The sequence below is a fragment of the Vibrio sp. CCB-PB317 genome, assembly GCF_022808245.1.
In the GTDB taxonomy this organism is placed as follows: Bacteria; Pseudomonadota; Gammaproteobacteria; order Enterobacterales; family Vibrionaceae; genus Vibrio; species Vibrio diabolicus.
The window spans coordinates 1,153,432-1,211,102 of the sequence record NZ_JALGNU010000001.1 but is presented as its reverse complement, the minus strand read 5'-3'; the positions used below and the strand labels follow the sequence as shown (position 1 = coordinate 1,211,102).

Genomic DNA, 57,671 nt, shown 5'->3' with positions numbered 1-57,671 from the left:
TCTCACGTAGTGAAATTATCGCCGCGTCCAATTTCTTCGTTAGATCTTTATCTTGTTTACGCACGGCAATACCAAAACCTTCACCGAACCACTTAGGATCGGTCAATGACGGACCAACAAACTCGTACGCGTCGCCGCCCGCTTTATTAAGCACACCTTCTTCTAGAGCAGAGGCGTCGCCCAATACAGCGGCAACACGACCATTGGCTAAATCTAGGTAAGCCTCATCAAAAGAACCGTAACGAACAATTTCTACTTTATCGCCATAGTTATCTGTCAGATATTTGTCGTGTGTTGTTGCACGTTGAACGGCGATTTTCTTGCCATCTAGGTTGTCAAAATCCAGATTCGCGCCCTTCTTGGCAATAAATTTGTTTGGAATCAGTGCGTATTTGCCAGTGAAATCGACTTTCTTCTTACGCTCTTCAGTAATAGACATCGCAGCAATGATTGCGTCGTACTTACGCGCTAATAGAGAAGGAATGATGCCATCCCAATCTTGCGCGACAATCTTACATTTCACCTGCATTTCTTCACAAAGCGCGTTGGCCATGTCTACGTCGAAGCCTTTCAGAGAACCATCCGTTTCTGTCCAGCTAAACGGAGGGTAAGCACCCTCAATGCCGAAGCGAACTGTTTTCCATTCTTTCGCTTGAGCGACACCAGATACTGCCGTTGCAGCGATCGTTGCTGCTAATAACCACTTTTTCATTTCCATACTCCTGTGATTGCTATTTTATTTCGTTTTGTTTGTTGTGCTGGCTTAGGAGGCAATAGTCTGCCGCCTAAAAATATTAGTAAATGGATGAGATAAACTGCTGTAATCGTTCTGAATCCGGGTTTGTAAATAGCTTAGCTGGATTTCCCTGTTCTTCCACTAAGCCTTGATGCAAGAACATCACATGGTTTGATACGTCTCGCGCAAACGCCATTTCGTGCGTGACCACCAGCATGGTTCGTCCTTCATCTGCCAAATCTCTCATTACCCCTAATACTTCCCCAACAAGTTCTGGGTCAAGCGCAGAGGTTGGCTCGTCAAACAACATCACTTCAGGGTCAACTGCTAGCGCACGGGCAATAGCGGCACGTTGCTGCTGACCGCCAGATAAGTGCCCAGGATAATAGTCTTTACGCTCATACAGGCCTACTTTCTTAAGCAAGACTTCTGCGTTTTCAATCGCTTGGGCTTTTGGTACGCCTAGAACATGAACAGGGGCTTCAATCACGTTTTCTAGTACTGTCAGGTGTGACCATAAGTTGAAACCTTGGAACACCATCGCTAGACGTGAGCGAATACGTTGCACTTGCTTTTCATTAGCAGGAACGGATTCCCCTGCTCGGTTGTTCTTCATTTGGATTAATTCACCATTCACCCAAATTTCGCCTGCGGTAGGCGTTTCTAGCAAGTTGATACATCTAAGGAAGGTACTCTTACCAGAACCGGAAGAGCCAATGATGGAGATGACATCTCCTTTGTGCGCGGCAAGAGAAATTCCCTTGAGAACTTCATTTTGTCCAAATGTTTTGTGCAGGTCTTTTATATCTAGCGCTGGTACATCATTCATGCGCTCTACTCCCTGTGTTTTTGTCACTGCAATTAAGGGACTCCGCCCTCTCTAATTCGGAACAAATTAGCACCACACCCTGAAACTTGCAACAAATTATTAACCTAAATAATTCGAATAGAAAGATACGATAACCAAATTAATATGCAATATATAGCAACTTATTCTTCAAAAGCTGAATATTAAATATAAAAAAGCCCCTTTAGAAGGGGCTTAATAAATTTACAAAAGTGTTAATTGAAACTTATTTAGGGTCGTAATGAATTAATTAAAACGACTGACTACCAATGAGTTTGAAGTACGTAATGTCACTTCATTTTCTAGGCCTTCTTTTTCAGAAGTAATGATGCCATCCAAGTCTTCATCTAGCTCAGGCTCTGACGCTTCACCATTAGAAAAGAAGCTCATGAAAACTTTAGAGTCGATATTGCTATCGTCACTCAATACCAAAGCAGTGCGATTAAAATCGTCCGAAGCTGAAACTTTCAAACCGTTAACGGCTGATGTTGGGAAATTGTAGTAATGGAGCTCAGGAACAACAACAGAGTCACTGTCGCTCTTTGTGAAAATACGATGTGTGACTTTATAGTCGCCTGAAGCCGCAAAGTAAGCGACACGAGTAAAGCCTTCTGTAGACGATGTTAAACCCATGTCCAGATCAATCACCGAGTCTGCACTTCCTTGTGTTGATACACTTGGTTTTGTGTTTGGCAGGTTATCAATATTTAAGTAAGAGCTTGGATCAACGTCAATATCCCATCCATCAGAGACCGTTTCGTTAAGTAGAGAGTCCCAACCATTAACTTGATTCTCTGAGAACGCCATGTAGACCCAAGTTTCTTTATTCGTTGCACTAGGGCGATTATATTCAACGGCCGTTTTATCTAGCTTCAGCGCATCATACGCAAAGCCGTTAGTAATAAAACCAATGTGGAGAGTGTCGTAAGTATAATCAGAAGACGAATAAATGTTTGACGTATTATCCGCTCTGACTAAGGCGATCTCACCAGTCCCCCACGAACCAATACCATACTGGTAAAGCGCTTTGTCGCTTGAACCAGATTCATACTGGAACAACGCCGTAGGCTCACCTTTAAGTCCCATAAGCTCATCGGTAGGCAACATATCAGGGTTAGGTGACGTGAAAATATCGGTTTGCGAGACAAAGTTGTAGTCTCCACCACCTGATTCAGCATTTCGGTAATCTAGGTTAGTAAACTTATTGCTTGCTAAGTTACCGCCAGTAAAGCACTTGTTCAAAGAGTCTCGGTTAAGGGCAAACGTGGCATTACGTAGTTTCTTATCTTGTAAGAATTCTTTTGAAAACGTATTTACGCGAGCTTCTCTACCGTTAAATTCTATTGCTTGAAACGTTACAAAGCCGCCGTCAGGAATATCTTCAAGATAAAACTTAAAGTTATCAGTGGTTGGTTTGATGATGTCTCCGGCTCTTTTGCCATCTGCATCAGAGTAGTAACCGATAACATAGTTAGTCACTTGCTCTTTTGACGCTGCGCTATAGGTTAAAACCGTTTTATCACCGTTTAGCTCAGTTTTGTGGTCATACACCGTACAACCTTTCGCAGTAGCTTCACTTTCAGTCATTGTTGCTGGTATAGCAAAATCAAAAGTAAACGCTGTTTTCGGCGCAGCACCACCGCCGCCACCGCCACCGCCGCCACAACCGACCATTAACCCTGAGATGATTGCCACTAGTGGCAGTACTTTAAGCTGTTTCATGTCTTTTTCCTAAACTGAGCGGCAATGATTAGCCAAAAAAATCGTCTTTGCCCTGTAGAAAGCAAGAATAAAGCCAGCTTTATATAATCATCATGAATATTGATATTTACCCCGCATCCCCGAACGATAAGAGCAACAAATTCTAATTTTATGCAACTTGTGTAATGAAATTACACAAGATTTCACCATCTCATTCGCATGCCAGAAACTTTCTGTAGTTTTATTTCACAACCATTCTTAAAGTGATCTAAATCAATCACCCTAAATGGCTATCTTGCTAGACTCCTGCCAAAAGATGAGGATTTTTTTGTGCCTCAACACAATAAGTTATTAGCTATGCTTAGGCACAATGTCGACGTGTAACAAATCTAATAATAGCTAGCATAAGCGTGCCGCAGGATGCGGATTAACACAATTGAATGAAGAATTCATAACTTTTAAATATATGAGGAATCTATGTCAGACGCAGTTAACAAAACGCACTCTGATTCAGATATCGAGACCAAGAGCTACCGTGAGCTTCATCGTCCAGCATCTGAGTTCGCAAGCCGTTCAGACTACCTAGACCACGAACTACAAATTATGAAGCCGCGTCGTTTCGGCTTAAACTTGCCAGGTCGTGACTTCCGTTTTGAACTTGAAGATCTTGTTCCAGCACTTGCCGGTACGATTGGTATTATCGCGATGTACTCTGCGGTAATGATGTCTTGGGCTGAAGGCCTAACTGCCGCATGGGACCATGTTAACCTGGGCAAAGATTTCGCCATCGAAGTTGCCCGTGTAGAGATGCTCATCCCTGCACTTCTTTTCTGTGTACTTGCTTCTGGCTTTATTAACCCTAAAGCCAACCTAGCAGGTAACCACGGCCCAATGATCCCTCTTATTGGTACCATCGCGCTTGCTGGTGCTCACCCTCTTGCATTGGCAATTCTTATTGGTGTGTTTGGTTTAATTCTGAGCCTGTTAAAAGGTGGTTCAAAACTGGTTAACCTCACCTCTGAAGGTACGGCTGGTGGCCTTCTCATCTTCTTGGGTTTAACCGGAACGATGAGCCAAATTAATTCCATTCAAGCTTGGGCTGTTGGTTTGCAATCCGACACAGTTGCCGCAGGTAGCATGGGTTACATCGGTCTCATCGTTCTTGCGGTTACTATTGGCCTATACGCGTTCCTTGCTAAAGTGAACAAACGCTGGCTAGCAATCCCTGTTTGTGCCTTCACTGGCCTTGCAATCGCACTTGTTCTTGGCGCAGGCTTCGATATTAAATTCGTAACCGAGACGGGTCTTCCAAACCTAAACCCAATCTACTGGTGGGGTTCAACAGAAGAAGGTTGGATGCTTGGTCTTCCTAATATGGAACACTTCATTGCTTCTCTACCATTCGCAATTCTTGCTGTAGCAATGTGGTCTCCTGACTTCTTGGGTCACCGCATCTTCCAAGAAATGAACTACCCACGTAAGAGTGAAAAAGTACTGATGGACGTTGATGACACAATGACAATGTGTTCTGTGCGCCAAATGGTCGGTACCGCTGTCGGTGGTGGTAACATCACATCATCTTGGGGGACTTACATGATCCCTGCAGCAATCGCGAAGCGCCCTATTCCTGGCGGTGCAATCTTACTAGGTTCTCTATGTATTATTGTTGCAATCCTTGGTTTCCCTATGGATGTTGCTGTATGGCCACCAGTTATGCGCGTTGCTCTTCTCGTTGGTGTCTCTCTACCACTACTTGAAGCAGGCATGCAGATGGTGAAAGACTCAAAAGATTCACAAGCAGCAGGCATCTGTATCTTTGGTTCAGCAGTCGTTAACCCTGTTCTAGCTTGGGCACTAACTATGCTTTTAGATAACAACGGCTTAATTGGTGATAAAGAGCGCGCGTCTCGCTTGTCGTTTGTAGACAAGATTGTGATCCCAGTAAGCGTACTTATTATCTGTTTAGTTGCTATGCTTGCAGTTGGTATGCTTGAAGGCCAATATGGCATCCAAGCTTGGCTGTAAAGCTGACAGTTCAGAAAATGTGTGGGTAGCGCTAGTCGCTACCCCATTTTTATCGAGATTTTTGAGGATTTATTGATTTAGTTTAAGGTTTGCAAAAAAATTTTAGTTTAACCTCTAACTGTTGCTTAAAAAGAGAAACGTTAAAACTAGTGACAATATTTATAGTTTTGTAACTCGAACATTTAAATTTAAGACTATAAATATTGTTATTCATAAGAGTGTACTGTTCCCCTCTTTAACTTGGGGATAGCTGGCTCAACGGCGAAGCAGTACGTATTTTTTTCTACTAAAAAGGTAGGTATGTCATGGCAGAGCAATTTGCTAAAGCTTGGGAAGGTTTTGCTGCAGGCGACTGGCAAAACGAAGTAAACGTTCGTGATTTCATTCAGAAGAACTACACTCCGTACGAAGGCGACGAATCTTTCCTAGTTTCTGAAGGTACTGAAGCGACTAACAAGCTTTGGGCTAAGGTAATGGAAGGCATCAAACAAGAGAACGCGACTCACGCTCCTGTTGATTTTGATACTTCAGTTATCTCTACCATCACTGCTCACGATGCAGGCTACATCGAAAAAGACCTAGAAACTATCGTAGGTCTTCAAACTGACGCTCCTCTAAAACGTGCGATCATCCCTAACGGTGGTATCCGTATGGTTGAAGGTTCATGCAAAGCCTACAACCGCGAGCTTGACCCACAAGTTAAGAAAATCTACACAGAATACCGTAAAACTCACAACCAAGGCGTTTTCGACATCTACACTCCACAAATCATGGCGTGTCGTAAGTCTGGCGTATTGACTGGTCTTCCTGATGCATACGGTCGTGGTCGTATCATCGGTGACTACCGTCGTGTTGCTCTATACGGTATTGATTTCCTAATGAAGGATAAATTCGCACAGTTCTCTTCTCTACAAGAGCGTTTCGAGAACGGCGAAGACCTACAAATGACAATGCAGCTTCGTGAAGAGATCGCAGAGCAACACCGTGCTCTAGGTCAAATCAAAGAAATGGCTGCAAAATACGGTTGTGACATTTCTCGTCCTGCTGAAACTGCACAAGAAGCTATCCAGTGGACTTACTTCGGTTACCTAGCTGCTGTTAAATCTCAAAACGGCGCGGCAATGTCTCTAGGCCGTACTTCTACGTTCCTAGACATCTTCATCGAGCGCGATATCGCTGCTGGCCGCATCACAGAAGAACAAGCTCAGGAAATGATCGACCACTTCGTAATGAAACTACGTATGGTTCGTTTCCTACGTACTCCTGAGTACGATGATCTATTCTCTGGCGACCCTATCTGGGCAACTGAGTCTATGGGTGGTATGGGTCTTGACGGTCGTACGCTAGTTACTCGTACAAACTTCCGTTTCCTAAACTCACTATACACAATGGGTCCTTCTCCAGAGCCAAACATCACTGTTCTTTGGTCTGAGCAACTACCTGAAGGCTTCAAGAAGTTCTGTGCGAAAGTGTCTATCGATACTTCTTCAATCCAGTACGAAAACGACGACCTAATGCGTCCAGACATGAACTCTGACGACTACGCAATCGCATGTTGTGTATCTCCAATGGTTGTTGGTAAGCAAATGCAGTTCTTCGGTGCTCGTGCTAACCTTGCGAAAACTATGCTTTACACCATCAACGGTGGTGTGGATGAGAAGCTAAAAATCCAAGTTGGTCCACAAATGCCGAAGATCGAAGGCGATGTACTGAACTACGATGAGTTGTGGGAGAAAATGGACCACTTCATGGATTGGCTAGCGAAGCAGTACGTGACTGCACTAAACGCTATCCACTTCATGCACGACAAGTACAGCTACGAAGCGGCACTAATGGCTCTACATGACCGTGACGTTAAACGTACTATGGCTTGTGGTATTGCTGGTCTATCTGTTGCGGCTGACTCTCTGTCTGCAATCAAATACGCAAAAGTTAAGCCAATCCGTGACGAAGACGGTCTAGCAATCGACTTCGAAATCGAAGGTGATTACCCTAAATTTGGTAACAACGACCCACGCGTTGATGATATCGCATGTGAACTTGTTTCTGTATTTATGGGCAAAATCCGTAAGCTTAAGACTTACCGTGATGCAATCCCTACTCAGTCAATTCTTACTATCACTTCAAACGTGGTTTACGGTAAGAAAACTGGTAACACACCTGACGGTCGTCGTGCTGGTGCTCCATTTGCTCCAGGTGCTAACCCAATGCACGGTCGCGATGAGAAAGGTGCCGTAGCATCACTAACTTCCGTTGCAAAACTGCCGTTTGCTGACGCACAAGATGGTATCTCTTACACATTCTCTATCGTACCTAATGCACTAGGTAAAGATGAGGGTTCACAACGCGCTAACCTTGCTGGTCTGATGGATGGTTACTTCCACCACGAAGCGGGTATCGAAGGTGGTCAACACCTAAACGTGAACGTTCTTAACCGCGAAACTCTAGAAGACGCCGTTAAGCACCCAGAGAAATACCCTCAGCTAACAATCCGTGTATCTGGTTACGCTGTTCGCTTTAACTCTCTAACTGCAGAGCAACAAGCTGACGTAATCGCACGTACATTCACAGAGTCTCTATAAGACTTTAATGAAATAACGTTTTAGTGATACAACAAAGGCTGATGCTTCTAAGCATCAGCCTTTTTTTATTTCTTGAATGAAAGTTGTGATATTACGAAAGATTTTGCCCACATTCTTACGTATGATGCGAAAAAAGTTAGTAAATAAAGTATATGAAACTCAGTAAATTAATTGTTCTTACTCTTCTTTCTCCAGTTGCGATGGCATCCACTAAGTCTACGGTCTCTTTTACACTCGACAATGATGGTATTTTCGGCGTCGACCAAGACTACACAAATGGTATTTTTCTTTCCTACGCAACAGGCCAACTGAAACAAGAAAGCCAATGGAAATGGCTGAGTCTGGCTGACTCAGAACACGCCAATATCGATAAAATAGAGTTGGTTCTTGGCCACAAAATGTGGACTCCGAGCGACATTGAAGCGGATTATCCACTGGTCAATGATCGCCCATATGCGGGTTATCTACATACTGAGATCAACTATCTTTCTTTGACTGATGATAAGGCCGTCCGCTACAACTTCACCATCGGTGCAACAGGTGAAAGTTCGCTTTCAGAAAAAGCGCAAGAAATCGTTCACGGCATAACAGGCTCGACTGACCCACAAGGTTGGGATTACCAGATCGACGATAAAGTGGCGTTTAGCCTTGGCTACCGCGTATTTAATAAATTGATGCGCAGCGAAGAACAAAAAACGCAATGGGAAATCACCAACATTAACGACATCAATGCGGGTAACTTCCGTAGTGATGTCTCTCAAGGCGTCATGTTTCGTTGGGGTACAAACCTAGCAAGCAGCATCGGAGCCGCCAATATTAGTGTTGAGAGCCCGTTCTCAGCGAGTATGCTCGCACAGGATACTTCAAGCTGGTTCTTATTTACGGGGTTTGAAGGTCGTTACCGTTTCAATGACATGACCATCGAAGGCGATCGCCCTGGTATTCCTAAGCCATCCGCGCCATACGACGTCACACTGCAAAATTGGCAAGCAAGCGCCGTAGCGGGTGCAACTTGGTATAACCAAAATTACGGTGCAAGCCTAACCTTTACGATAAAAACGCCAGATTATGAAGAATCCCAAACTGATGTTTATGGGACAGGTTCCTTCTCTGTGTTCGCCTTTTTCTAAAAGCTGACTTATCCCTGTATCCACACCAATCTAAATACAAGGCAAGTTCTCTCGTTTGGTATTAACCAACCCTGTGATCAAGCATTTATTTAGATTGGTCTATCTATTTTCTTTCTTCACATAACCTTGCCTTTAGTACCGACAAAGCTGTTTTAACCCTGCTTTTTGTAATAAAATAACAGCTAGAATTTACTAGTAATGAGAGCAAAAGATGTCAACAACTGGTCGTATTCACTCATTTGAGTCATGTGGTACCGTAGACGGACCTGGTATTCGTTTTATCGTCTTCTTGCAAGGTTGTTTGATGCGCTGTAAGTATTGCCACAATCGCGATACATGGGATACGCATGATGGCAAAGAAGTTACGGTTGAAGAGATCATTTCCGAAGCGAAAAGTTACCGCCACTTCATGAATGCATCAGGTGGTGGCGTTACTTGTTCTGGCGGCGAAGCGATGCTTCAACCTGAATTTGTACGGGACTTTTTCCGCGCAGCTAAAGCAGAAGGTATTCATACGTGTCTAGATACGAACGGTTATGTTCGTAAACACACTGATGTTATTGATGAAGTACTGGATGCAACAGACTTAGTAATGCTTGATATCAAGCACATGAAAGATGAAGTGCACCAAGATCTCATCGGCGTATCGAACCGACGTACATTGGACTTTGCTCGTTACTTGCAAAAAATCGGAAAGAAAACTTGGATTCGCTATGTAGTCGTGCCTGGTTACACGGATGACCCTGAAGCAGCACACATGCTTGGTGAGTTTATTAAAGATATGGATAACATCGAAAAGGTCGAGTTACTTCCTTATCACAAATTGGGTGCCCATAAATGGGAAGCATTGGGCTTAGAATACCCACTCGAAGGGGTAAACCCTCCACCGAAAGAAACCATGGACGAGATTCAATCCATTCTTGCGCAGTACAACGATAACGTAAAATACTAAGTGAACAGCAAGACTAACCTCTTTAAAATACCAGCATATTGCTGGTATTTTTTTAACTATACCTAAGTACCTTCAATGAATCTCTATGAGGTGATTTAGGTATAAAAAGAACAATAGAAATGATTGCGTCATGATCGCATAGGAAGGTAGTAACATGGATTGGTTTAACTTGGGCTCGCTGGTTGTCATACTTTGGATAGTACTCGCCTACTGTCTACCAGATTGGAAAAAAGTAGTTTGGCCCAAGCTTGAAAAGGAAAAAGCATTTCAGCACCTCGTTTTCGCAACACTCTTTTTTTTCAGTATCTTATGGGCAACTCAAGCTGGCGTAAAAGAAGGACTACAGATTCATTTTCTCGCGCTAACAACGCTGACGATGATGTATGGTTGGCGTATGGCCTTTCTAATCAGTATCCCTGCAATGCTGGTCAATCACCTGCTACATGATGTGTCGTTGTTACAGTTACCCACGTCTTTAGTATTGTCTGCCCTGCTTCCTATCTTCATTAGTTACCTCGTCTTTCTTTTGAGTTATCACTACTTGCCAAGAAACATTTTTGTATTCATCTTCGTTGCAGGTTTTTTCAACGGCGCGATAACAGGAAGCCTGCATCTGCTGATTAACTCCTTTTACCATTTATCGGTTGGTCATTACGATTGGGAAACCATTCAACATAACTACTTTATTTTTGTACCGTTGCTTGCCTTCCCTGAGGGCCTATTAAATGGTATGTCACTGGCGGTTTTAACCGTATTCAAGCCAGAGTGGCTAAGAGTATTTTCAGACCGAGACTACATATACAATCATTACCATAAATAAGTGTTTTTAAACTGGTCAAAAGTGACAGTTCTTGCCATTTTTTAGTATTAAATATGTGTTGAGATCATGTTTCACTCATGTCTTAAGCGTTAACCTAAGCACATTAAAAATGTATTAGATATCTAGTGAGGTCATCATGGAAATGTCAAACGCTCAACGTTTGATTCTATCAAACCAATACAACCTTATGTCTCAACTTGATCCAAGTAATGCGGCCAAATACAAACGCTTACAAACGATCGTTGAACGTGGCTATGAGCTACAAATGCGTGAGTTGAATAAAGATTTCGGCTGTCTCTCAGAAGCGGAGTGTCGTGAGATCATCGACGTTATGGAGATGTATCACGCGATGCAAGAATCTTACAACATGCTCGATACCGAAGATCGTAACAAAGTGGATCAGCGCCGCTTGCAGTTCCTTGGGTTTGATATTGCTTCAGAGGCCCAACAAGTCCATTACGTACGCTTCCTTATTGATTCTGAAGGTCTGTACCCTCAATTTGATAAAGCAGACCATCACTTTAACAGCCAAATGCCAATGCTGGATAAATACCGTCGTATGCTACAAACTTGGCGCAACTGCCCTCGTCAGTACCATTTATGCGAAAACGAGCTTGCACAAATCTTCAGCGCATAAACTATTCGTCTACGAAAAGGAAAGCACTCGCTTTCCTTTTTTATTTGCCCTGTCACAACCTTACCGCTGCTTTTCTGTCTTCTTACGCTTACCTTATGCGATGTAGAGCAATGAATCACTGAGACTCTTCTGTCTTTGCCAAATATTTGATTTCTATTGCACCTATTCACGACATAAATTCATCTTCAGTGAAAGAGTGATTCAAATGTCACTTTTGCAATAAATTCATAATTGTTAAGCAAAATTGCAAATCCCCGACTAGGCTTAAGTAGAGAAAGGCTGTGATTGAAAGATTCATACCCACCGCTCACCGTTGTAATGAAAAAACTGTCCATAAAGCAAAGTCTTTGGTGTCGCCAATCTTACATTCTGTACGAACCAAATGTGATAACAGGACGTATATTCAAACAACAAGGAGCATAACAATAGGTGGGAAAGCCTGAATCAACGTTCGTCGGTAGACTGACTATTAAAGGGGAAAGCGACATGAGTATTTTCGACCACTATCAATCAAGATATGAAGCTGCAAAAGATGAAGAGATGTCGTTACAGGAGTTTCTAGCCCTGTGTAAGGATGACAAAAGCGCTTATGCTAATGCAGCAGAACGCCTACTGATGGCGATCGGTGAACCAGAGATAATCGATACGGCAAAAGACCCGAGATTGAGCCGCATCTTCTCGAATCGTGTTATCTCTCGTTATGAAACCTTTAAAGATTTTTATGGTATGGAAGATGCCATAGAGCAAATTGTGTCTTACCTAAAACACGCGGCGCAAGGTTTAGAGGAACGTAAGCAGATCCTTTACCTACTCGGTCCTGTCGGCGGCGGTAAGTCCTCACTTGCTGAAAAACTTAAGGCTCTGATGGAACAGATGCCTATCTATGTTCTTACTGCTAATGGCGAACGTAGCCCAGTGAATGACCATCCATTCTGTCTATTCAAAGCCACGGAAGACGGCGATATTTTGAAAAAAGAATATGGCATCGAGCAACGTTATCTTCGCTCGATTATGTCGCCATGGGCCGCTAAACGCCTTCATGAATTTGGCGGTGATATCACTAAATTTAAAGTAGTGAAAGTTCGCCCTTCAATTCTCGATCAGATCGGTATTGCTAAAACAGAACCTGGGGATGAAAACAACCAAGATATCTCATCACTGGTTGGTAAAGTCGATATCCGTAAACTCGAACATTATTCGCAAGATGACCCAGATGCCTACAGCTACTCCGGTGCTCTGTGTAAAGCAAACCAAGGTTTAATGGAATTCGTCGAGATGTTCAAAGCGCCGATCAAAGTACTTCACCCACTATTGACGGCAACGCAAGAAGGTAACTTCAACGGTACTGAAGGTCTATCTGCGATTCCATTCGACGGTATGATTCTGGCTCACTCGAACGAATCTGAGTGGCAGACCTTCCGTAACAACAAAAATAACGAAGCCTTCCTCGACCGTGTGTACATTGTAAAAGTACCTTACTGTCTCCGCGTATCCGAAGAAGTGAAAATTTACCAAAAACTGCTCGAAAACAGTGAGCTGTCTCAGGCTCCTTGTTCTCCAAGCACGCTCGAAACTTTAGCGCAATTCAGTATTCTTTCACGCCTGAAAGAGCCTGAAAACTCATCCATTTTCTCAAAAATGCGCGTCTACGATGGTGAAACACTCAAAGACACCGATCCAAAGGCAAAAAGCTATCAAGAGTATCGTGATTATGCGGGTGTCGATGAAGGCATGAATGGTCTCTCTACACGTTTCGCCTTTAAGATTTTGTCGCGCGTATTTAACTTCGACCAAACCGAGGTGGCAGCCAACCCTGTACACCTGTTCTATGTGATTGAACAACAGGTTGAACGTGAACAGTTCCCTGCTGAAACGGCAGAGAAATATCTCGAGTTCTTGAAAGGCTACCTAGTGCCTCGCTACGTTGAATTTATTGGTAAAGAGATTCAGACCGCTTATCTCGAGTCTTACTCTGAATACGGTCAGAACATCTTCGACCGCTATGTCACCTACGCAGACTTCTGGATTCAAGACCAAGAGTACCGAGATCCAGAAACTGGTCAGCTATTTGATCGATCTTCACTGAACGCTGAACTAGAGAAGATCGAGAAAACCGCTGGTATTTCTAACCCGAAAGATTTCCGAAACGAAATCGTTAACTTTGTGCTTCGTGCGAAAGCGAATAACAATGGTCAAAACCCGGTTTGGACCAGCTACGAAAAACTGCGCACAGTAATCGAGAAGAAAATGTTCTCCAATACCGAAGAGCTACTTCCGGTTATCTCATTTAATGCGAAAACCTCTTCTGAAGATCAGAAGAAGCATGACGACTTTGTCGCTCGCATGATGGAAAAAGGCTATACCGAGAAACAGGTTCGCCTACTTTCTGAGTGGTACCTACGAGTACGTAAGTCATCCTAACCCAGTATTGAGTTAGGTCGCTTGTGAAACATGAAGAGGGCTATTTCATGGCGCAATTTATAGACCGAAGGCTCAATGGCAAGAACAAGAGCGCTGTTAATCGACAGCGCTTCTTGAAGCGCCACAAAGAGCAAATAAAAGAGTCGGTAGCAGACGCAGTGAATCGACGCTCGATTACGAATACGGAAACGGGCGAAGACGTCTCTATCCCTCACAAAGACATCAATGAGCCGATCTTTCATCAAGGCAAAGGTGGTGTTCGCGAACGAGTTCATCCCGGCAATGACCAGTTCATTACTGGTGATAAAATTGAGCGTCCTAAAGGTGGCGGTCAAGGTAGTGGCTCGGGAGAGGGCAATGCCAGTCCAGATGGAGAAGGCCAAGACGAATTTGTATTCCAAATATCAAAAGATGAGTACCTCGATATTTTGTTCGAAGATCTCGAGCTGCCTAATCTAGAAAAAAACCAAATTGCCAAAATTACTGAATGGAAAACGCACCGCGCAGGCTTTCAAACTGCTGGTATCCCTTCAAACATTGCGGTAGTACGTTCGCTGCAACAATCTCTTGCACGACGTACGGCAATGACCGCGGGTAAGAAACGTCTTCTCAAAGAGCTAGAAGATGAACTTGCTCGCATCAAAAACATTGAACCCGCTCAGCAGTTTGAAGAGAACCGCTTGAAGGCTGAAATTGAAGAGCTGCGTAAGAAAATTGAGGGGGTTCCATTTATTGACACCTTCGACTTACGCTTTAAAAACTATGAAAAACGCCCTGTACCATCTAGTCAAGCTGTGATGTTTTGTTTGATGGACGTATCGGGCTCGATGGATCAAGCAACGAAAGACATCGCAAAACGTTTTTACGTTCTGTTATACCTGTTCTTAACTCGTACTTACGAGAATGTAGACGTTGTCTTTATTCGCCACCACACCCAAGCGAAAGAAGTGGACGAGCACGAGTTCTTCTACTCGCAAGAAACCGGGGGCACCATTGTATCCAGCGCATTGAAACTGATGGACGAAATCGTAAAAGAGCGCTATCCAATTGGACAATGGAACATTTATGCTGCGCAAGCATCCGATGGTGATAACTGGGCAGATGACTCGCCAAGATGCCGCGACCTATTAGTGAACAAACTACTGCCAAACTGTCAGTACTACTCCTACATAGAGATCACACGACGCTCGCACCAAACTCTATGGCATGAGTACGAAAAGCTCACCGATGAATTTCCGAACTTCGCAATGAAAAACATTCGCTCTGTGGAGGATATTTTCCCAGTCTTCCGTGAACTATTCCAAAAAGAAACGGCGTAAGGAGGCTAGCGATGAGTACCGCAACGAAAAACCTCTCAGGAGAGGCGCCTAAGAAGCGTAATAGTAAAATGCTGCCAGATGGACCGGATTGGACATTTGAGCTGTTGGAACGCTACCACAAAGAGATTAAGCGTGTCGCACAACACTATCGCCTAGACACTTACCCTAACCAGATAGAAGTGATTACTTCCGAGCAAATGATGGATGCCTACTCAAGTATTGGTATGCCCATCAATTACAACCACTGGTCGTTTGGTAAGAAGTTCATCCAAACGGAACAGAACTATAAGCATGGTCAAATGGGGTTAGCCTACGAGATTGTCATTAACTCCAATCCGTGTATCGCCTATTTGATGGAAGAAAACACCGTGACAATGCAAGCGCTGGTGATTGCTCACGCTTGTTACGGGCACAACTCTTTCTTCAAAGGTAATTATCTGTTCCAAACCTGGACGGACGCTAGCTCCATCATCGATTATTTGCTGTTTGCCAAAAAGTATTTAGCTGAATGTGAGGAGCGATATGGGGTACAGGAAGTGGAAAAACTGCTCGACTCCTGCCACGCCTTAATGAACTTTGGTGTAGATCGTTACAAGCGACCAGAGAAAATCTCCATTACCGAAGAGAAAGCGCGACAAGAAGAACGCGAGGCATACTTACAGTCTCAAGTGAATGAATTGTGGCGCACAGTACCAAGAGCCAAAACCAAAGAGGAAGATCTTAAAGAGCGATTCCCAAGCGAGCCTCAGGAAAACTTGCTCTACTTTTTCGAAAAGCATGCCCCGCTACTAGAGCCGTGGCAACGTGAAGTCGTGCGGATTGTACGCAAAATCAGTCAGTATTTTTATCCGCAAAAACAAACGCAGGTCATGAACGAAGGCTGGGCAACATTCTGGCATTACACCATTCTCAATCATCTTTACGATGAGGGTTTGGTATCCGAAAAGTTCATACTAGAGTTCTTACATAGCCATACCAGTGTGGTAGCTCAACCGCCTTATAATAGCCCTTACTTTAATGGTATTAATCCATACGCCTTGGGCTTTGCAATGTTCCGAGATATTAAACGTATCTGTGAAGAACCAACTGATGAGGACAAGGAGTGGTTTCCGGATTTGGCAGGAACCGATTGGTTAGATGCGGTACATTTCGCGATGCATAATTTCAAAGATGAAAGCTTCATTAGCCAATACCTTTCTCCGAAATTAATGCGTGATTTCAAGCTGTTTGCGATCAACGATGATGACCACAAAAACTTTATTGAAGTCGCCGCGATACACGATGAGATGGGTTATAAACGCATTAGAGAAACCTTAGCCGCTCAGTACAACTTATCTAATCTTGAGCCAAACATTCAGGTATTTAATGTCGATGTTCGTGGTGACCGCTCACTCACTTTGCAATACGTACCTCATAACCGAATCCCGCTTGATGACAGTTATGAAGAAGTTCTGAAACACGTGTACCGATTGTGGGGGTTTGATGTCATTCTGCAAGAAGTAAAAGACACAGGTCACCGAGAAGTCTTAGCGACCTGCCCTAAACGGAACCAATATGACACAAACATCTAACTAATACTTGGATATAAGCAACAAAAAGGCTCCTAATTCAGGAGCCTTTCTCGTTCTTAATTCAATGTGACCTTTAGTTATGCTTGCTTCGCCACAATAGCGCGCACCGCCTCTAGATCTTCTGGCGTATCAACGCCGGCTGCTGGCGCTTCTTTCGCTACCGCTACATGAATTTTTTCACCGTACCAAAGCACTCGTAGTTGCTCAAGGCACTCGATCTGCTCCAATGCGCTCGGAGCCCAGTTTACATACGTATTAATAAAACCAGCTCGATAAGCATAAATACCAATATGACGCATTAATGGGTTGGCAATGATTTTGTCTTGTTTGGCAAAGTTATCGCGATCCCAAGGGATAGTTGCTCGGCTAAAGTACATCGCATAGCCTTGCTCATTAGCCACAACTTTAACTGCATTCGGATTGAACACTTCTTCTTCCGAGTCTATTTCTACGGCTAATGTCGCCATCGGAGCATCACACCCCGATAAGTTATCAGCAACCTGACGAATGATAGACGGTGGAATCAAAGGCTCGTCCCCTTGCACATTAACAATAATGTGGTCTGCAGGAATAGCCATCTTTTCAACAACTTCAGCAAGGCGTTCAGTACCTGATTCGTGGTTAGGAGAGGTCATACAGACTTTACCACCAAACGACGAGACAGCATCAGCAACACGCTCGTCATCAGTTGCCACGATAACATCTTCCGCACCCGCTTGTAGCGCTTGCTCGTAAACCCACTGAACCATAGGCTTACCGCCAATATCCGCTAACGGTTTACCAGGCAAGCGGCTCGATGCGTAACGCGAAGGAATGACAACCGTAAAAGACATTAGCGTCCCTCATCCATACTCATAGTACGAGCCTCAGGCTCGAGCAGAACGGGAATACCCTCTTTGATCGGGTAAGCGAGGCGATCCAATTTGCAGATCAACTCTTGATTCTCTTTATCGTACGTCAGCTTACCTTTGCAAACAGGGCAAGCTACAATCTCAAGCAGACGGTGATCCATAAGCCGCTTTAACCTCTTTTATTCTATTTAAAATTTGCTCTGCATCGTTTGGTTCAAACTGGGCAGATACAGGCAGATACCACCAATTATCTTGCGCATAATGGCTGCACTTGACAGCATCTTTCTCGGTCATAATCACATTGGCCCCTTGTTGAGCCAATGCTTCTAATTCTTGTTGGTCAAAGTCTTGATGGTCAGCAAAACCTTTTGTGACTTTAACATCTGCGTTCATCGAGTTTAGTGTATGAAAAAATCGTGGTGGATGCCCAATCCCTGCAAATGCCACTAGCTCTTTTAACTCAGAAACTTCCACAAGTTGCTTAGTCTTGAGGTTAATGGCTTTAGATGGCGCTAAAGTCATTGCGATTTCGCCCGTATGTGCTTGACCGCCATTGGTGATGATAAAGTCGACTTCAGCAAGACGCTCGACCCCTTCACGAAGTGGGCCAAGCGGAATGAGGCTTTCATTCCCAAATCGGCGATTCCCATCCACAATCACTAACTCAATATCACGGCCTAACGCATAATGTTGTAACCCATCGTCCGTAATAATGATATCCACACCTGACTCAAGCAGTGCTTTCACTGCATTTGAACGCACCGGGTCTACCGCAACAGGCGCTCCTGTGCGGCGATGAATCAACTTAGGCTCATCACCACAATGTTTCGCAGGCGTATCTTCTTTTAGCACTAACGGATAGGCAGGAGCTTTTGCTCCATAGCCACGAGAAACGACCCCTGGCTTAAGCCCAAGCTGTTGCAGTTGCTCAACAAGCCAAACCACAACTGGTGTTTTGCCATTACCACCAGCCGTGATATTGCCGACAACAATAACAGGGATAGGCGCGTTGTAGGCTTGCTTACGGCCTGTTTGATATTGCTTTCGCTTAGACTTACTTATTGCTCCAAATAATACACTCAGTGGCCACAAAAGCGGCCACAATAGGTATTTTATTGGATGGTTTTCAAACCAGATTTTTTCAACCACCGCGTCTATTCACCAAACTGAATACGGTGCAATTGTGCATACGCACCATTTTTTGCAATCAGATCGGCGTGGTTGCCACGCTCAATGATGGCGCCATCATCAACCACAAGAATTTCATCGGCTTTCTCGATTGTGGATAAGCGGTGCGCAATCACGAGTACCGTTTTGTCTTTCTGCAGCTCATCTAATGCAGCTTGGATAGCGCGTTCAGATTCCGTATCCAAAGCAGAGGTCGCCTCATCAAGAATCAATACCGGTGCATCACGCAATAGAGCACGTGCAATAGCGACACGTTGACGTTGACCGCCAGATAGACTCGCGCCATTTTCACCAATCATGGTATCAAGCCCATCATCCATTTTGCTGATGAATTCCATAGCATGCGCGAGTTTTGCCGCTTTCTCGATATCACTGCGCTCGTATTTTCCATCCGTTGCGTAAGCAATATTGTTTGCAATCGTGTCATTAAATAAATGAACATTTTGTGATACTAGCGCAAACTGCTGACGCAAGTTCTTTAGCTCGTATTCACGAATATCATGTCCGTCTAATGTGATGGAGCCACTATCAACATCATAGAAACGATTGAACAAGTTCGCGATGGTACTTTTACCGGAACCGGAACGACCAACCAGCGCAACGGTCTTCCCTCTTGGAATATCGAAGCTGACATTTTCCAATGCTGGCTTTTCTGCGCCAGTATAAGTAAAGCTTACGTTTTTAACTGAAACATCGCCATTTGCGCGTTCAACTGTCAACTTACCTTCGTTTTTCTCAGGCTCAAGGTCAATCAACGCAAAGAGCGTTTGGCTCGCAGCCATACCACGTTGGAACTGAGAGGTAACGTTAGTAAGCGCTTTAAGCGGACGCATCAAACCAAACATCGCAGAGAAGACAACGGTAAATGTACCTGGAGTCAGTTGCTCTTTAATCGAGTCAATACTTGCTAAGTAAAGAACGGCAACAATAGCAAGTGACGCAATCATTTGGATGATAGGGTTAGCCGCCGCTTGAGCCGTCACTAACTTCATGCTTTGTTGACGCATTTGGTTGCTGACCTTCTCAAATCGTTTACGTTCGATATCTTGGCCGCCGTAGCTCAACACGACTTTATGGCCTTTCAGCATCTGCTCTGCTGACGCAGTCACGTTGCCCATCATTGTCTGCATATTTTTGGATATTTTTCTAAAACGTTTAGAAACGACACCAATACCCCACGCGACAACAGGAGCAACAGCAAACAGCACTAACGACAACTGCCAGCTGTTGTAAAACATCAGGACTAACAGGCCAATGATACTTGCACCTTCACGAACGATGCTCACTAACGCTTGGCTGGTTGCCGCAGATACTTGCTCTGAATCGTAGGTAATACGTGACAATAAATTGCCCGTCTTTTCCTTATCGAAGTAAGACACAGGCATATGCATAAAGTGATTGAATACCATACGGCGGACTTGCATAACCACATTGCCGGATACCCAGCTCAAACAGTATGTGGAGACAAATCCACTTATGCCACGGACAAACATCATGGCAAAAATAATCAATGGAAGCGTGCGTAGAAAATCAGATTCAGCGTTCCCAAAACCTTCATCTAGTAATGGTTTTAATAGGGAAATCATATAGGTATCTGATATAGCATTAATAACTAATGCAATGACTGCAACGACAAGACCTGACTTGTAAAGGCGAATAAATTGCCATAGACGCTTAAACGTCTGCCAAGTCGTTTCATCAGTATTTATCGACATAGAAGTGCTTTGTTTTCTTACATTAAGACTCTCATTCTACTCCCTTACGCAGCATCTGCCTATACCAAGGCTCAAATGTATCGCTACGTTTGGTTTCTGAGCGCCAATTATCACGGTGAATAGAGAAGCTTACCTGACCATATTCCCCAGTATCAAGCCAAGTAATGTCAAGCTTGCGATATGCTGCAACAACATGTTCTGCCGGCATTCCCCATTGATTATTTTTTGCCAAAGAAGCAACGGCCACACTCGGGTTTACCGCCTCAATAAAGCGAGGATTCGACGAACTTTTACTACCATGATGAGGGACCAACATCACATCACTTTTTAACTTTTCAGGCTCCCTGAGCAAGATCCACTCGCTAATGGTCTCAATATCACCAGTAAAAAGCATACTGAACATAGAAATAGGGTCGGTAAGACGTAGTACACAGGAGTGCGGATTATATGCACGTTGAACAAGAGCAGGAGGCCAAAGTACTTCTATATTTAACCCTTGCCATTTCCAATGATCGCCGCGAGTACAAGACTCATATCCGATAAAGTTTTGGCTACTGAGTTTGCGCTGTGGCGAAAAGGCATCTTCAATGAACAAGCGCCCTCCTGCATGGTCATTGTCGGAATGGCTGAGGATCATCGTATCGATGCTTTCATAACCTCGTTGATGCAAGACCGGAGTGACGACCTGCTCCGCAATACTGCCATTTTGCCATGCTTTACCTGTGTCATAGAGCAACACTTTATCGTCTTTTTCTACAATCACCGCAAGGCCATGGCCCACATCTAGTACATCAATGCGCCAATGTTGCTGATCATATTCCGATGTGAGCTTAATACTAATTACAATGCCAAGTAACAAACACCACGCGTACTGAAACATGAATCGTTGAAACACCAAGCAAACAATTCCCGCCAGAATCAACCCTGTCATTTCTATACTAATGGGTTGCCAGGAGCCTATCGCGTACTGAATTGACGTGCTCAATGGCTGCAATGACCAGTCCACCAACTGCCACAGAGACTTTGCTATCATTTCAAGAAATAAAGATGAGAACAGGGCCAGAAACATCAAAGGCACAACGATAAATCCGAACCAAGGAATAAACGCCAAGTTGTATGCAATTGATGACAAACTGAAACCAGAAAAGTAATAGCCACTAATAGGCACGATTAACACACTCAACATCAATTGAGTAAGCAATAGCACTTTTAACTTCGCCTTCCAGCCCCCGTTTTGATGCCGAATCAAATTGATTGCAAACAGCACTGCGCAAACTGACAAATACGATAACCAAAAACTCATGCTATACGATGCAAAAGGTTGAACAAGCAGTTGTAGCGCTACCGCGAGCAAAAGTACCCGCCAGGAAGCCCAGTGCACTAAGGTATATTTGAGAACGACGTAAATAACACATACAGACACCGCGCGGGTAGTAGGTAATGAGAAGTCCGCTAACCAAGCATAGGCAACGGCAAACATCAGCCCACATAAGCTAGGCAATAGCTGGTATTGAGGTAACGCATAACGAATGGCACCGCCCACCACTACCCCAAAAGTAAACGCCATACCAATATGTAAGCCCGAAATCGAGACCAAGTGCAGTAAACCACTGTCTCTGAGTGCTTGCCAATCCTCCTTAGATAACCAAGAGCGATCGGCAAAAACTAACGCATTTATTAACGAGAAATGATGAAGGGAGGACACATCCTCCGAAACATCAGCGATAATGGCTTGGCGCAAAGATGTAGTAGAACGAATAATCCAGGTAACATCCTTGTTAACAACACCGCGTGCGATAATACTTTTACCCATTGCGTGCTTTTCAGCGTCAAAACCAGCTTCGTTGCGTAGGCCTGTAATCGGCTTTAACGAGACGGATGTCGTAAACTCACTGTTAACATCGAGTGGAAAAGGCGTAATAAGACGGATTTTAGGTTTAAGAAAAGGTAACAGAGTTTGAGAATTTACCTTTTTTAGAGCCACAATGCCTTCATATCCGTGACTTATTTGCGTAAAAGGGCTGTCAACTTTACCAATTATGGTAATATTCTCCCCTGCTTGAAAAAGGGCTTGTCTCTGAGACTCCAATACATTGCCGTGGACGATGACAACCATAAAGCCCGCAATTGCGCCTATGCTAATTAAGCCACGACGTAATTTGATTATTGAGCCAGTGGTTATTATTCCCAGCAGCAGCCAACGCCAATCTGGTATTGTCGGCCACCAAGCTGACGAAATTACGCTCGCTACAAATAACGCCAAGGTCCAACTTTTTTCTGAGAGAGTCATGCTGTCCTATGCCTAGAAAGCTGATAAAACGCTTCATGCCAGATCATGAATTGATCAAACGCCAAAAAGCATTGAAGGTCTTCGGCAATGTGTTGTACAACCCGAACTTGTGGTGTTTAAATCGTCGCTCGGCGTCTGGGGCTTTTGCTGTCGGGTTATTTATGGCATTTGTTCCGCTACCAAGCCAAATGATCATGGCTGCAGGTTTGGCAATCATGCTTGGCGTCAATTTACCTCTCTCCGTCGCTTTGGTATGGATAAGCAACCCCATCACCATGCCTGTGTTATTTTATTTTGCGTATAAGCTTGGCGCTTTAGTGATGCATGTTCCTCCGCAACCTTTCCACTTTGAACTTTCGTGGGAATTCATCATGCAACAGATGAGCACTATTGGCCCTCCATTCTTATTAGGCTGTGCTATCTGTGGTGTCATATCCGCGATTATTGGCTACTTCGGCATTAGAGGACTTTGGCGCTACTCAGTGGTTCGGAGTTGGCAAAAACGCAAAATAAGATAAGACGTTACTGCATAAAAATCAGCATTTGCGCTATCAGTTGAGGGGCACCTAACAGTTAGAATGAAACACGATGTCGCTCAAGTTGGATAAATACAAAAAAGGACCGAATTCGGTCCTTTTTGCTTTTCTCGTATTGTAAAACGGTTGGTTATTTAGAACTCAGCACCGCTGCCGGATTTAACTTCGCGGCGCGAGAAGCGGGGTACCACGTTGCAAGCAAACTCAAAACGATCGCCGTCACCGACACCAATGCTACGTCTGGCCAGTGTAACTGTGATGGTAAGAAGTCGACGAAGTAAATATCACCCGATAAAAACTGATGACCGATTAAACTCTCTAACCCTTTAATTAACGGAGTCAGGTTTAACGCCACTAAGACACCAATAACACTGCCGACGAGACTGCCAAATACACCAGAGAACACGCCTTGCCAAACAAAGATACGTTTGATTAGGCTATCTTTTGCTCCCATTGTTCGCAAAATTGCAATTTCTGCGGCTCGATCTTTCACTGCCATCATCAGCGTAGACACAATGTTAAAACATGCCACACCAATCACGAGTACCATCACCAAGTACATAATGGTGCGTACGAGCTGAATATCGCGATACAAAAAACCAAACTTTTGCTGCCATCTTTTCAAATACACGTAAACATCCACCATGCTACCTACCTCACGAACAATAGAAGGCGCATTGAGAACATCATCCGTTTTTAGTGAAATGCCAGTGACCCCTTCCCCTAACCTCGCGTATTGCTGAGCATCCGCTAATGGCACTAACGCTAAAGAATGGTCGATTTGGCCATTCAACGTTAAGAACCCAGACACCTTCACGCGCACACGCTTGGGAGCCTGCACTTTGTTTGCGCCGCCTGTTTGCGGAATCATCAACGTAATGTAATCCCCCACGGCGACATTTAGCTCGTTTGCAACACCTCGGCCTAAGATCACTTGCTTCTGACCGGCATAAAAGTTTTGCCAAGCTTCTTGGTCAATAAAATTCGATAAGCTCGACACCGCTTGCTCGAAAGTAGGCTCTACGCCACGAACTTCTATCGCTTTTAGCTTACTGCCTTTTTCTGCTAACCCCGTAAAACGAACGTACGGCGCTGCCGCAACAACATCTTCATGGTTTAGGGCTTGATTCATCGTTTTGGTGTAGTTATGAAGCGGACCATTAACGCCTTCCAACTCACCGTGTGGAATCACAGACAACACACGTGATTGCAGCTCGCGCTCAAAGCCATTCATTGCAGAAAGACCGATAATGATCACGGCTACACCAACCGCAATGCCAATCGTTGAAGAAAGCGAAATGAAAGACACCATCTTGTTGCGCTTTTTCGCTCGACTGAAGCGACCACCAATCATCAATGCTAAAGATGAAAACAAAATTAGCCCTCCGCAGATGCTGTATCAGTCACAAAACGATCTACGAGCAAACCATCTTGCATGTGCATTTGACGATCCATTTTCGCCGCCAGCTCTTTATCATGCGTGACAACCAAAAATGCAATGTTTGACTCTTTATTGAGCTCGCGCATCAAATCATAGATAGACAGTGCCGTATTATGATCTAAGTTCCCCGTAGGTTCATCGGCCAAAACCAGATCAGGCTTATTCACCAATGCACGCGCAATCGCAACACGCTGACGCTCACCGCCCGATAACTCAGAGGGTCTGTGTTGCATCCGATGACTCAAACCCACTTTATCTAACAGCGCTTTAGCCGCCTGTTTTGCATCCGTTACTTTAGCGCCGCCAATCATCAGTGGCATCGCCACGTTTTCAAGCGCAGTAAAATCAGCTAACAAGTGATGGAACTGGTATACAAAACCAAGGTGCTTGTTGCGTAAAGCCGCCTGTTTATTCGAACTTAAAGCCGATAGGTTTTGCCCTAGAAAATCAACTTCACCATGAGTTGCGTCATCTAACGCCCCTAAAATATGCAATAAGGTACTTTTTCCAGAACCAGAAGAGCCAACAATAGAAACCAGCTCCCCTTTATCGATATCGAAACTTACGCCTTTCAACACTTCCGTATCTAACGAACCCTCTCGGTAGACTTTACGAATATCACGACATTCTAATAGCTTATTCATAGCGAAGTGCCTCAGCAGGTTTAACAGAAGATGCTCGATAAGAAGGATAAAGCGTAGCAGCGAGGCTAAGAGCAATCGCCAACACCACCACTAAAAGAATTTGCAGTGAATCAATCAAAATAGGTAGATGGCCACCGAAACTGAATAGCGCCACACCGGCAGATTCAAGAATCGCATTCAGGTTAAGTGACAAGATCACGCCCGCAGCGCCACCGACAATCGCGCCAATTACACCGCTGCTCGCCCCTTGTACCATGAAAATGGTCATCACTTGAGATTGAGTCATGCCTTGAGTTTTCAATATTGCGACTTCTGATTGTTTCTCCATCACCACCATGATTAAGGCGGAGATAATATTGAATGCAGCAACGCCCACTATCAGACCTAGCATGAGTCCCATCATGTTCTTTTCCATTTTCACCGCTTGGAAAAGCTCACCACGCTGCTCGCGCCAATCACTCCATTGCCACCCGTCAGGCATGGGTTGATCAGCAAAATCCGTCACCATAAATGGATCAGAGAAAAAGACACGCCAACCAGAAACCGTGTCTTTCGGAAAACGCATCAGCTTAGATGCATCCGTCATGTTAACAATCATTAATTGACCATCAACGTCCGATCCCGTATTGAAAATACCAGCGACAGTAAAATTGCGCTGGCTAGGAATACGGCCAAGTGGGGTAAACTGCGTCGCGTTGGTCACCATTAAGCGCACTTTATCCCCCATTGATACCTTTAGCGAGCGCGCCAAGCTATGACCTAAAAAGACGTTGTAATCGCCCGCTTGAAGTGACGATAATCGCCCAGCAATCAAATGGTTGCTAATCGGATCGCCTTTCTTTGGTTCAATGCCAATGAGATAACCTGCCGTCAGTTGCGCAGAACTCTGAATTACAGCCTCTCCACGAACGATAGGCTCCGGTTCAGATTCACTCGACATCGCTTGAACAAATGAAGGGGCAGACTCGGTCAACGGCGTTTTTCCACCGTGTTGTGAAACAACAGCGTGAGGCAGCACACCTAAAATGCGCTCTTTTAACTGCGATTCGAACCCATTCATCACAGAAAGAACCGTCACCAACGCCATTACACCGATCGTAATACCCGCCGTCGACATATAAGAAACAAATCGGCTGAACCTATCCCCAGAGCGTCCCCGAAGATATCTCAAACCAATAAATAATGAGATAGGATGATACATATAAGACAAACCAACTGGTTGTTTTGATATAAAGCTTTAGCAGATTATCTTACCTTACTCTTCTCATTAAGAAGACAAGAGAATCGCTAAATTTGTCAACGACATGCAATAAGTCTGTATTTAGGGCAAAAAGTTCAAGGACAAATCAGGTAAACTTGATAACTTCATTCAGTTAGCGATAATCAGTGCCCTACTTCTCTTTGTTTTTTGAGTGAACAGGGAGCGCTCGCTGGCAAAAGGACCGACTATATGACAGAGCAAGAATACTTTACCGTCCATCATAATCTCACTATCAACGTCGAAACGTTGAGTGCGGATTTTGCTTTGCCAGATGAAGAAACCTTTGTCTCCGAAATTCCAGCACCGTTTATTGTTGCCAGCGAATTTAGCCATCTAGATATGTTGGCAGACAATGCACGTCTAGAGCTAAAAAACAAAGATTTAAAGCATGTGATTAACTTGCTTGATACGCAAAACGCGAAACTTAACCTCTTGTTGAGCTTTATGCTTTCACAACAAGATGACGCATCCATTCGATATCAAACGACGCAGTTTGGTGCTAGCCAACTCAGTTACCGTTCAGATACAGCGCTATCAGCCCAACAACTCGTTCGTGTTAAACTGTTTCTCGATCATCCTGCTGCAGCGATTTACGGTTACGCTCAAGTAGAAGAATGTGAGGCTTCAGAGCAAGATTTCATTATCACTCTTAGATATAAGATGCTACGTGAATCTGACCAAGATTTGCTGATAAAAGCGGCACTATATCAACAACAAAAACTTTTACGTCAGCGCTCGATGGAGCGAGATAAAAAATAACTCCTATGACAAAAGCAACGATTCTTTCCGTCACCAATCCTTCTGAGCGTGGCGACCAAAAACAGCTAGGTAATTTACCGGGCGCAGCTCTACCTCTAGCTATTGCTGAGCTAGCCAAGCAGCATTCGAGTCACTCGCTACTCGTCGTGCCTGACCCGCAAATCGCTTTAAAACTTCAAGCGGAGATTGAACAATTCACCGACCAAACAGTAAGCCTGTTCCCCGACTGGGAAACGCTGCCTTACGATAACTTTTCTCCGCATCAAGAAATCATCTCTGAACGTATCGCACGCCTATACCAACTGCCAAGTCAACGTGATGGCATAACCATCGTCCCGGTCAGTACAGTATTGCAACGCCAATCGCCACGTGATTTTCTGTTGCAACACACTTTAATGGTGAAAACTGGTGATCGAATCTCGCTAGAGAAGTTACGTGTACAACTTGAAAATTCGGGCTACCGCCACGTAGACCAAGTATTTGGGCCAGGTGAATACGCAAGCCGTGGGTCGATTCTGGATCTCTTTCCTATGGGTAGCGATGACCCGTATCGCATCGACTTCTTTGATGATGAGATAGATACCATTCGCACGTTTGATCCAGAGAACCAACGCTCTATCGACGATATTCAGCAAATCCAATTGCTGCCTGCACATGAATTCCCAACCACTAAAGAAGCGATTGAGGATTTTCGTACACGTTGGCGCACCCAATTTGAAGCACGCCGAGAGCCAGAGTCGATCTACATGCAAGTGACCAAAGGCACTTGGCCCGCGGGTATTGAGTATTGGCAACCGCTGTTTTTTGACCATACCGAGACTTTATTTGAATATTTGCCAGAAGACTCTCAAGTCATCACATATGGTGATATTGAATCTGCGGTCGATACTTTCTTAACCGATGTCGAATATCGGTACGACCAGAAAAAAGTTGATCCACTACGTCCTCTTTTGACTCCTGAACAACTTTGGCTGAAAAAAGACGAACTCTTCAGCCAACTAAAACAGCTCCCTATGGCTCAATTGAGCCTAGAGAAAGTGGTTAAGCGTGCTGGTCGTCAAAACCTACCAGTACAATCGTTAGCCGAGCTTGGCGTTCAGCAACAAAATAAAGAACCGCTTTCGCGTCTTCGTCAATTCAGTGAGCAATTCAGCGGCAAAATTGTTTTCTCGGTAGAGTCAGAAGGTCGTCGTGAAGCACTAACGGAACTGTTGCAAGGCATCAAAGTTCGCCCAGTCGTACATGGCTCACTTTACCAAGCTCTAGATTCGGGTGATCGCTTCAGTTTGATCTTAGGCGCTGCAGAGCATGGTTTCATTCACGAAGACCTGAACTTCGCTCTGATCTGTGAAAGTGATCTACTTGGTGACCGCGTTATCCAGCGACGCCGCAAAGATAAAAAAGCAGTCAACAGTGACACCGTTATTCGCCACCTTGCGGAATTGAAACCCGGTCAACCCGTGGTTCATATTGATCACGGTATTGGCCGCTACATCGGTTTACAAACACTTGAAGCCGGTGGCATGAAAACGGAATACGTCACCCTTGAGTATCAAAACGATGCCAAGCTCTACGTACCAGTTTCATCACTAAACCTTATTAGCCGTTATTCAGGCGGTGCTGAAGAAAGTGCACCACTGCATAAATTGGGTGGCGAGGCTTGGGCAAAAGCACGTCGTAAAGCGGCAGAAAAAGTGCGTGATGTCGCGGCCGAGTTGCTGGATGTTTACGCTAAGCGAGAGTTAAAACCTGGCTTCAAATTTGAGCTAGATCGTGGGCAATACGCAACGTTTAAAGCAACGTTCCCATTTGAAGAAACGGATGACCAAGCGATGGCCATCAATGCCGTCTTGTCAGACATGTGCCAAGCAAAAGCGATGGATCGCCTAGTGTGTGGTGACGTGGGCTTTGGTAAAACAGAAGTCGCTATGCGCGCAGCATTTGTCGCAACGGATAACAGTAAACAGGTCGCCGTACTCGTACCGACAACCCTGCTTGCTCAGCAGCATTTCGAAAACTTCCGTGACCGTTTTGCCAACTTACCAATCCGAGTTGAAGTACTGTCTCGTTTTAAATCGGCCAAAGAACAAAAAGCCATTTTGCAAGACGTTGCAGATGGTAAAGTCGATATTGTCGTCGGTACGCATAAGCTGCTTTCAAGCGACATTAAATTCAAAGATTTAGGTTTGTTGATCGTTGATGAGGAACACCGCTTCGGGGTTCGTCAAAAAGAAAAAGTCAAAGCAATGCGTGCGGATGTGGATATTCTTACCCTCACCGCAACACCAATTCCACGTACCTTGAATATGGCCATGAGTGGCATGCGCGATCTGTCGATCATCGCGACACCTCCAGCGCGTCGTTTAGCCATCAAAACCTTTGTTCGTCAAAGAGAAGAATCTGTGGTCCGTGAGGCGGTACTGCGTGAAATCATGCGTGGTGGTCAGGTTTACTTCCTGCACAATCAGGTAGAGACTATCGAGAAAACTGCGGAAGACTTGCAAAAGCTGATTCCTGAAGCACGAATTACCGTGGCACATGGTCAAATGCGTGAGCGCGAACTGGAGCGCATCATGAATGATTTCTACCACCAGCGCTTTAATGTGTTGGTGTGTACAACGATCATCGAGACCGGTATCGACGTACCAACGGCGAATACCATTATTATGGATCGTGCAGACAACCTTGGTTTAGCGCAACTGCACCAATTGCGTGGCCGTGTTGGACGCTCTCATCATCAAGCCTATGCTTACTTATTAACGCCACATCCAAAAGCCATGACCAAAGATGCTATCAAGCGTCTTGATGCGATTGCTTCACTGGAAGACTTAGGCGCAGGCTTTACTCTAGCAACTCACGACTTGGAAATCCGTGGGGCTGGTGAACTGCTTGGTGACGAGCAAAGTGGGCAAATTCAATCGGTTGGTTTTACACTGTACATGGAAATGCTGGAACAAGCAGTCCAAGCATTGAAAGAAGGTAAAGAACCTTCTTTGGACGAGCTGCTTCGTGAACAAACTGAAGTTGAAATGCGAATCCCAGCGCTCTTGCCAGACGATTACATCCCGGATGTGAATACACGACTGTCGATGTACAAACGTATTGCGAGCGTTACGAGTGGTGAAGAACTCTCAGAGCTCAAAGTGGAACTTATCGATCGATTTGGACTGCTTCCAGACGCGACGAAGAACTTACTTGCTGTCTCAGAATTGAAAATTTCGGCTGGTAGCCTAAAAGTGAAAAAGATAGAAGCCCATGATAAAGGTGGATTTATCGAGTTTTACCCTGATGCTGACATAAATCCAGCGTATTTGGTTAAACTGCTGCAATCACAGCCGCAAAAATTTGCAATGGAAGGTCCAACTAAGTTCAAGTTTAGCGTACCATTGGCGGACCGACGTAAACGCATTCAGTTTGTTCAAGACTTACTGAATGATTTTAAACAGAATTTATTACCAACGAGCTAATAGTCGAATGAGAATACTGATCCCGTTATTGCTTCTATGTGTCTCAATGCCTTCTTGGGCACAACGTCAATTTGATATTGAAGTGATCATTTTCAAGCGAGCAGTCGACGCTGAAAGCACCACTGAATCTTGGCCGAATCAACTGCCAAAAATCGATATGGAAAATGTCGGCAGCTTAGAGAGTGAATCATACCGTCGCTCTAAAGGTGTAACACTACTGCCACGCTCATCTTTCCGCCTGAATGCGCAAGAAGCAGCATTAAACAACCACGCTGGGTTTAAAGTGCTTAAACACGTAGCATGGCGTCAAGGTGACCGAGGCAAATCTAGCGCCCCAATTTTCCGTATTGTTGGTGGACGAGATTTCTCTGATTCTTATCACGCAGATGGTAGTCCAATCAATGGCAGTACTCAGACATTTTCCACTGACGGTTACAGTGAGGAGACAGTCAACGGTCCTTTGTATGAACTAGACGGTCGATTCCAAATTTACGTGCAGCATTATCTATTCGCTGAAACGACACTAGACCTGCGCGAGCCAAGTGTTAGAGAAGTGCGTTTTGAACCAACTTCAACCGAGCAATTGGCGGATGATTTAGGTGAGGTCGATGGTAATGTTCAAGTGGGTAACTTGGCGGAAATCTCTCCTACTATAACAGAAGAAAAGTTCCTCAAGAGCTATCGAATGGATCAAAAACGCCGTATGCGTAGTAGTGAGACTCATTACCTAGACAACCCATTGATGGGCATGATCATTCAAGTTCGTCGCGTTCGATAAGCACGAGTGATTCAACAAAGCGCAGCATTTGCTGCGCTTTGTTTTTATCTGTTATGTCCTCAGTTATTCCTAACCAACGCAGAGCAAGGAAAATAACTGCGTTACAGTATGAAATAGACAGTTTTCAAATTACTTACACTCAACATGGAAGTCGTATCAGTTCATGAGTCCAGATTTTGAAATCATTGCGCCCCGCTTAGCGCTCAAGCTCATCCCTTCTGAAGAAGCTCACTTACTACAACGTTTGCTTGCAGAATCCCCTTCCCTACACCAGTGGCTAGATTGGTGTAATCAAAACGTTACGCTGAAAGATGCACAGGACTTCCTGTTGGCAACCCGACTTAACTGGGTACAAACAGAAGCTTTCGGTTTCGGTATCTATGAGCGACAAAGTAACACTCTAGTAGGAATGGCCGCCGTAAACGAGTTATATCACACGTTTAATATGGCAAGTATTGGCTACTGGGTTGCTGACCGCTATCAACGACAGGGCTATGCTCAAGAAGCCGTTAGAGCCTTGGCTGAATTCTGCTTTGCAAAGCTGAGTTTAACTCGACTGGAAATTGTCTGTGACCCCGACAACGAAGCAAGCCAAACCTTAATTGAGTCAGTCGGTGCACAAAAAGAAACCATCGCCAGAAACCGGTTTATTTTTCATGGTAAGCCTAAGGATGGCGTTGTGTACTCACTTTTACCGGCAGATCTAACATAAATAAAAAGCCACCGACTTGCGGTGGCTTTTTATATTTCGAAGATACAGCATCCGCGCAATCCGCGTAGATGTGAATTTGGCGTCTTAGTGAAGCTTAAGGTTTGGACGCAGTACTCGGTTGATACGACCCACGAGCATCATCAGTCCGGTTTTAAATACGCCGTGCAACGCCATCAGGTGCATTCGATATAACGAGATATAAACGACACGTGCAATACGGCCTTCTACCATCATCGACCCTTTGGTTAGGTTGCCCATCAAGCTACCAACGGTAGAGAAACGGCTTAGAGACACCAATGAGCCGTGATCTTTATACACATAGTCTTTCAGCTCGCGTCCGTTGATCTTCGCAACGATGTTGCTGAATGCTTGGCTTGCCATTTGGTGCGCAGCTTGCGCACGTGGTGGAACAAACGAACCATCAGCCTGAGTACATTGTGCTAAGTCACCAATAACGAAAATGTCATCATCACGCGTCGTTTGTAGTGTATTTTTCACTACCAGCTGGTTGATACGGTTCGTTTCTAAACCAGCGATATCTCTAATAAAATCTGGTGCTTTAATACCCGCAGCCCAAACCATGATTTGTGCCGGGATCTTCTCACCATCTTTCGTGGTGAGGCCATCTTTTTCAGCTTTAGTCACCATGGTTGCCGTGCGTACATTTACGCCCAACTTCACCAGCTCCTGATGAGCAGCAGCCGAAATACGTGGAGGAAGCGCAGGTAGAATACGCTCACCCGCTTCAATCAGGTTGACGTTCAGCTTGCTAGAGTCAAGATCGCCAAAGCCGTAAGTACGCAGCTCTTTAACGGCATTGTGTAGTTCTGCAGATAGCTCAACGCCAGTTGCACCAGCACCAACAATGGCGATATCCACCGTACCGTTACCGTTTTTCGCGTGCAGTTTTAGGAACTCATTGTTCATTTCTGTGCGGAAACGGTGCGCTTGTTCTGGACTGTCTAGGAAAATACAGTTCTCACGAACGCCAGGAGTGTTGAAGTCGTTTGATGTTGAACCAATCGCCATGACCAGAATGTCGTATTCTAGCTCGCGGCTTGGCATCAGAAGCTCACCATGCTCATCTTTAAGCTCACTTAAGATGATCACTTTACGTTCGCGGTCGATGTCTTGAAGGCTACCCATTTGGAAGTCGAAGCTGTGGTTTTTTGCATGAGCTCGATAACTCAGAGCATCCACCCCTTCGTCCAAAGAGCCAGTTGCAACTTCATGCAATAATGGCTTCCACAAGTGGCTCGCTTTACGATCTACTAGCGTAATTTGCGCACGGTTCTTGCGACCTAGAGTTCGGCCAAGCTTAGTTGCCAACTCAAGACCACCAGCACCGCCGCCTACAACGATAATGCGTGTCACAATGATTTTCCTCTACAAAAATGAATATATGGGGTTCAGCTCGACATATGGTTCACAGGCATGCTGTGCCATACATCCAACCGATGAATTCTTGGTTCTTAGAGGTGTCTCAATTTATTTGGATTAAAAACTGCTGCCTAATTTTATTCTTTATCTATCAATAACTTGTTAGGAATCAGCATATTTGTCTGGTACGCATACGACGCCAGAGATTTTTGGGCAAGTTTATTACTCGCTCTCAATTTTTTTTGATATTTATCAAATTATTTTAGTCTGGTTCATTATATAGAGACGTACTTTGAAGGCAACCAAAATCCGTGTGACGAGTACGGATTGACTACTTTTCGACTACTCTACAACAAGGTATTCGTGCCACATAGGATGGAAGTAAGAAAACGGTAAGGAGAACACAATAATCTAAGCGCTAAACCAAAAAAATGAGGCCTTTAAAGAGAAAGGGACTCGGCATACTCACAAGAGGGGGTCGCAGCAAAGCAGCCGATAAAAAATGCCGCTTTACTGTTCACACTCAAACACTCTTAAGTATTTTTAAATGCCTTCATCGCTTGTAAATGGTGAGAGATCTTTTTGAACTTGTGGGACTGCGTTTCGTCCCAAATGATTTGATAGTATTTTTCTAACTCAGCTGCAGTTTTCGCATTGTCATGCACTTCATCATCTTTGGATAAAATCACTAAGCAGTGCGCCTGATTTTTCGCTCGGAACTGATCAACACATTTTGTTGCGATATCTTCGTACTCTTCTGGGCGATCGATTCGACCAGCCATCGTTTTTTCTGGGTGCAAGTTCGGGTTAAACATCACTTGTTTGATACCGCATAGAAAACCAATTCGTTCAGACCAATAACCACCTAAACCAACCCCACAGATTAACGGGTTTGGATCATCAGATTGATCGATAACTTTAGACACCTCTTTTAACAAGTGTTGCATGTCGTGCTTTGGGTGAAGGGTGCTGTAATTAATAAAACGAACGTCGTCGTCGATGAACTGCAGTTGAAGAACTTTTTCGTGGTTACCCGGGCTTGTACTGTCAAAGCCGTGTAAGTAAATAATCATGTGTACCTCTCCCTGTGTGTATCTGGTACTTTTATTAAAACTACCACTATTTCCTTACTGTTAAAGGGGAAAATATCACGAGTTCTCAAAACAGTGATCTTCCATACACAATGAGCCTTTCAACTCATACGCACTGTTTAAGTATTGCTCATCTCCCCACAATTTATAGGCCAGTAAATACCAAAGCATCGCCATCACTAGGGTTCTTGGCTGCCACGCCTGTACACCACTTAACCAAAGAGACGCATCTTCGATACCTCGAATTTGGCAATACTGTTTCACCGCCTCTTCCACAGGTGCATCCGCGACTTGAATAGTCAAGGTCAAATCAAGCCTAGGGTCAGCAATACCAGCATACTCCCAATCAATGACTTTCACCCCACTCTCCCCCCGAACGAGGTTGTAACACCCCAGATCAAAGTGACAAAGAGCTAGTGGAACCGGCGCTACACTCGGTTCCGTGCGCCACTTCATGTATAGAGCCTCAAACTCCGTATCCGCATACTGACCATCAAGCTCAAGCCAATAATGATCGATGCGAGAAATATAAGAAAATGGAACCAAAGGGAGCGCGCTGATCGGGTGCTGATGAATGGTCGCCGCAATGGATAATAAATCTCTTACTGGTAGCCCTACATCCGAAAGTGCTTGCCCTTCGATCCATTCCACCAGTAAACCTTGCTCGTGGATAAACACTGGCTTAGGACCAATTTCTAATGAAGAGATAGCATTCAGAACTTGATATTCATTGTGGCGAGAAATTGAAAAAGCCTTGCAAACATTACTGGTCGGTCGCCAGATGTATACAAGGCCTTGAGAGGATTCCAACCGCCAACAACGGTTGGTTAGCCCCCCGGTAACGGTTTGAACTTTTACCGGAGGCTCAGTAAAGAAGCCATCGAGAGCATTAAGACTCGGATCTAACTGTTTTGCTTGTTGCCAAGAAAACCATGCCATTGATGACTTCTCCATCAGTATCGATTAAAGACCGAATAAGCTCTTCGATTGCGCTTTACGAATTTCCGTTTCATCCGCCCACTCAATCAAGCCTGTTTCTAGGTCCATTAGGCGCATGGTCATCTTGTAGTATACATCTTTATCGCTACCTGCATTTTTGACTATGCTAGATAGGTTACCGTAAAGCATGTATTGCGCACCCACCATTTTACCAAATTGGATCGCTGTGCTTTGGTTAACCAGCTCATCCGTGTTTTGGAAGTTAAGCTGTTCACGCACAGACTCAACACGATCCATATCAACAAAGCGGAACTTACCAGAGTTCAGCATCTTAGTAGAAATAGTGTCGGTAATGGATTCAGTGTCAATGTGTTCACTGGTCTTGTTCTTAATTCGCTCAACAAAAACGATAGGACGTTGATCACGAGTAATTGCTGCTACAGAACCCGACATCATCATGCTATCAACCATTTCAGCCGCGATTTTTTGTAAATCTGTTGAGCCAAAATCGATAGTCGTGGTTTCTGTTGCTTGCGCATCGCCGTAAGAGACTTTGTTAGAACAGCCACCCAAAATGACGGCAAGACCTAAAAGAGCAATAATACTTTTTTTCATGAGAGTTCCTTAGTTTTTCAATACCAGCGCATCGTTAGCGCGGCAGCTTCGGCAAAGCCGTTAAGATTAATTGTCTTGTGCTTCTCTAATTTGAACACGGAATTTGGTGCCATTTGGATTCACAGTAACTTCAGATAACGTGACTTGCTCAAACCCTCGCACAATCATTTTGCGCCATGGGCCAGGCTTGGTATTCACTTCTAAACCATTATTGTCATACCAATAGAAGCGGTAAAGAATGTGCTGGTCACCTTTATAGTTACTGCTTAGTTGCACCACTCCACGTGGACGATCATCAACGTAAGTGGTGGTGATGTTGTCAACTAATAAGCGACTACCCAAAACGTTATCATTAAAAAATACTTTTTGCGTTTGACCATCAATTCGAATACCAGCCGTGTTTTCGGCGCATCCAACTAAACCAATAGCCATTGCTAAACAAATAAGCCATGCTTTCATTACAGTCTCCCTAGCTGTTTATGCCACACGGTTGAGTGCGTTCCCTGACGAGAGACCCATACCAATGTAGTCTGCTGTGCAGGCACTTCAAACTGATAGGTTTGATCACCCAAGTTTAAACTTTGTGTTCCCGGTTTCACGACTTTTGATGCCGTTTTCACTTGCGCTGGTAATGTTTGCCAACTTCTCGTATCCGGCTGCTCGGTCAATGTGTTCCATACATTGAAAAGTATGTTACCCACATCATCACCTTTTTTCGCCGCCTCTTTTCGGATTCGATCTTTTGCCCAAACGCGAAGAGCTTGACGGATCACCATTGTAGTCAGACGTTCATTAAGATCGTTTTGTGCCATCGCATTAACATCAGTCAGCGTGCTAGAAGGCAATACCTGACCATTTAAAACCACATCGCTAAAACGTTGAGCACCCCGATTCGGATAATAAGGAAGCGCCAACGAATAAATGGCCCCATTATCGCGACTGTCGTAAATCGGTAGATCAATACGCCAACCTTTCAAAGCCTCCACAACGCCTTGTTCATCAATAACGATGACTCGACCTTGAGACTGAGTTAACCCAGAAGGTGCTTTACCATACCGTTTCTCTAGAATGCGTAAGTCTTCACGCATGCCTAGTTTCTTAGCGGCGTACAACGTGCTTTCAACAACTTGTTTGTTGTCTGGCATCACAGCGAGTGCTCGTCGGTAATCAACATAAGCACTGTTTAAATCTCGTGACGCTTCATATAACAAGCCAGAAAGATAGAACAAATAGCCGTTTTGTACTGCGCTTAGTTTTTTACCAGCATCAGGGTAGCTCGCCAACACACTGCCTAAATTGGCAGACATGCCTTGCTTTTTCAGGTCTTTTTCTGCTGCTTTTAGTTCTTTTTCACGCGCCTTTCTTGCCGCTTCCTGAACTTGATTGGCTCGACGCACTTCAACAAGCGCCCCTTCCAAATCGTTTTTCTGTAAATAGTTTAGCCCGAGATAAAGGTGCAGAAAGCCAAGTTCATAATCGGCGGGATGATAATCTTGGAGATTGTCGTTCACTGCGAGAGAGCCGACGCTCGTTGCCGTTTCTGACACAGAAATAGTCGCGCGATCTTGCTGAACACGAACGGCACGATCACCATTTTCCAGCGCTTTCAAACTTGTCGGGTAATCTTCAGCAAGAAAAGAAATACGGCCCTTTTCAAAGTTGCCAAGTATCTCGCCACCCACTTCGCTCGATTGAAGTTGTTTCGCTTTCGCATATTCCCCTGCAACAACGGCTTGATAAACTTCTTGATTCTGGTTGCTGTAGTGACTAAACAGATTGCCCGCAGACAAATTCGCGCAGCCAGAGGCCATTAAAGCCCAGCTCATCAGCCCTAACAGCTTTACACCTAGTTTCACATTTATCTCCACAAATGTGTCATTCGACAGGAAAAAGAAGTGGGTGAACTGCGCCACCCACTTTTTAAAGCTTAGCTCAATACCATTGGACCTAGAGGACGACCGCCTAATAGGTGCATGTGAATATGGTAAACCTCTTGGCCACCGTGCGGGTTACAATTAACGATCAGGCGATAGCCGTCTTCCGCAATGCCTTCCTCTTTCGCCAGTTTTTTAGCAACAGTGAACAAACGCCCCATCATTGCTTCATCTTCAGCTTCAACATCATTCGTTGTTGGGATCAATTTATTCGGAATAATGAGAATATGGCTCGGTGTGCGCGGGTTAATATCGCGAAACGCAGTCACCAACTCATCTTGATAAAGAATATCGGCAGGGATTTCCTTACGAATAATTTTACTAAAGATCGTTTCTTCCGCCATGAGGACTCCATTTTATAAAGGTAATTAGACCCCAATTAGTATGCGCCAACCAAAAGCGGAGCTCAATAAAAACAGTGTTCACTTAACATTATTAATCAAACGCTAATTAACGAAGCTTTTTTTGTCGTGTGCGTCATAAAATGCGCGTCACAAACTCAATACAATCCAATGAATTTTGTTACTTTTTTAAGACAATTATTATTTTTATACCCAAGTAAGCTCAAAATTCTTGGGTAGCTTGTCTATTTTGGGAGAGGAAGCTCACTTATGCGAGGTTCAGTTATTAAAAGGATGTATGCGGGTTTTGCTCTGATCATCATCCTATTTGCCGTCACAATTGCCATTATGATGGGAGGAATGAGTGATATTCACGGGAAGTTTGGCACCGTGTCTAAATCATCCCTACCACTGGTATCGTTATCTAACCAAACCAGTGTTGAACTGCTTTCTGCCGACAAATCGTTTAAAGATTTTCTGACGACAGAGAATAAACAACGCATGGATGAAATGCGTCAGGAATTTGCTAGATCTCAACAACGTTTCGAATCCACTTTGGGTCAACTGGAAACTGCGAGCCAAATCTATCCCTCTCTTGCCGAACCGTTTTCACAATTAAAAGCGTTAGAGCAGAGCTATTTTACTGAAGCTCTTGAAGCCATGGACAACTACGAAGCGATGTTCGCTGCGCAAGAAAAAGTGCAAAAATCGTCACGTCGCTTCCAAAAGCTGAATACCGAGTTGTCGGTCGGCCTTAAAGAATATGTGGCAGATCAAACCAGCATTTCTGTCAAAGTCATGGCGAAGAGTTACTTCATTAAGCTAAAAGATGCCGAAGTGATAACCTCTGATGCCCTCGCCAGCTCTGATCCTGAGTTTGTTACGCAAGCCGTGACCAAAAACCGAAAAGCAGTGACTCATTTGAACTATGCTTTCCGTGGTTTAGTTACTCAATTACCTGAACTAAAAACAGCGTTTGGTGAGTCGGTAGAACAATTCACACGCGACGTGGGAATGCGTGGAGGTGTCTTAGACCAGCACAATAATTACCTCAATGCTCGTGCAGCGCTATACAACAACATCGCCAACCTAGCGAATAAAGTTGATTCAACCATGGCGATTCTTGAGCAATTTACGACAACCGCAACGGATAAACTTAATGAATCGTTAGCAGACGCTGGTGACATTTATTCTGCGGGTGTGACAAAAGCCATCATCATTGGCGTTGTTGTCGTGTTACTTGCCACAGCGATTGGCTACCACATCGCGCATAGCGTTCGCGAACCATTGACTCGTATTCTAAAAGTGCTTGAAAGCCTGACTGAAGGTGACATGACACAACGTATCGATATTCGCTATAACAACGAGTTCAGCCGAGTGAGTGGACACATTAACTCACTCGCCGACAGCCTTCACGAGATCTTAGTGAAACTCAACGAAGCGTCAGAGAACCTATCTTCGACCGCAGCAACAAACGAAAGCACGTCTTCGCAAGCGCAAAGCAAATTAAGCTCACAACGCGAGCAAACAGCAAACGTTGCGACCGCAATGACGGAAATGTCTCACTCAGTGCAAGAAGTCGCTCAAAGTGCACAAGGTTCACTAGAAATGGTGCAGCGTGTCGAATCTGCCTCAGAAGAAGGCAGAAATGTTATGAGCAGCAATATCTCGACCATAAATCAACTGGAAACGCGTTTGAACGAATCCGTTTCCGCTGTCTCTGAACTGCAAAAAATGAGTGGTCAAATTGGTTCTATCCTCGATGTGATTCGCAACATTGCTGAACAAACTAACCTATTGGCATTGAATGCAGCAATTGAAGCGGCTCGCGCTGGCGAACAAGGTCGCGGCTTTGCGGTAGTGGCCGATGAGGTGCGTGTGCTTGCATCCAGAACCACTCAGTCCACCACTGAAATTGAATCGATGATCAGTAATCTGCAATCCAGCTCTCAGTCAGCAAATCAAGTGATACAAAGCTGCATGAGCGATATGGAGATGTCTGTTGAGCAAGCATCAAAAGCGAACAGCTCAATGGAAGAGATTCAAGCGCTAATCATCGAAATCAGCCAAATGAGTACGCATATTTCGCAAGCGGCAGCAGAGCAAAGTGAAACCTCAGCAGACATTGCACGCAGTATTGAAGATATCAATAGTATCGCCGATGAAAGCTTCCAAGCTATGTCGAGCATCGCACAGACCAGTGAATCCCTGACTCACTTGGCTCATCAGCAGAATGAATTGGTTCACCGCTTTAAGTTATAAATAATTTATAAATTTGAGCATTAATTAGTGCAATCAACTGTATAAGGGCGACTTTTTGTTAAGTCGCCCTTGTTTTTTATCAGCCATGTCTACATATGATTAATATGGCCAGCTCATCCCCTTGCACATCTCTTTTCGAGCGGCCTCATAAAAAGGAAAATCTATGGCTGTTCATGTTGGTATTATCGACCAAGACCCAGTGAGATTGGTCACTCCTCTATTAGATAATCGTACGCTAAGCACACATATCGTCTTCATCGGAGACAAGAGCCAGTTAGATATATTTGACCGACTGAGTGCCGTTTTAGAGCAACGAGACATTACTTCCGAATTTTTTGAAATCCCATCCGCCGTCAATACTTCGCTGATCAAACAAGCGATTCAAAAACTGGCAAAAGATCTCCATGAACGCGGCGAAGATGTGAAATTAAACGCCAGTTGCGGTCTTCGTCATCGCTTATTGTCTGTGTACGAGGTTTTCCGTACCTATCGCTGGCCAATTTTTGTGGTTGAGCCAAGTAGCGATAAGCTTTGCTGGTTATACCCAGATGGCAAAGAAGATACTCAAGTCGAAGACCACATTACGATTGCTGACTACCTCACTATCTTCGGCGCACGCGGCGAGTTCCACCACGTTGATTTACCTCCTCTTCTTGATAAAAAACTGTATGAACTTGGTGAACGCTGGGCCTCAAATGCGCTTGAGCTTGGTCCAGGCTTAGCGACTCTTAACTACCTTGCAACCACATGCCGCAAAGAGCAGAAACTTGATGTGGAGCTTTCTGAAAAGCAACAAGGCTACCGTGAGCTCAACATGCTGCTTTCGGACTTAGTGGAAGCGCAAATCGCCACTTATGAGAATGGCGTTCTAACGTTTGCAGATGAAGATGCACGCCGCTTTTCAAACGGTGAATGGTTAGAGACTCTGGTACACAGCACGGTCAAGCAAATTCAAGATACGATGCCGACGATTCAAGATCGCTCTTTGAATGTTCAGGTTTATCGCAAACTTGGTGAAAGTGAAGTACGCAATGAGTTGGATGTTGCAACAGTGGTAAACAACAAGCTCCACATCATTGAGTGTAAAACCAAAGGCATGCGAGATGACGGCGATGACACCTTGTACAAGCTAGAATCCCTCAGAGATCTACTAGGTGGTTTACAAGCACGTGCAATGCTGGTGAGCTTCCGACCGCTTCGTCACAATGACATTACTCGTGCAGAAGATTTGGGGCTAGCTCTGATTGGCCCTGATGAGCTTAAAGACTTAAGAACGCACCTAACGGCTTGGTTTAAAGACGCAGGTGGCTCGGACGAGATCTAGTATCAGTGATAAAAGCTAGAATTCAAAATGATCAAAAGCAGCGTTACAGGCTGCTTTTTTCATACCTAATTTTTAAGTGTGGTTTAGATAGATAGAAAAAAACCAGAGGCGTGCCTCTGGTTTTTCCGTTTGTTTAAAATGCCAATTATCGCGGCTTACAGCATTTTACGCGCTGCTTCTACTACCACCTTAATTGAACGAGCTTCCGTCTCTTTCAGAGTTGAATGATCTGGAATCTCTTTTTGTGTACGGTTGATGATTACACCCGCTACACAACCTGCTTTTAGACCAGAGCTCGCACACATTGTTAGCAATGTTGCAGACTCCATCTCAAAGTTAAGTACGCCCATGTCTTGCCATTCTTGCATAGAACCTTGGAAACGCTTAACAACGCGACCAGAGAACGTGTCGTAGCGTTCTTGACCTGGGTAGAACGTATCACTTGAAGCCGTCACACCCATGTGAACCGCAGCGCCAGACTCTTCTACTGCCTCTTTCATTGCAGTTGCTACTTCAAAGTCAGCAACTGCTGGGAATTCCATTGGCGCAAAGTGCAGGCTCGCACCGTCAAGGCGAACTGACCCCGTCGTTACGATCATGTCACCTACGTTTACATGCGGTTGAATTGCGCCAGTTGTACCAACACGTAGGAAAGTACGAACACCAAGTTGCGCGAGTTCCTCAACTGCGATAGAGGTAGAAGGGCCACCAATACCTGTAGAACAAACCACAACAGGTTTACCGTCTAATTCGGCACGGTATAGCGTGTATTCACGGTGACTTGCTAGAAATACTGGGTTTTCCATTTGTTCTGCGATTTTTTGAACGCGCGCTGGATCACCAGGAATGATGGCTAGAGTCGCACCATTAAGATCAGCTTCAGTAACACCTAAATGAAATACAGCTTGAGACATAAGTCGCTCCTTATTGTGGCTTATTTTATGAACAATAAGCTCATTAATCAGTTATTGGGTACAAATGCACTGTAGCGAACCTTTCACCAACATAGAGTGATCATAATCACAATGAGAAAATGTAATGAAACTATAATTTCATCCAAAACAAGCAATGATCACACTTTTAGAGAGTTTGGCTCATTTTGTTGCATAGCGATGCGTGATTTCAAAAACAAACTAGACATCTTATTGAATTTCGTCGACACGGTTAAAAAAGCCCGAGACACGAATGCCTCGGGCTTTTTATTAGCTAGTTAGGTAGGTCACTTGGCCTGCTTGGACTCAAAACGGAGCAATCTCAACGCATTTAACGTAACCAGTGCAGTTGCGCCGCTGTCGGCTAATACTGCCACCCATAGACCCGTAATGCCCAGTAAACTTGTCACCAAGAAAACGCCTTTCAAACCAAGCGCTAACGCAACATTCTGACGAATATTGCTTAACGTCGCACGCGATAGTTCTATCATGGCAGGTAACTCAATCAGACGATTGTGCGTTAATGCCGCGTCGGCCGTTTCCAGCGCAACATCCGTACCGCCTCCCATCGCAATACCGATACTCGAAGCTTTCATCGCTGGCGCATCATTAATACCATCTCCCACCATTGCAACGGTGTGTTGCTGTGATAGTTTCTCGACGTAATGCACTTTATCTGCTGGTAATAAGCTTGCTTTATAATCCAAGCCTATTCTGGTCGCCATTGCTTCAGCACTTCTCGGGTTGTCACCGGTTAGCATCACCGACGTTATCCCAAGCTCCTTCAACGTAGCGATAGCTTCTTGGGCATCTGGGCGCAATGTATCTTGCCATGCGATCACGCCAATGACCTCGTAATCGTAACGCACAATAACAACCGTTTTACCTTGTTGTTCCAACGTCACCACTCGCTCTTCGGTTTCTTGAGAAAGTGGGAAATCGGCCTTAGAAGGCGTGACTACTTGGACTATTTTCCCATCGACGTAACCAGTGACACCAGAGCCCACTTGTGCGGTTTTATCTAGCGCTTCAGGAATAGGAAGCCCCTGCTTTTGCACTTTATTAACTAAAGAAACCGCTAGAGGGTGGCATGAGCCAACTTCGATTGAGGCTGTCAGACTAAGTAACTTGTCTTCATCTACACCGAAAGCAAAGACGTCGGTCACCTGTGGTTTACCTTGCGTCAATGTACCGGTTTTATCAAATGCGACGGACTCAACCTTACCAAGCAACTCAAGCGCCGCACCACCTTTGATTAATGCCCCCCGCTTCGCCGCAGCCGCCAAGCCAGAAGTAATCGCTGCAGGCGTTGAAATAACCAACGCACACGGACAGGCGATCAGTAACAGGGCAAGTCCTCGATAAATCCACGTTTCCCATGGTTGAGCAAACAACAATGGTGGCGTGACGATAACCATCAAGGACACCAACATCATCAGCGGCGTATACCAACGGCTGAATTTATCCAGAAAACGTTCTAATGGTGCCTTACGAGATTCTGCTTCTTCAATCAAATGGAGAATTCGGTCAATCGCATTCTCGCCTTGGCGAGAGGTCACCTGTAAACGAACGACTTTATCGACAACCACAGCCCCGGCCATCACTTTGCCACCCGTTTGGTGCTCAACGGGAACGGATTCTCCCGTTAACGCGCTTTCGTCAAAACTTGCAAGCGCATCTTGCAACACACCATCCGCTGGCAAACGACCACCGGGGGCAACTTCTATAATATCCCCCGGCTTAAGCTGAGCTGCAGGCACCTCTTTACGCTCACCATCAACAATTAAAATTGAATTTTCTGGGACTAAGTCCATTAGCGCTTGGACACCACTTCGAGCGCGGGATGATGCATATGCTTCTAACTTTTCACCAATAAGGAAAAGCAATAACACCATTGCCGCTTCAGCGGTTTCACCTAAATATAAAGCGCCGAGCGCTGCCACACTCATTAACGTTTCAATCGCAAAAGGCGTACCGCTACGCGCCAACTTGAACGCTTTAAGCGCAATTGGGTATAAACCCAGTAAACAGGTCAACGTGAATAACCAAGTACTTATTTGAGGGTCGATCTTAGAAATTATTGCCGCGACAACCATCGCACTAGCAATAGAGAGAATTTGAATGTTGTCTTTTACTACCCCACGCCAGCCCTTCGTTGCGGTATTTGGTTTTGGAGCATCGAGTGAAGAAAGCGGAAAACCTGTTTGTTGGGCTGTATGCTCTATCGTAGAGGTCAGCTCGCGATCGTCAAAATCAACAACCAGTTTTTCTGTTGCAAATAAGACTTTTGCTTGGTTAACACCTTCCAAAGACGTAATAGCCTTCTCAAGCTTTTGCGCACATGAAGGGCAATCCATACCTGACACAAGCCACGAGTTTCGAATTGAGGAATCACTCTCCCTTGAGGGCTCTTCTTCCTCACCAGGGTCGGCGCTACAACTCCCTCCGCTGCAACATGAACTTTCGGACACTTCTACGCCAGCTTGAGAAATGTTGAGTGAAGATTTTACTGGTGCGCAGCACGACTCGCTCGCGCCAAGCGGCACCGCAGTTTTGATTTTGCTAGATTGGCAACCTTGATGTTTCGTACACATAATTTATTTTCCTTATTGGTGTAGGCTCTTTGCCTATGACTAAGGATAAACCTTAGAGCTAGCTCCAAGGTCAAGGTGATTTTTTAAAAACTCATCGATTGAAAATAAAAAAAGACGCCGAAGCGTCTTTCCAAATGACTTATTTAAAATCAAGCACCTATGATATTTGTTCAGAAAGGTTAAACTGGATGCTTAAAACACTCATTTAAAGTCATCCCGATGGCGCGCAGCACATCTCGCCTAGTGATAACGCCAACCAATTTACCTTTGCCGTCAACCACTGGATACATTTTTGGCTTACCAATCTTCATCATGTCAGCCAACTCAATCACTGACATGTCTGGAGAAACAGATAAAACATCGTCATGCATACACTCTTGAACGGTATGCGTATCTTGGCAGTGATAACTCGCTTTCACCAATTTATCTAACAAGTCTTGCTCTGATAAGAATCCAACTACCTTTTCATTCTCATCAATGACGGGGCCACCTAATGTGACGCTTTGCATGACTTTATTCAAAGCAGCCGAAAGTGACATATCTTTAGTGAAGGTCACCGCTTGCAACGTCATGTAATCTTTTACTTTTAATGAATGCATTCTTATCTCCTTAAGGGCATTTTATTGCGGCCTTTAGATAAGTGTCGCCTAATTTCCTGAATTTACTAAATGGAAATGAGTAATTTTATTTATAGGTGCAGCCTATTGATCTGAATCAAAATTAAGTCATCATCGGCATTCACTGTTGTTTAATTGAGTACAACTTGCAAATGGGCTCATTTTTAACAGGTGGTAAATACAACAAAGCCAGTCAAATTGACTGGCTTCATTATTGGCGCATAGTTACATTAACAATGATGTCGACGCATATTGTCTAAAATAATACCGGTTGCCATTGCGACATTCAGCGACTCAGCACCACCAAATGCCGGAATCGTGATCTTATTTGTCACGAGCTTCGCAGCTTCTTCACGTACGCCGTGGGACTCGCTGCCCATCAACAAAATACCTTCAGCAGCGAATTCCGTTTTATGAACGCTCTCACCTTCCAGAAACGCGCCATAAACTGGCAAATTGGCTTCTTCTAAGTAACTTGGCAAATCAACCAGACTCACTTGTACGCGGCCAAAACTGCCCATGGTCGCGCTGATCGTCTTAGGGTTATACGGATCAGCACAATCTGTACTCGCAATAATGTGCTTGATGCCATACCAGTCTGCGACACGAATAATCGTTCCTAGATTACCTGGGTCAGATACACCATCTAGCGCAATCATCAAGCCTTTTGCTTGAGGCACTTTTACACTCGGGATTTCAACCACTGCAATGGCCGCGTTATTGCTCACGAGAGTGCTCGCTTTGGTCAGGTCGTCAAGCGATGCTTCAATGCAATCAAAACTACTTAGCGTACTAGCGTTTTGTTCGAGAAATGCCTCGGTTGCGAAGACATGCTTCACCTTTAATGAACTGCTTGCCAGCTCTAAAACGTTCTTTTCACCCTGAACTAGGAATAAGCCATGCGCTTTACGCTGTTTCTTTTGACCTAAAGCACGAAGCAGTTTTAATTGGTTTTTTGAAATCATTAAAGTATCCCAGGTGAAAATGGTTATTCGGCGAATGTACTCTAAACAATCTTCACGACAGTTCGGTATCAAGCGCGTGAGATTATAAATTATACCTAAATAACCTCAAGAAACTTGATTCATCAGAAGACTTTGAAGAGCAAACGCAGTAAAAGAGGGTTCAAAAACGAAAAAAGCCCTGCGATATACGCAGGGCTTTTAAAGGGTGGGACCCCAGCCACATCCCGGCACACAAGTCACCCGCTGCGGCTGCTTCCTTCCGGACCTGACCGAGTTCACGAGCTATTGTTGCGAGAGGACCAGAGCCCCATAATTCTTTTCGAGAGGACTTGGCCTCAATCGATGGGGCGATTATTCAGTATCAGCCCTCATAATGCAAGAGCAAAAGCCTTGAATTTCGTCATTTCCTTACCGTTTGGACAAAACTCGATCAATTCATTCCTCTATGATTGAGCCACGTAACGATGCGAAGAAGGATAGCGGCGTGTTGACTGCTTACTTGAATACATATCTTCATCAGCTAAATGCATGGCTTGCTCTAAGCTCATGTGCTGTTCTCTTTTTGCAGAGACACCGATAGAGATACCCACAGACTCTAACTCACTACACAGTTTGCCTTTTACATCAATTCTGCTGAGCTCTTTCATTGCCCTATTTAATTCTGCTTGAGTCGGATAGCCCAACAGTATGAACTCATCTCCCCCTATCCGGTAACTTTTTCCTGACCATACATAATGAATTTTTAGCGCCAATAATTGCAACACCTCATCACCAGCACGGTGACCGTACGTATCATTGATTCGTTTGAAGTGGTTAATATCCAAGTAAAGTATGGATAGCTCTTTGTTTACGCCTTTTCGATGTTTTACTTGCAACGCGCGGCGATTTCTTAACCCCGTTAAATTGTCGGTATTCGATTGACGGTAAAGATAGAGCGAAACGCAAATCGCAAACAACAATACAAAGACAAACACAGCCTGCGTTTGCGTCGCCAGCCGAACCTCATATTCAAGCGCGGTACGCCAATCTGGGCGCAGGTCGTACTGGGCAATGATCTTATCAACTTCCAACATCGCTATCGCTCGACTGAAAAAAGGAGCAAGCATGGCACCTTTCTCGTTCGCCACCAATCCAACAGAAAGTTGTGACTGGTAAAACTCGCCAATCGCCGTGTCCTGCTCTATCGGAACCAACTCGCTCAGACGTAAAAAGTGGTTGAGCATCGCGGTATCCATCGGAATGTAATCAACCTCTTCATTCAATAAACCCTGAATGAGTTCTTGTTGGGTACGATAACGTTTCAGCTCTTTTAGCGGTAAAAGTTGTGTCATCATTTGGTCGAAAAAGTCGTCCTCAACCACACCAATCCGCTCAGAGATCAACTGTGACACATGAGAGTAAGTGTTCGGCTTGTAACCTAAACGCTTGACCATAACGGATGCTGGTGAGTAATGGGGCTTGGGAAAGTAACTAAACTCATGCCGCTCGCGACTGACCGTTAACGGCGCTAAAATTTCGAAATTCCCCTGCATAAACTCATGATACATGGAACCCCAACTTTCATTTGGCTCACTAATGATCACGCAGTTTAATGCCAAGATCTCACAGCTTCTCAGGACGACATCTGCCGTCATCCCTTCGATACTGCCGTCTTCGTTGTAAACAACATATGGAAAGATAGATTCGAGCTTGATCCGTATAGGCTCACTAAAATCGAGAGGTAATAAGCGAATAGATTCTCGCAATGCCGCTCGCCTTAGTTCAAATTGATACTGGGAGATCTCTTCACGAAGTTGCTTTTGCACTCCTTCCCCATGAATAAACGTAGCGAACGTATCCAACTCTTCGAGATGATGATCTTTTTTACTGATGATCGATACTGGCTTTATCGAAATCTGATCATTTAACATCTTAGCGTCAAAGCCCTCCAGCAGCATCGGCTTAAGCTGATTGATGGCATCGACTACGCCTTCAACAACGCCTGATCTCAGTAACGTTACCGCTTGCTCATGACCTTGATAAGAGACCTGTTTTAGCTCCGGGTAGTATTGTTTAAGTAATTCGGCATAAACCGTATCTTTAGGGACGCCAACTCGTGAAATGTCACTCAACGTCGAGTCTTTTAATCCAAAAAGGTAGGTATATTCGATATTAGTTGGACGGGAGTAACTAAAGCGTTGAGCACGCTCTTCTGTGTAAGTGATATTCGCAGCAAAGTCCGCTTCCCCATTCGCGACGGAATTTAGAATGGCATCAAAGCTGGAATAGTTCACATATTGAACGGTAAAGCCGAACTCTTTCGATGCAGCATTAAAAAGAACACGAGTGACGACATCATCCGCTTCTGTCGCAACTTTATAATGAGCAATTAAAGGTGATTCAGCTTTTACATTCAAACTCAGTAGGCAACAAGTAAAAAGCAACAGTGTTCGAGCAAAGGTAGTCATGACAAACTTATCTTAAATCAACCACTTATATTGTGGTTATTATTATTGGAAGTTTAGTAAATATGAAATGAAGAACATATACTAATCTTCATTTTGTTCCACAACCAATTCGATAGTCTGCCGCACGTGTCACTTTTTACCTGACGAAATACTCATAATTCTGCCTGTTCATCGCTGCTACGTAAGATATAGTCCGTCATCCAAGCCGTTCCTAACAAACAGATCCAAACAACAAAAACAGGGTTTGGTACATCTGTAGTCGGACTTACCACTAAGGCAGCAAAGCCAACGGTCGGTAATGTCCAGCACAATAGTTTACTCCAACGAATGGAGTGTTTAAGCTTCGCGAGGGTTTCCATTGAAGCCAGCATTCCTGTCACGCTCAATGCCACAAGAACGGCATATGGCAAGCCAGCAATCCATAATGGGAACAACAACAGCATCGGCCACCAGCTGTGCTTATTGGATGGGGTCCAATGTACAGCAGACCACCACATCGCCATGACCGCGACAGTTTGAACCACTGTAACCCAAGCGGATCCATCCAGCTTCCCACCTTGTTGCGTGACCATAATACCGACTTGTAGAGTAAGTACGATTAGGCCTGCGGTGAGCAGGACGCCCAACGAACTTCTACGAGAGAACACTACCATTAAAAGTGGGAAAAGGATCAAAATACCAATCGATAGCGCGATTGGCTGCATTGAGAGCGTAGCGCCAAAAGCCATCATTGCGCCCAGCAACACCAAACCTGCAAACCCGCCTTGTGGCAAGATCCACAACGCCGGGATCATGAGTGCAAGAACGGGAATATCTCCCTCGCTCAAACTCATCGCTCGAACGCACACCACTGCGAGTAAAGTCGTAATGAAAAATTGAAGTGTCGATAAAATCATAGCGCCTCCTGGCTTCCCCACCTACTTGGTAACTCAACGGCAAAAACTGGGATTAAAAGTCGTTGAGAGGGTCTAGATTCAAGCTTAGCTTGTGTTTGTTTTATGCTTTTTAACGCTCATTAACATACGGCACGACTGAAGAGAAAATATGATCAACAAAAGTCAATCGCGGGCAATATAAACGTTAAGAACCGTTAGCAATATACAAGTCCGATGGTTTACCATTCCTTAGTAATCCACAATAGACACTTTTGAGTATGGACCAATTTTTAGCGCAAATCTTTGCTGTAATTCACCAAATTCCAAAAGGAAAAGTCTCCACCTACGGGGAAATCGCAAAAATGGCAGGTTACCCGGGCTACGCAAGACATGTTGGTAAGGCGCTTGGTAATTTGCCAGAGGACAGTAAACTCCCGTGGTTTAGAGTGATAAATAGTCAAGGAAAAATATCCTTAAAAGGCAGTAATTTAGAACGACAAACAAAGAAATTAGAAGCCGAAGGAATTGAAGTATCTGAGATTGGAAAAATTTCGCTAAGAAAATACAAATGGCAGCCTTAGGCTGCCATTTTTTGTTCGCTGAGTTTGATATTAACGCGTACCAACTAGACGAATATCCAACTGGTGAGTTTGTGCTTCATCTGTGATTACACCGTTATGCGTATCGCTGATAAAACGCAATTTACCATCCACTTCAATACGCGCACGGACGCTGTAACGATGGTTTGGTTTGATTTCATTGTTATCGTAGTTCAGCTCAAAAGAAAGAGGAACTTGTTTGCCTTCCGTTTCGAATGTCTGCTTTGCTAGTACTTTTGCTGGCGCGTCAGCCAAAGACACATCTTCTAACGCGACGGTAACCACTGCGTTTGGCGGCAGAGCAATACGCTCACGGTAAGCCACTGTACCTGTAATCGTCTTCATTGACGCCTCTGCAGATTCCATTTCTGTATTTTGAGAAGTTTGGCAACCCACTAACGCAGCCCCAAAGAGTAAAGAAGTAACAAGCAGTAGTGTTTTTTTCATATCTTCCTCGAAAAGAGTATTAAACCGGAGCAATTATAGGTGTGGAATATAAAACTGTCTGCTTCCTGTCGGTTTATTTGACAATAGTTTGACTGAGTTAGAATTTATCAAACAATTGATTTTGTTTCATAATCGGAACAATACTATTTCTAAGTTACTCAATAGTTCTTAACTATTGCACTTCACAAGAGTGAGACTGTTGAGGTAAGTTGGAGTGAAAGACAACGGTGAGGAGACACAATGAGTAAACCATTACGAGAATTGCTCAGCCTACTACAACTCGAAAAATTAGAAGAAGGCTTGTTTCGTGGCCAAAGTGAAAACCTAGGTTTGCCTCAAGTGTATGGCGGCCAAGTGATTGGGCAAGCGCTTTCTGCTGCGCGCTACACCGTTGAAGAAACACGCGCGGTGCACTCCTTCCATAGCTATTTTTTGTACCCTGGTGATCCAGAAAAGCCCATCATTTATGATGTAGAAAACCTAAGGGATGGCCGTAGCTTCAGCACCAGACGCGTTAAGGCGATTCAAAATGGACGCCCTATTTTCTACCTAACGGCGTCTTACCATGGCGATCAACCTGGGTTTGATCATCAAAAGGAAATGCCAGACATTCCTGGCCCAGAAAACTTCGCCTCTGAGAGTGAGCTTGCTAGCCATATAGCCGAATTCCTGCCAGAGCGACTACGCAAAACATTTTGTGGTGAAAAGCCAATTGAAACCCGTCCTGTTACGGTCATCAACCCTCTAAAACCCAAAAAAGCAGAGCCTAAACAGTATCTTTGGATTCGTGCCAATGGTGAAATGCCAGAGAACCTGCTTATACATCAGTACCTGTTGGCCTATGCATCAGATTGGGGATTCCTCGTGACAGCAATGCACCCACATGAAGTGTCATTAATGACGCCAAACTTCCAAGTTGCAACCATTGACCATTCAATCTGGTTCCACCGTCCGTTCAAAATGGATGAATGGCTGTTGTACGCGATAGAAAGCCCAACAGCGAGTAATACTCGTGGGTTAGTGCGTGGCGAAATCTATAACCAGCAAGGTCATTTAGTGGCAACCGCAGTGCAAGAAGGTGTAATGCGCTATACCAAGTAACCGCTAAATCTTAAACGACAAAAGGAGTGCTCAGCACTCCTTTTTTGTGGGTATCAAACGATAATTAATTTGGTTGATACTTCATAGTAATGACCGACCATTCGTAAAGTGATTTCGGGTAGCCGTATTCGCTTTTCCCGTAAACGACATTTGGGTCAGCATAGAATCCACCTTTATCCGTTGCTAAAAATTCACGCACCCCACGACGGTAAGTAATGATTGGTGCTGCCGACTCATACTCTATGTCTTCCAAATTAGAATCATCAATCACTAAGAACCGAGTCATACGGATAGTGCTACCGCTGGTGCAATACCCTGGATCATCATAACCAATTGCATTAAAAGGCTTAAGGTCATCAGCAAATAGCTCTGATGTACATCCATCGAATCGAGCAACATGCACCCACGCTGCCTTTTCTTGTCTTCGGTCATCGCTACCAACTGGCTTAAACATAAATAGCACAACCTTACCTTTACCGTGTTTTTGCAACTCGTCATCCGTCGGTTCACGTACCGAACGCGAACCCAAGATACCAAATTCACTCTCTTCTAAATTGGCAAACTGTGGGGCACTAAGCGTGCTCACAATAACGGTTTGTTCGCTATTAAGTTGTGTGTATTTATCTGCAACACCCGACTCTGCCAAATCGACACTAACCGTGACTTTTGTTCTTGGTAACGCTTTGTAATCTCGCGATTCACTCTCAGAGATATCTAGAGCAATAGAATGGTATTGAGAGTAATTGGTTAGCGTCAACTCTGCATTCGCATTGTCTAACATGGCAAGATCTTTGCTCACAGTATCGCCAAATGAGTAAGTGCGAGTACCGACCGTTCTACCGAAATCTAAGTCAATTGCCTTGAAAGGCGTAAACTCAACGGTTTGAAGTTTCGTGGTAAGACCGGGATGATCCGCTTTATTAATGGTGCCGTTAACTAATACGGTTTTAGTTGTATAGTTACGTGCAGTTAGCGTCACTTCTAATTGGTACTCGCCTGCGTGCAAAATCTTCAAACGCCCCGTTTCAGAAGAGACTAACTCAACCACAGGATCTTTTTGGTTAATAAGACGATAGCTGGCTTTCGCCTCTCCTCCACTCATCACTGGTGAGATAATAGTACCCGCTGAAAAGTCTACCGTTGGATAAGCAATCGATACAGGGTTTGTGCCCTGTTTGATCGTGACAGAGAAACTGCTTTCACCCGGAGTAAATTTATCGTCCCCTGCATCCGATATAACAACTCTTGTGCTGCCAGCATTGAGGATGCGCATCTCGCCCGTTTTGCTGTCTAGGGAAACCACATCCGTTGCTGCATTTTCTGAAAATCGATACGAAACTTCGCCAACCGTACCAGAGATGGTCGGTTTTTGAACATAAGGCTGGTTGGTTTTCCAAGTCTCTTCCACTTCGGATTGCACATCAATCCGACTCGGCGCACTCAGAATATTAACGTACACTTTCTGATCTGGACCCGCAGTATAATTCGCGCTCTCCTGTCTGCGAACTGTTAACGTCGCTTTACCCGCTTTGTAAACATAGGCACGTCCATCTGCAGTAACCTCTATAACATCTGTAGCAGTGTTATCAACGAGTTCTACATGATCGTTACTTGTACTTAAACCAAAGTCACGACGAAGATCAAAGCTATAGTCTTTGCTATACACCATTTCATAATCTTGTGTCACCATGGCTTGTCCCGCAGCTTTCGCTACTTTGATGACTACATTAAACTGAATTGGTTGATATAAATCCCCACCATCATCTTCAAACTTAAGACGATATTCACCAGCCGTCTCTACTTCTAACTTGCCATCGGTCATTCTTAAACCGTCCGGTAAACTACCGACTAGGCTTACGTTGCCTTTTTGTCCTGAAAATGCCAAAGGAATTGAGAGGCTAGGCTGATAAATAAGCGACATTTCAATGTCGTTCATCACTGGATGAGGCGCGCGATTAACTTCAACATTGAAGCGAGCTTTACTTGCAGGATAATTACGCATTTCATGCTCGTAGATTTCAACTTCAGCCGTACCTACACCTTTGATCAGCAGTGCTTCACTGCTCATAGACTTAGCGATAACATCTGTGCCGCTAATAATTCGCAGTGAATAGTCGCCGCGAGCATTCGTCACCTTAGGGAAAATTCGGCCACCTTCCTCATAAGTTTTCACAACATCCGCTACGCTGATTGTTTCGCGTTGACCTTGTTTTACATCCACAACAAATTGCGCCGTTTGCTGCTTATCTAAAAAGGCATCGCTGTAAGTTGCTGTCGCTTCAACGGTTAACTGCCCAACATTATGAACAAGGAGCACACCTGACTCAGGGTTGAGTAACTCGGCAACTTTGTTGTCTGGTTCGCTGCGAATGATTTTGTATGTGATGCTTTGCGTTTGAGCTTTATCTAAACGTGCAGGTTCTAATGTCAGCCCTTCTCTATATTCGTCTTCCAGCAAGGCGAATTGAAGTTGCCCGGATGCTACTCCATGAAGCTTCACCGTCGCGCGAACTTGCTTCGGCAGATAAAGCTCGTTACCTGAGTCAGTAATCAGTACCGACGCCTGACCAATTGAGCCTAATGAATATACCGAACCGTTCTGATCAACCCGAATCAAGTTATGACCACTTTCTACTTCATAACTCAATTCACCTTTTTGGCCACGAACGGTCAGCGCTTTCCCTTCAGATTCGATTGCATTGAAGTTTAGATCACTAACCGAAAGGTCTGTGTTAATACCTCGTTCCACAGTGATAGAAAATCGTGCTTCAGAGGATTCATAAGCAGAACTGTTATCCGTAGCCAGAATTGTTGCCGTTCCTGGACGCAAGATTTGTAGCATTCCAGAGTCATTAATTTTCACAACATTTAGCGGATTAGAGTCAATAACTTGATAAGACACCGAACCATGTACATTGCTCAATTTTGCCTCTGTAACGGTTCCCACGCCCTCAAACTTCAATACCGTGTCTTCAGCTTTTAACTGTGGACGGCTCTGCTTTGTTATCGTAGTTGGTGTCTTTGTATTGTTTGTTTTAGAGTCACCTCCACCACCACAACCAGCGAGTAACGCCGCGAGAAAAAGCAAATAATATTTTCTGTTCATTTTTAGAAACACTTTGTCACAAATAAGTGCTAGCGATAATAATACGATGTTTTATTAATCACTATATCCATTTTTGAGTACTTTATTACTTAAGTATTTGCTACTGTATTACGCATAAAAATAAATGTTCAGAAGTGGTGACTAAAATACACAAAACAACACAAAGCAAACGTTTAAATTAAACCAATTAATTAATTTAGTAAGAATGAATATTCAACAAAAATAAAACACGAAAAATAAAGAGAAAAAATTGCGTTATTTTTTCGTGCGTTTTGCTGTATTAGCGCTTGATGGAGGATAAAAAACAAACAGTTAATGCGGAAATAGAAGAGAGAATAAATATCGTTTATATTTATTCCAACCCAGTAAAAAGTAACCTAGTTAGAATAACCCTGCTACCTGTTAACATTTAAAATGCTAACAGATAGAGTAACCATTAAATAAAATTCGTATAAAGCTATTTAGTTGAGAAGTGGTAACTCAGTCGTATATTTAATGGATTCCATAGCAAATGTTGAAGTCACATTAGACAGTCCCTTTACACTATTAACTAAGCGCTTATAAAACTCGTCAAAACACTTCATATCTTTGACTAGCACTTTCATCATGTAGTCATACTCGCCGGCCATACGATAAAACTCCATCACCTCAGGGAAATCACTCACTGTTGTGACAAAGTGGTGATACCAATCTTCGGAGTGATCGATGGTTTTTAGCTGAACAAAAGCGATAAAAGACAGGTCGAGTTTTTCTGCACTCAGTAACGCCACGCGCTTTTCGATGTAGCCTTCTTCTTCCAACCTTTTCAAACGCTTCCAACATGGCGTCGTTGTCAGATTTACCTGCTCTGCTAACTCATTTAATGACAAGGTGCTGTCGGTTTGTAACAACGCAAGCAGCTGCTTATCGACCCGATCCAAACTCATCCTATAAAACCCACGAAGTGTAGAAAACTTTTCTATCAAAATAGTCATTACCGGCAACTATAGCAAAGTTTTTCTCTCGTATTATAGGTAAATTATTCCCATCTAATGCTTATCTATCGATTTCCAAGGAGAGACGCCATGTGTACTGACCACAACTGGATCAACAATGCAGTGCGTAAAATTGAAGCAGACTTTCAACGTTCTGCTGATACTCATTTATTTAAACTTGAACTGCCTTCTCTTGATGGTATCGATATCTACCTAAAAGATGAGAGCACGCATCCAACAGGCTCTCTGAAACACCGATTGGCACGCTCGTTGTTTCTTTATGCGATTTGTAACGGATGGATTGGTCCTGAAACCACAGTGATTGAAGCGTCCTCAGGCAGCACTGCCGTTTCAGAAGCGTATTTTGCTCGCTTGCTTGGCTTACCGTTCATTGCTGTTATGCCGAAAACCACCGCACGTAAAAAGATTGAACAAATTGAGTTTTACGGTGGTAAAGCGCATCTTGTAGAGCGCTCAGATCAGATTTATGACGAGTCTCGACGCTTGGCTCAAGAGTTAAATGGTCACTACATGGATCAGTTTACTTATGCTGAACGTGCGACTGACTGGCGCGGCAACAACAACATTGCGAACTCTATCTTTAGCCAAATGGAACTAGAAGATCACCCAATTCCTAATTGGGTAGTAATGAGCCCAGGAACTGGTGGTACATCCGCAACCATTGGCCGTTTTATTCGTTACCAAAAATACGACACCAAACTTTGTGTCGTAGACCCTGAAAACT

Annotated in this window: 46 protein-coding genes and 1 other RNA gene (2 of these 47 only partly in view); 19 read left to right on the top strand and 28 right to left on the bottom strand. The window is 44.3% G+C overall.

The window, feature by feature from the left end; genetic code table 11:
* The 3 genes from MTR11_RS05675 to MTR11_RS05665 all read right to left on the bottom strand — a co-directional run.
* On the bottom strand, positions 1-712 hold the 5' portion of the coding sequence (locus MTR11_RS05675) for an ABC transporter substrate-binding protein (protein WP_012841998.1). Its footprint begins 59 nt before the window's first position; only the first 712 of its 771 coding nucleotides appear in the window; the start codon lies at positions 710-712; the stop codon falls past the left edge of the window.
* Positions 713-794: 82 nt separating this feature from the next.
* Positions 795-1,565 carry an ABC transporter ATP-binding protein gene (locus MTR11_RS05670; protein ID WP_005378438.1) on the bottom strand — a complete coding sequence of 257 codons (771 nt, stop codon included), beginning with the start codon at positions 1,563-1,565 and terminating at the stop codon, positions 795-797.
* Between the two features lie 264 nt (positions 1,566-1,829).
* A complete protein-coding gene (locus MTR11_RS05665; protein ID WP_053807156.1) occupies positions 1,830-3,305 on the bottom strand; it encodes a hypothetical protein in 1,476 nt (491 codons plus the stop codon).
* A gap of 456 nt (positions 3,306-3,761) precedes the next feature.
* On the opposite strand from MTR11_RS05665, the gene MTR11_RS05660 reads away from it, so the two are divergent.
* The 9 genes from MTR11_RS05660 (at position 3,762) to MTR11_RS05620 (ending at position 16,741) form a co-directional block, all read left to right on the top strand.
* Positions 3,762-5,309: a DUF3360 family protein gene (locus MTR11_RS05660; RefSeq protein WP_005390668.1), complete on the top strand. Its 1,548-nt coding sequence runs from the start codon at positions 3,762-3,764 to the stop codon at positions 5,307-5,309.
* 305 nt (positions 5,310-5,614) lie between these two features.
* Entirely contained in the window at positions 5,615-7,891 is a 2,277-nt protein-coding gene (pflB, locus tag MTR11_RS05655; protein ID WP_005390666.1) for a formate C-acetyltransferase, read from the top strand.
* A 152-nt stretch (positions 7,892-8,043) separates the two neighbouring features.
* A complete protein-coding gene (locus MTR11_RS05650) occupies positions 8,044-9,021 on the top strand; it encodes a lipid A deacylase LpxR family protein (protein WP_243327116.1) in 978 nt (325 codons plus the stop codon).
* 211 nt (positions 9,022-9,232) lie between these two features.
* Positions 9,233-9,973, top strand: a complete 741-nt coding sequence (gene pflA, locus MTR11_RS05645) for a pyruvate formate lyase 1-activating protein (RefSeq protein ID WP_005390663.1) — start codon at positions 9,233-9,235, stop codon at positions 9,971-9,973.
* 154 nt (positions 9,974-10,127) lie between these two features.
* Positions 10,128-10,793 carry an energy-coupling factor ABC transporter permease gene (locus MTR11_RS05640; protein ID WP_006742143.1) on the top strand — a complete coding sequence of 222 codons (666 nt, stop codon included), beginning with the start codon at positions 10,128-10,130 and terminating at the stop codon, positions 10,791-10,793.
* Between the two features lie 136 nt (positions 10,794-10,929).
* On the top strand, positions 10,930-11,430 hold the full coding sequence (locus MTR11_RS05635) for a YfbU family protein (RefSeq protein ID WP_005390659.1): 501 nt from the start codon (positions 10,930-10,932) through the stop codon (positions 11,428-11,430).
* A gap of 486 nt (positions 11,431-11,916) precedes the next feature.
* Positions 11,917-13,851, top strand: a complete 1,935-nt coding sequence (locus MTR11_RS05630; protein WP_005390658.1) for a PrkA family serine protein kinase — start codon at positions 11,917-11,919, stop codon at positions 13,849-13,851.
* A gap of 47 nt (positions 13,852-13,898) precedes the next feature.
* A complete protein-coding gene (locus MTR11_RS05625; protein ID WP_005390656.1) occupies positions 13,899-15,170 on the top strand; it encodes a YeaH/YhbH family protein in 1,272 nt (423 codons plus the stop codon).
* An 11-nt stretch (positions 15,171-15,181) separates the two neighbouring features.
* Complete coding sequence (locus MTR11_RS05620; protein ID WP_006742146.1) at positions 15,182-16,741, top strand: SpoVR family protein; 1,560 nt, start codon at positions 15,182-15,184, stop codon at positions 16,739-16,741.
* Positions 16,742-16,818: 77 nt separating this feature from the next.
* Here the strand turns inward: MTR11_RS05620 and kdsB are convergent, their stop codons facing one another.
* Genes kdsB through MTR11_RS05595 form a run of 5 tightly spaced genes read right to left on the bottom strand, consistent with a single transcriptional unit; the run spans position 16,819 to position 22,785 of the window.
* Positions 16,819-17,574 carry a 3-deoxy-manno-octulosonate cytidylyltransferase gene (gene kdsB / locus MTR11_RS05615; protein ID WP_005390653.1) on the bottom strand — a complete coding sequence of 252 codons (756 nt, stop codon included), beginning with the start codon at positions 17,572-17,574 and terminating at the stop codon, positions 16,819-16,821.
* Positions 17,574-17,753 (bottom strand): Trm112 family protein, encoded by a 180-nt coding sequence (locus tag MTR11_RS05610; RefSeq protein ID WP_005390649.1) that lies wholly within the window; start codon positions 17,751-17,753, stop codon positions 17,574-17,576. Before MTR11_RS05610 ends, kdsB begins: the two co-directional genes overlap by 1 nt.
* Positions 17,734-18,741: a tetraacyldisaccharide 4'-kinase gene (lpxK, locus tag MTR11_RS05605; protein WP_006742147.1), complete on the bottom strand. Its 1,008-nt coding sequence runs from the start codon at positions 18,739-18,741 to the stop codon at positions 17,734-17,736. Before lpxK ends, MTR11_RS05610 begins: the two co-directional genes overlap by 20 nt.
* A gap of 5 nt (positions 18,742-18,746) precedes the next feature.
* Positions 18,747-20,495 carry a lipid A ABC transporter ATP-binding protein/permease MsbA gene (gene msbA, locus MTR11_RS05600; protein WP_005390646.1) on the bottom strand — a complete coding sequence of 583 codons (1,749 nt, stop codon included), beginning with the start codon at positions 20,493-20,495 and terminating at the stop codon, positions 18,747-18,749.
* 31 nt (positions 20,496-20,526) lie between these two features.
* Positions 20,527-22,785, bottom strand: a complete 2,259-nt coding sequence (locus tag MTR11_RS05595) for a DNA internalization-related competence protein ComEC/Rec2 (RefSeq protein ID WP_243327115.1) — start codon at positions 22,783-22,785, stop codon at positions 20,527-20,529.
* Positions 22,786-22,793: 8 nt separating this feature from the next.
* On the opposite strand from MTR11_RS05595, the gene MTR11_RS05590 reads away from it, so the two are divergent.
* A complete protein-coding gene (locus MTR11_RS05590; protein ID WP_006742150.1) occupies positions 22,794-23,303 on the top strand; it encodes a DUF2062 domain-containing protein in 510 nt (169 codons plus the stop codon).
* A gap of 148 nt (positions 23,304-23,451) precedes the next feature.
* On the opposite strand, the gene lolE is transcribed toward MTR11_RS05590, so the two are convergent.
* The 3 genes from lolE to lolC are packed head-to-tail and all read right to left on the bottom strand — an operon-like array spanning position 23,452 to position 26,607.
* On the bottom strand, positions 23,452-24,696 hold the full coding sequence (gene lolE / locus MTR11_RS05585; protein ID WP_243327114.1) for a lipoprotein-releasing ABC transporter permease subunit LolE: 1,245 nt from the start codon (positions 24,694-24,696) through the stop codon (positions 23,452-23,454).
* Between the two features lie 2 nt (positions 24,697-24,698).
* The gene (gene lolD / locus MTR11_RS05580; protein WP_046874713.1) at positions 24,699-25,406 is read right to left on the bottom strand and encodes a lipoprotein-releasing ABC transporter ATP-binding protein LolD; all 708 of its coding nucleotides are present in this window, start codon (positions 25,404-25,406) and stop codon (positions 24,699-24,701) included.
* Entirely contained in the window at positions 25,399-26,607 is a 1,209-nt protein-coding gene (lolC, locus tag MTR11_RS05575; RefSeq protein WP_186437864.1) for a lipoprotein-releasing ABC transporter permease subunit LolC, read from the bottom strand. The genes lolD and lolC overlap by 8 nt, the downstream gene beginning before the upstream one ends.
* A gap of 249 nt (positions 26,608-26,856) precedes the next feature.
* Here lolC and MTR11_RS05570 point away from each other — a divergent pair, with 249 nt between their 5' ends.
* The 4 genes from MTR11_RS05570 to MTR11_RS05555 all read left to right on the top strand — a co-directional run bounded on the left by MTR11_RS05570 (position 26,857) and on the right by MTR11_RS05555 (position 32,383).
* Positions 26,857-27,426 carry a PilZ domain-containing protein gene (locus MTR11_RS05570; RefSeq protein WP_243327113.1) on the top strand — a complete coding sequence of 190 codons (570 nt, stop codon included), beginning with the start codon at positions 26,857-26,859 and terminating at the stop codon, positions 27,424-27,426.
* Positions 27,427-27,431: 5 nt separating this feature from the next.
* A complete protein-coding gene (gene mfd, locus MTR11_RS05565; RefSeq protein WP_243327112.1) occupies positions 27,432-30,893 on the top strand; it encodes a transcription-repair coupling factor in 3,462 nt (1,153 codons plus the stop codon).
* A 7-nt stretch (positions 30,894-30,900) separates the two neighbouring features.
* Entirely contained in the window at positions 30,901-31,671 is a 771-nt protein-coding gene (locus MTR11_RS05560; protein ID WP_074191059.1) for a peptidoglycan binding protein CsiV, read from the top strand.
* 163 nt (positions 31,672-31,834) lie between these two features.
* Complete coding sequence (locus MTR11_RS05555; protein ID WP_243327111.1) at positions 31,835-32,383, top strand: GNAT family N-acetyltransferase; 549 nt, start codon at positions 31,835-31,837, stop codon at positions 32,381-32,383.
* An 84-nt stretch (positions 32,384-32,467) separates the two neighbouring features.
* Here the strand turns inward: MTR11_RS05555 and MTR11_RS05550 are convergent, their stop codons facing one another.
* From MTR11_RS05550 to hinT, 7 genes are all read right to left on the bottom strand, one after another.
* Entirely contained in the window at positions 32,468-33,757 is a 1,290-nt protein-coding gene (locus tag MTR11_RS05550) for an NAD(P)/FAD-dependent oxidoreductase (protein ID WP_243327110.1), read from the bottom strand.
* Between the two features lie 539 nt (positions 33,758-34,296).
* The gene (ycfP, locus tag MTR11_RS05545) at positions 34,297-34,836 is read right to left on the bottom strand and encodes an alpha/beta hydrolase YcfP (protein WP_012842003.1); all 540 of its coding nucleotides are present in this window, start codon (positions 34,834-34,836) and stop codon (positions 34,297-34,299) included.
* A gap of 75 nt (positions 34,837-34,911) precedes the next feature.
* Complete coding sequence (thiK, locus tag MTR11_RS05540; protein ID WP_199803818.1) at positions 34,912-35,793, bottom strand: thiamine kinase; 882 nt, start codon at positions 35,791-35,793, stop codon at positions 34,912-34,914.
* A gap of 24 nt (positions 35,794-35,817) precedes the next feature.
* Positions 35,818-36,408: a penicillin-binding protein activator LpoB gene (gene lpoB, locus MTR11_RS05535; protein ID WP_005378467.1), complete on the bottom strand. Its 591-nt coding sequence runs from the start codon at positions 36,406-36,408 to the stop codon at positions 35,818-35,820.
* Between the two features lie 66 nt (positions 36,409-36,474).
* Positions 36,475-36,867 (bottom strand): YcfL family protein, encoded by a 393-nt coding sequence (locus MTR11_RS05530; protein WP_005390620.1) that lies wholly within the window; start codon positions 36,865-36,867, stop codon positions 36,475-36,477.
* A complete protein-coding gene (locus tag MTR11_RS05525) occupies positions 36,867-38,264 on the bottom strand; it encodes a COG3014 family protein (RefSeq protein ID WP_243327109.1) in 1,398 nt (465 codons plus the stop codon). Before MTR11_RS05525 ends, MTR11_RS05530 begins: the two co-directional genes overlap by 1 nt.
* Before the next feature lie 71 nt (positions 38,265-38,335).
* Positions 38,336-38,686 carry a purine nucleoside phosphoramidase gene (gene hinT, locus MTR11_RS05520; protein ID WP_005390611.1) on the bottom strand — a complete coding sequence of 117 codons (351 nt, stop codon included), beginning with the start codon at positions 38,684-38,686 and terminating at the stop codon, positions 38,336-38,338.
* A 267-nt stretch (positions 38,687-38,953) separates the two neighbouring features.
* Between hinT and MTR11_RS05515 the strand changes: the two genes are divergently transcribed.
* Together MTR11_RS05515 and MTR11_RS05510 are read left to right on the top strand one after the other, a co-directional pair.
* The gene (locus MTR11_RS05515; RefSeq protein WP_237308497.1) at positions 38,954-40,945 is read left to right on the top strand and encodes a methyl-accepting chemotaxis protein; all 1,992 of its coding nucleotides are present in this window, start codon (positions 38,954-38,956) and stop codon (positions 40,943-40,945) included.
* A 163-nt stretch (positions 40,946-41,108) separates the two neighbouring features.
* Positions 41,109-42,269 (top strand): DUF1887 family protein, encoded by a 1,161-nt coding sequence (locus MTR11_RS05510; RefSeq protein ID WP_005390608.1) that lies wholly within the window; start codon positions 41,109-41,111, stop codon positions 42,267-42,269.
* Between the two features lie 155 nt (positions 42,270-42,424).
* On the opposite strand, the gene udp is transcribed toward MTR11_RS05510, so the two are convergent.
* The 7 genes from udp to MTR11_RS05475 form a co-directional block, all read right to left on the bottom strand.
* Complete coding sequence (gene udp / locus MTR11_RS05505; protein ID WP_243327108.1) at positions 42,425-43,183, bottom strand: uridine phosphorylase; 759 nt, start codon at positions 43,181-43,183, stop codon at positions 42,425-42,427.
* 305 nt (positions 43,184-43,488) lie between these two features.
* Positions 43,489-45,795 carry a zinc/cadmium/mercury/lead-transporting ATPase gene (locus tag MTR11_RS05500; RefSeq protein ID WP_243327107.1) on the bottom strand — a complete coding sequence of 769 codons (2,307 nt, stop codon included), beginning with the start codon at positions 45,793-45,795 and terminating at the stop codon, positions 43,489-43,491.
* Between the two features lie 179 nt (positions 45,796-45,974).
* The gene (locus tag MTR11_RS05495) at positions 45,975-46,394 is read right to left on the bottom strand and encodes a CBS domain-containing protein (RefSeq protein ID WP_005390603.1); all 420 of its coding nucleotides are present in this window, start codon (positions 46,392-46,394) and stop codon (positions 45,975-45,977) included.
* A 248-nt stretch (positions 46,395-46,642) separates the two neighbouring features.
* On the bottom strand, positions 46,643-47,377 hold the full coding sequence (locus tag MTR11_RS05490) for an RNA methyltransferase (protein WP_109168575.1): 735 nt from the start codon (positions 47,375-47,377) through the stop codon (positions 46,643-46,645).
* A gap of 208 nt (positions 47,378-47,585) precedes the next feature.
* Positions 47,586-47,682: signal recognition particle sRNA small type (ffs, locus tag MTR11_RS05485), an RNA gene on the bottom strand.
* A gap of 138 nt (positions 47,683-47,820) precedes the next feature.
* Positions 47,821-49,824 (bottom strand): GGDEF domain-containing protein, encoded by a 2,004-nt coding sequence (locus MTR11_RS05480; protein ID WP_243327106.1) that lies wholly within the window; start codon positions 49,822-49,824, stop codon positions 47,821-47,823.
* A gap of 152 nt (positions 49,825-49,976) precedes the next feature.
* Complete coding sequence (locus MTR11_RS05475) at positions 49,977-50,720, bottom strand: hypothetical protein (RefSeq protein ID WP_046874702.1); 744 nt, start codon at positions 50,718-50,720, stop codon at positions 49,977-49,979.
* A 257-nt stretch (positions 50,721-50,977) separates the two neighbouring features.
* Here MTR11_RS05475 and MTR11_RS05470 point away from each other — a divergent pair, with 257 nt between their 5' ends.
* Positions 50,978-51,280 (top strand): DNA base-flipping protein, encoded by a 303-nt coding sequence (locus tag MTR11_RS05470; RefSeq protein ID WP_005390592.1) that lies wholly within the window; start codon positions 50,978-50,980, stop codon positions 51,278-51,280.
* A gap of 30 nt (positions 51,281-51,310) precedes the next feature.
* Here the strand turns inward: MTR11_RS05470 and MTR11_RS05465 are convergent, their stop codons facing one another.
* On the bottom strand, positions 51,311-51,745 hold the full coding sequence (locus tag MTR11_RS05465) for a YbaY family lipoprotein (protein WP_012842007.1): 435 nt from the start codon (positions 51,743-51,745) through the stop codon (positions 51,311-51,313).
* A 240-nt stretch (positions 51,746-51,985) separates the two neighbouring features.
* Between MTR11_RS05465 and tesB the strand changes: the two genes are divergently transcribed.
* Positions 51,986-52,846: an acyl-CoA thioesterase II gene (gene tesB / locus MTR11_RS05460; RefSeq protein WP_005390581.1), complete on the top strand. Its 861-nt coding sequence runs from the start codon at positions 51,986-51,988 to the stop codon at positions 52,844-52,846.
* 64 nt (positions 52,847-52,910) lie between these two features.
* Here tesB and MTR11_RS05455 read toward each other — a convergent pair whose 3' ends face one another.
* Both MTR11_RS05455 and MTR11_RS05450 read right to left on the bottom strand, forming a co-directional pair.
* Positions 52,911-55,952, bottom strand: a complete 3,042-nt coding sequence (locus MTR11_RS05455) for a cadherin repeat domain-containing protein (protein WP_243327105.1) — start codon at positions 55,950-55,952, stop codon at positions 52,911-52,913.
* Between the two features lie 461 nt (positions 55,953-56,413).
* The gene (locus MTR11_RS05450; protein ID WP_005390577.1) at positions 56,414-56,878 is read right to left on the bottom strand and encodes an Lrp/AsnC family transcriptional regulator; all 465 of its coding nucleotides are present in this window, start codon (positions 56,876-56,878) and stop codon (positions 56,414-56,416) included.
* A 138-nt stretch (positions 56,879-57,016) separates the two neighbouring features.
* Between MTR11_RS05450 and MTR11_RS05445 the strand changes: the two genes are divergently transcribed.
* Positions 57,017-57,671, top strand: partial view of a PLP-dependent cysteine synthase family protein gene (locus tag MTR11_RS05445; RefSeq protein WP_005390576.1) — the 5' portion only. The gene runs 440 nt beyond the window's last position; the window shows 655 of its 1,095 coding nt (coding positions 1-655); the start codon lies at positions 57,017-57,019; its stop codon lies off the right edge, out of view.

What these genes read in the sequence shown, in the direction of transcription:
- lolC (WP_186437864.1), bottom strand. Translation starts at nt 26,607, where the DNA reads ATGTATCATCCTATCTCATTATTTATTGGTTTGAGATATCTTCGGGGA.
- MTR11_RS05640 (WP_006742143.1), top strand. Translation starts at nt 10,128, where the DNA reads ATGGATTGGTTTAACTTGGGCTCGCTGGTTGTCATACTTTGGATAGTA.
- udp (WP_243327108.1), bottom strand. Translation starts at nt 43,183, where the DNA reads ATGTCTCAAGCTGTATTTCATTTAGGTGTTACTGAAGCTGATCTTAAT.
- MTR11_RS05490 (WP_109168575.1), bottom strand. Translation starts at nt 47,377, where the DNA reads ATGATTTCAAAAAACCAATTAAAACTGCTTCGTGCTTTAGGTCAAAAG.
- msbA (WP_005390646.1), bottom strand. Translation starts at nt 20,495, where the DNA reads ATGTCGATAAATACTGATGAAACGACTTGGCAGACGTTTAAGCGTCTA.
- lolD (WP_046874713.1), bottom strand. Translation starts at nt 25,406, where the DNA reads ATGAATAAGCTATTAGAATGTCGTGATATTCGTAAAGTCTACCGAGAG.
- MTR11_RS05650 (WP_243327116.1), top strand. Translation starts at nt 8,044, where the DNA reads ATGAAACTCAGTAAATTAATTGTTCTTACTCTTCTTTCTCCAGTTGCG.
- MTR11_RS05660 (WP_005390668.1), top strand. Translation starts at nt 3,762, where the DNA reads ATGTCAGACGCAGTTAACAAAACGCACTCTGATTCAGATATCGAGACC.
- MTR11_RS05515 (WP_237308497.1), top strand. Translation starts at nt 38,954, where the DNA reads ATGCGAGGTTCAGTTATTAAAAGGATGTATGCGGGTTTTGCTCTGATC.
- MTR11_RS05530 (WP_005390620.1), bottom strand. Translation starts at nt 36,867, where the DNA reads ATGAAAGCATGGCTTATTTGTTTAGCAATGGCTATTGGTTTAGTTGGA.
- MTR11_RS05635 (WP_005390659.1), top strand. Translation starts at nt 10,930, where the DNA reads ATGGAAATGTCAAACGCTCAACGTTTGATTCTATCAAACCAATACAAC.
- MTR11_RS05665 (WP_053807156.1), bottom strand. Translation starts at nt 3,305, where the DNA reads ATGAAACAGCTTAAAGTACTGCCACTAGTGGCAATCATCTCAGGGTTA.
- MTR11_RS05620 (WP_006742146.1), top strand. Translation starts at nt 15,182, where the DNA reads ATGAGTACCGCAACGAAAAACCTCTCAGGAGAGGCGCCTAAGAAGCGT.
- ycfP (WP_012842003.1), bottom strand. Translation starts at nt 34,836, where the DNA reads ATGATTATTTACTTACACGGCTTTGACAGTACAAGCCCGGGTAACCAC.
- MTR11_RS05480 (WP_243327106.1), bottom strand. Translation starts at nt 49,824, where the DNA reads ATGACTACCTTTGCTCGAACACTGTTGCTTTTTACTTGTTGCCTACTG.
- MTR11_RS05670 (WP_005378438.1), bottom strand. Translation starts at nt 1,565, where the DNA reads ATGAATGATGTACCAGCGCTAGATATAAAAGACCTGCACAAAACATTT.
- MTR11_RS05465 (WP_012842007.1), bottom strand. Translation starts at nt 51,745, where the DNA reads ATGAAAAAAACACTACTGCTTGTTACTTCTTTACTCTTTGGGGCTGCG.
- tesB (WP_005390581.1), top strand. Translation starts at nt 51,986, where the DNA reads ATGAGTAAACCATTACGAGAATTGCTCAGCCTACTACAACTCGAAAAA.
- MTR11_RS05625 (WP_005390656.1), top strand. Translation starts at nt 13,899, where the DNA reads ATGGCGCAATTTATAGACCGAAGGCTCAATGGCAAGAACAAGAGCGCT.
- MTR11_RS05555 (WP_243327111.1), top strand. Translation starts at nt 31,835, where the DNA reads ATGAGTCCAGATTTTGAAATCATTGCGCCCCGCTTAGCGCTCAAGCTC.
- MTR11_RS05475 (WP_046874702.1), bottom strand. Translation starts at nt 50,720, where the DNA reads ATGATTTTATCGACACTTCAATTTTTCATTACGACTTTACTCGCAGTG.
- MTR11_RS05495 (WP_005390603.1), bottom strand. Translation starts at nt 46,394, where the DNA reads ATGCATTCATTAAAAGTAAAAGATTACATGACGTTGCAAGCGGTGACC.
- kdsB (WP_005390653.1), bottom strand. Translation starts at nt 17,574, where the DNA reads ATGTCTTTTACGGTTGTCATTCCTTCGCGTTACGCATCGAGCCGCTTG.
- pflB (WP_005390666.1), top strand. Translation starts at nt 5,615, where the DNA reads ATGGCAGAGCAATTTGCTAAAGCTTGGGAAGGTTTTGCTGCAGGCGAC.
- MTR11_RS05570 (WP_243327113.1), top strand. Translation starts at nt 26,857, where the DNA reads ATGACAGAGCAAGAATACTTTACCGTCCATCATAATCTCACTATCAAC.
- mfd (WP_243327112.1), top strand. Translation starts at nt 27,432, where the DNA reads ATGACAAAAGCAACGATTCTTTCCGTCACCAATCCTTCTGAGCGTGGC.
- pflA (WP_005390663.1), top strand. Translation starts at nt 9,233, where the DNA reads ATGTCAACAACTGGTCGTATTCACTCATTTGAGTCATGTGGTACCGTA.
- MTR11_RS05560 (WP_074191059.1), top strand. Translation starts at nt 30,901, where the DNA reads ATGAGAATACTGATCCCGTTATTGCTTCTATGTGTCTCAATGCCTTCT.
- MTR11_RS05500 (WP_243327107.1), bottom strand. Translation starts at nt 45,795, where the DNA reads ATGTGTACGAAACATCAAGGTTGCCAATCTAGCAAAATCAAAACTGCG.
- MTR11_RS05470 (WP_005390592.1), top strand. Translation starts at nt 50,978, where the DNA reads ATGGACCAATTTTTAGCGCAAATCTTTGCTGTAATTCACCAAATTCCA.
- MTR11_RS05610 (WP_005390649.1), bottom strand. Translation starts at nt 17,753, where the DNA reads ATGGATCACCGTCTGCTTGAGATTGTAGCTTGCCCTGTTTGCAAAGGT.
- MTR11_RS05595 (WP_243327115.1), bottom strand. Translation starts at nt 22,785, where the DNA reads ATGACTCTCTCAGAAAAAAGTTGGACCTTGGCGTTATTTGTAGCGAGC.
- MTR11_RS05630 (WP_005390658.1), top strand. Translation starts at nt 11,917, where the DNA reads ATGAGTATTTTCGACCACTATCAATCAAGATATGAAGCTGCAAAAGAT.
- thiK (WP_199803818.1), bottom strand. Translation starts at nt 35,793, where the DNA reads ATGGCATGGTTTTCTTGGCAACAAGCAAAACAGTTAGATCCGAGTCTT.
- hinT (WP_005390611.1), bottom strand. Translation starts at nt 38,686, where the DNA reads ATGGCGGAAGAAACGATCTTTAGTAAAATTATTCGTAAGGAAATCCCT.
- MTR11_RS05450 (WP_005390577.1), bottom strand. Translation starts at nt 56,878, where the DNA reads ATGAGTTTGGATCGGGTCGATAAGCAGCTGCTTGCGTTGTTACAAACC.
- MTR11_RS05510 (WP_005390608.1), top strand. Translation starts at nt 41,109, where the DNA reads ATGGCTGTTCATGTTGGTATTATCGACCAAGACCCAGTGAGATTGGTC.
- MTR11_RS05590 (WP_006742150.1), top strand. Translation starts at nt 22,794, where the DNA reads ATGCCTAGAAAGCTGATAAAACGCTTCATGCCAGATCATGAATTGATC.
- MTR11_RS05455 (WP_243327105.1), bottom strand. Translation starts at nt 55,952, where the DNA reads ATGAACAGAAAATATTATTTGCTTTTTCTCGCGGCGTTACTCGCTGGT.
- lpoB (WP_005378467.1), bottom strand. Translation starts at nt 36,408, where the DNA reads ATGAAAAAAAGTATTATTGCTCTTTTAGGTCTTGCCGTCATTTTGGGT.